58 protein-coding genes and 1 tRNA gene (2 of these 59 cut by a window edge) are annotated in these 57671 nt (G+C 41.3%); 29 read left to right on the top strand and 30 right to left on the bottom strand.

The features are described 5' to 3' along the window. Positions 1 to 235 carry the 5' portion of a DUF3098 domain-containing protein gene (locus tag DI53_RS17240; protein WP_037502677.1) on the bottom strand. 20 nt of this gene lie to the left of the window's left edge, so only the first 235 of its 255 coding nucleotides appear in the window; its start codon is at positions 233 to 235; its stop codon lies off the left edge, out of view. Positions 236 to 252: 17 nt separating this feature from the next. After that, complete coding sequence (locus DI53_RS17235) at positions 253 to 1131, bottom strand: cell division protein FtsX (RefSeq protein WP_037502674.1); 879 nt, start codon at positions 1129 to 1131, stop codon at positions 253 to 255. A gap of 215 nt (positions 1132 to 1346) precedes the next feature. On the opposite strand from DI53_RS17235, the gene leuS reads away from it, so the two are divergent. The 5 genes from leuS to DI53_RS17210 all read left to right on the top strand — a co-directional run bounded on the left by leuS (position 1347) and on the right by DI53_RS17210 (position 7117). After that, complete coding sequence (gene leuS / locus DI53_RS17230; protein ID WP_037502671.1) at positions 1347 to 4130, top strand: leucine--tRNA ligase; 2784 nt, start codon at positions 1347 to 1349, stop codon at positions 4128 to 4130. 278 nt (positions 4131 to 4408) lie between these two features. Beyond that, the gene (locus tag DI53_RS17225) at positions 4409 to 4999 is read left to right on the top strand and encodes a hypothetical protein (RefSeq protein ID WP_037502668.1); all 591 of its coding nucleotides are present in this window, start codon (positions 4409 to 4411) and stop codon (positions 4997 to 4999) included. Further along, positions 4996 to 5739 (top strand): DUF3307 domain-containing protein, encoded by a 744-nt coding sequence (locus tag DI53_RS17220; protein ID WP_037502666.1) that lies wholly within the window; start codon positions 4996 to 4998, stop codon positions 5737 to 5739. Before DI53_RS17225 ends, DI53_RS17220 begins: the two co-directional genes overlap by 4 nt. A 146-nt stretch (positions 5740 to 5885) precedes the next feature. Continuing rightward, positions 5886 to 6398: a hypothetical protein gene (locus DI53_RS17215; protein WP_241462462.1), complete on the top strand. Its 513-nt coding sequence runs from the start codon at positions 5886 to 5888 to the stop codon at positions 6396 to 6398. A 38-nt stretch (positions 6399 to 6436) separates the two neighbouring features. Continuing rightward, the gene (locus tag DI53_RS17210) at positions 6437 to 7117 is read left to right on the top strand and encodes a GIN domain-containing protein (RefSeq protein ID WP_037502663.1); all 681 of its coding nucleotides are present in this window, start codon (positions 6437 to 6439) and stop codon (positions 7115 to 7117) included. Between the two features lie 51 nt (positions 7118 to 7168). Here DI53_RS17210 and DI53_RS17205 read toward each other — a convergent pair whose 3' ends face one another. After that, positions 7169 to 9643, bottom strand: coding sequence for a DUF5686 and carboxypeptidase regulatory-like domain-containing protein (locus DI53_RS17205; protein ID WP_037502661.1), 2475 nt, complete (start codon positions 9641 to 9643; stop codon positions 7169 to 7171). A gap of 159 nt (positions 9644 to 9802) precedes the next feature. On the opposite strand from DI53_RS17205, the gene guaA reads away from it, so the two are divergent. Genes guaA through DI53_RS17190 form a run of 3 tightly spaced genes read left to right on the top strand, consistent with a single transcriptional unit; the run spans position 9803 to position 13771 of the window. After that, complete coding sequence (gene guaA, locus DI53_RS17200; RefSeq protein ID WP_037502658.1) at positions 9803 to 11353, top strand: glutamine-hydrolyzing GMP synthase; 1551 nt, start codon at positions 9803 to 9805, stop codon at positions 11351 to 11353. Continuing rightward, positions 11310 to 12593: an ABC transporter substrate-binding protein gene (locus DI53_RS17195; protein ID WP_241462461.1), complete on the top strand. Its 1284-nt coding sequence runs from the start codon at positions 11310 to 11312 to the stop codon at positions 12591 to 12593. Before guaA ends, DI53_RS17195 begins: the two co-directional genes overlap by 44 nt. Before the next feature lie 2 nt (positions 12594 to 12595). Then, complete coding sequence (locus DI53_RS17190; protein ID WP_037502655.1) at positions 12596 to 13771, top strand: RsmB/NOP family class I SAM-dependent RNA methyltransferase; 1176 nt, start codon at positions 12596 to 12598, stop codon at positions 13769 to 13771. Positions 13772 to 13793: 22 nt separating this feature from the next. Here DI53_RS17190 and DI53_RS17185 read toward each other — a convergent pair whose 3' ends face one another. Further along, positions 13794 to 14261, bottom strand: coding sequence for a universal stress protein (locus DI53_RS17185; RefSeq protein WP_037502651.1), 468 nt, complete (start codon positions 14259 to 14261; stop codon positions 13794 to 13796). A gap of 83 nt (positions 14262 to 14344) precedes the next feature. Here DI53_RS17185 and DI53_RS17180 point away from each other — a divergent pair, with 83 nt between their 5' ends. Beyond that, a complete protein-coding gene (locus tag DI53_RS17180; RefSeq protein WP_037502648.1) occupies positions 14345 to 15118 on the top strand; it encodes a C40 family peptidase in 774 nt (257 codons plus the stop codon). A 75-nt stretch (positions 15119 to 15193) separates the two neighbouring features. Continuing rightward, positions 15194 to 16189: a tetratricopeptide repeat protein gene (locus DI53_RS17175; RefSeq protein ID WP_052072526.1), complete on the top strand. Its 996-nt coding sequence runs from the start codon at positions 15194 to 15196 to the stop codon at positions 16187 to 16189. A 1-nt stretch (position 16190) separates the two neighbouring features. Here the strand turns inward: DI53_RS17175 and DI53_RS17170 are convergent, their stop codons facing one another. Beyond that, the gene (locus DI53_RS17170) at positions 16191 to 17087 is read right to left on the bottom strand and encodes a DUF72 domain-containing protein (protein WP_037502646.1); all 897 of its coding nucleotides are present in this window, start codon (positions 17085 to 17087) and stop codon (positions 16191 to 16193) included. A gap of 256 nt (positions 17088 to 17343) precedes the next feature. After that, complete coding sequence (gene ychF / locus DI53_RS17165; protein ID WP_037502643.1) at positions 17344 to 18444, bottom strand: redox-regulated ATPase YchF; 1101 nt, start codon at positions 18442 to 18444, stop codon at positions 17344 to 17346. 155 nt (positions 18445 to 18599) lie between these two features. Between ychF and DI53_RS17160 the strand changes: the two genes are divergently transcribed. The 3 genes from DI53_RS17160 to DI53_RS17150 all read left to right on the top strand — a co-directional run bounded on the left by DI53_RS17160 (position 18600) and on the right by DI53_RS17150 (position 21030). Continuing rightward, positions 18600 to 19292: a porin family protein gene (locus DI53_RS17160; RefSeq protein WP_037502640.1), complete on the top strand. Its 693-nt coding sequence runs from the start codon at positions 18600 to 18602 to the stop codon at positions 19290 to 19292. Between the two features lie 95 nt (positions 19293 to 19387). After that, entirely contained in the window at positions 19388 to 19846 is a 459-nt protein-coding gene (locus tag DI53_RS17155; protein WP_037502824.1) for a hypothetical protein, read from the top strand. 287 nt (positions 19847 to 20133) lie between these two features. Next, positions 20134 to 21030 (top strand): polysaccharide deacetylase family protein, encoded by an 897-nt coding sequence (locus DI53_RS17150; protein WP_241462460.1) that lies wholly within the window; start codon positions 20134 to 20136, stop codon positions 21028 to 21030. Positions 21031 to 21103: 73 nt separating this feature from the next. Here DI53_RS17150 and DI53_RS17145 read toward each other — a convergent pair whose 3' ends face one another. Beyond that, a complete protein-coding gene (locus DI53_RS17145) occupies positions 21104 to 22057 on the bottom strand; it encodes an acetyl-CoA carboxylase carboxyltransferase subunit alpha (protein WP_037502637.1) in 954 nt (317 codons plus the stop codon). 255 nt (positions 22058 to 22312) lie between these two features. On the opposite strand from DI53_RS17145, the gene DI53_RS17140 reads away from it, so the two are divergent. Then, positions 22313 to 23188, top strand: coding sequence for a mechanosensitive ion channel family protein (locus DI53_RS17140; RefSeq protein ID WP_241462459.1), 876 nt, complete (start codon positions 22313 to 22315; stop codon positions 23186 to 23188). Between the two features lie 3 nt (positions 23189 to 23191). Here the strand turns inward: DI53_RS17140 and coaA are convergent, their stop codons facing one another. From coaA to DI53_RS17115, 5 genes are read right to left on the bottom strand one after another with little or no spacing between them, the layout of a single operon-like run. Then, complete coding sequence (gene coaA, locus DI53_RS17135; RefSeq protein ID WP_037502635.1) at positions 23192 to 24139, bottom strand: type I pantothenate kinase; 948 nt, start codon at positions 24137 to 24139, stop codon at positions 23192 to 23194. Positions 24140 to 24198: 59 nt separating this feature from the next. After that, complete coding sequence (locus tag DI53_RS17130) at positions 24199 to 24600, bottom strand: OsmC family protein (protein WP_037502633.1); 402 nt, start codon at positions 24598 to 24600, stop codon at positions 24199 to 24201. A 5-nt stretch (positions 24601 to 24605) separates the two neighbouring features. Beyond that, positions 24606 to 24980, bottom strand: a complete 375-nt coding sequence (locus tag DI53_RS17125) for a methylglyoxal synthase (protein ID WP_037502630.1) — start codon at positions 24978 to 24980, stop codon at positions 24606 to 24608. A gap of 18 nt (positions 24981 to 24998) precedes the next feature. Beyond that, a complete protein-coding gene (locus DI53_RS17120; RefSeq protein ID WP_037502628.1) occupies positions 24999 to 26231 on the bottom strand; it encodes a nucleoside recognition domain-containing protein in 1233 nt (410 codons plus the stop codon). Between the two features lie 55 nt (positions 26232 to 26286). Then, on the bottom strand, positions 26287 to 27336 hold the full coding sequence (locus tag DI53_RS17115; RefSeq protein ID WP_037502624.1) for a patatin-like phospholipase family protein: 1050 nt from the start codon (positions 27334 to 27336) through the stop codon (positions 26287 to 26289). 442 nt (positions 27337 to 27778) lie between these two features. Here DI53_RS17115 and DI53_RS17110 point away from each other — a divergent pair, with 442 nt between their 5' ends. The 3 genes from DI53_RS17110 to DI53_RS17100 all read left to right on the top strand — a co-directional run bounded on the left by DI53_RS17110 (position 27779) and on the right by DI53_RS17100 (position 30870). Continuing rightward, complete coding sequence (locus DI53_RS17110) at positions 27779 to 28084, top strand: helix-turn-helix transcriptional regulator (protein ID WP_037502815.1); 306 nt, start codon at positions 27779 to 27781, stop codon at positions 28082 to 28084. Further along, on the top strand, positions 28074 to 29321 hold the full coding sequence (locus tag DI53_RS17105; protein ID WP_037502621.1) for a type II toxin-antitoxin system HipA family toxin: 1248 nt from the start codon (positions 28074 to 28076) through the stop codon (positions 29319 to 29321). The genes DI53_RS17110 and DI53_RS17105 overlap by 11 nt, the downstream gene beginning before the upstream one ends. Before the next feature lie 160 nt (positions 29322 to 29481). After that, positions 29482 to 30870 carry a hypothetical protein gene (locus DI53_RS17100; protein ID WP_037502618.1) on the top strand — a complete coding sequence of 463 codons (1389 nt, stop codon included), beginning with the start codon at positions 29482 to 29484 and terminating at the stop codon, positions 30868 to 30870. Positions 30871 to 30999: 129 nt separating this feature from the next. On the opposite strand, the gene DI53_RS17095 is transcribed toward DI53_RS17100, so the two are convergent. Further along, positions 31000 to 31087: transfer RNA gene (locus DI53_RS17095), tRNA-Ser, on the bottom strand. 274 nt (positions 31088 to 31361) lie between these two features. On the opposite strand from DI53_RS17095, the gene DI53_RS17090 reads away from it, so the two are divergent. Next, on the top strand, positions 31362 to 31769 hold the full coding sequence (locus DI53_RS17090) for a DUF4345 domain-containing protein (RefSeq protein WP_037502615.1): 408 nt from the start codon (positions 31362 to 31364) through the stop codon (positions 31767 to 31769). 136 nt (positions 31770 to 31905) lie between these two features. Here the strand turns inward: DI53_RS17090 and DI53_RS17085 are convergent, their stop codons facing one another. Next, positions 31906 to 33468, bottom strand: a complete 1563-nt coding sequence (locus DI53_RS17085; RefSeq protein ID WP_131555345.1) for a fimbrillin family protein — start codon at positions 33466 to 33468, stop codon at positions 31906 to 31908. Between the two features lies 1 nt (position 33469). Further along, positions 33470 to 33643: a hypothetical protein gene (locus DI53_RS20390; RefSeq protein ID WP_157836793.1), complete on the bottom strand. Its 174-nt coding sequence runs from the start codon at positions 33641 to 33643 to the stop codon at positions 33470 to 33472. 792 nt (positions 33644 to 34435) lie between these two features. Here DI53_RS20390 and DI53_RS17080 point away from each other — a divergent pair. Then, entirely contained in the window at positions 34436 to 34687 is a 252-nt protein-coding gene (locus DI53_RS17080) for a type II toxin-antitoxin system ParD family antitoxin (protein WP_037502613.1), read from the top strand. A gap of 205 nt (positions 34688 to 34892) precedes the next feature. Here the strand turns inward: DI53_RS17080 and DI53_RS17070 are convergent, their stop codons facing one another. The 3 genes from DI53_RS17070 to gwsG form a co-directional block, all read right to left on the bottom strand. After that, positions 34893 to 35885, bottom strand: a complete 993-nt coding sequence (locus DI53_RS17070) for a DUF6624 domain-containing protein (RefSeq protein WP_131555343.1) — start codon at positions 35883 to 35885, stop codon at positions 34893 to 34895. A gap of 5 nt (positions 35886 to 35890) precedes the next feature. Further along, complete coding sequence (gene gwsS / locus DI53_RS17065) at positions 35891 to 36928, bottom strand: grasp-with-spasm system SPASM domain peptide maturase (RefSeq protein WP_037502607.1); 1038 nt, start codon at positions 36926 to 36928, stop codon at positions 35891 to 35893. 174 nt (positions 36929 to 37102) lie between these two features. Beyond that, a complete protein-coding gene (gene gwsG, locus DI53_RS19760) occupies positions 37103 to 38104 on the bottom strand; it encodes a grasp-with-spasm system ATP-grasp peptide maturase (RefSeq protein WP_052072523.1) in 1002 nt (333 codons plus the stop codon). Positions 38105 to 38187: 83 nt separating this feature from the next. Here gwsG and DI53_RS17055 point away from each other — a divergent pair, with 83 nt between their 5' ends. Then, positions 38188 to 38385 carry a hypothetical protein gene (locus DI53_RS17055; protein WP_037502604.1) on the top strand — a complete coding sequence of 66 codons (198 nt, stop codon included), beginning with the start codon at positions 38188 to 38190 and terminating at the stop codon, positions 38383 to 38385. A gap of 60 nt (positions 38386 to 38445) precedes the next feature. Here the strand turns inward: DI53_RS17055 and DI53_RS17050 are convergent, their stop codons facing one another. From DI53_RS17050 to DI53_RS17025, 6 genes are all read right to left on the bottom strand, one after another. Further along, a complete protein-coding gene (locus tag DI53_RS17050; protein ID WP_037502602.1) occupies positions 38446 to 39690 on the bottom strand; it encodes a sulfate adenylyltransferase subunit 1 in 1245 nt (414 codons plus the stop codon). A gap of 77 nt (positions 39691 to 39767) precedes the next feature. Continuing rightward, positions 39768 to 40658, bottom strand: coding sequence for a sulfate adenylyltransferase subunit CysD (gene cysD / locus DI53_RS17045; protein ID WP_037502599.1), 891 nt, complete (start codon positions 40656 to 40658; stop codon positions 39768 to 39770). Between the two features lie 9 nt (positions 40659 to 40667). After that, positions 40668 to 41366 carry a phosphoadenylyl-sulfate reductase gene (locus DI53_RS17040; RefSeq protein ID WP_037502596.1) on the bottom strand — a complete coding sequence of 233 codons (699 nt, stop codon included), beginning with the start codon at positions 41364 to 41366 and terminating at the stop codon, positions 40668 to 40670. Continuing rightward, positions 41350 to 41943: a precorrin-2 dehydrogenase/sirohydrochlorin ferrochelatase family protein gene (locus DI53_RS17035; protein WP_052072522.1), complete on the bottom strand. Its 594-nt coding sequence runs from the start codon at positions 41941 to 41943 to the stop codon at positions 41350 to 41352. Before DI53_RS17035 ends, DI53_RS17040 begins: the two co-directional genes overlap by 17 nt. Continuing rightward, a complete protein-coding gene (gene cobA, locus DI53_RS17030; protein ID WP_037502593.1) occupies positions 41943 to 42707 on the bottom strand; it encodes a uroporphyrinogen-III C-methyltransferase in 765 nt (254 codons plus the stop codon). The genes DI53_RS17035 and cobA overlap by 1 nt, the downstream gene beginning before the upstream one ends. 19 nt (positions 42708 to 42726) lie before the next feature. After that, positions 42727 to 44829 carry a HEPN domain-containing protein gene (locus DI53_RS17025; RefSeq protein ID WP_037502590.1) on the bottom strand — a complete coding sequence of 701 codons (2103 nt, stop codon included), beginning with the start codon at positions 44827 to 44829 and terminating at the stop codon, positions 42727 to 42729. A gap of 178 nt (positions 44830 to 45007) precedes the next feature. Between DI53_RS17025 and DI53_RS17020 the strand changes: the two genes are divergently transcribed. From DI53_RS17020 to DI53_RS17005, 4 genes are read left to right on the top strand one after another with little or no spacing between them, the layout of a single operon-like run. After that, a complete protein-coding gene (locus DI53_RS17020; RefSeq protein WP_037502800.1) occupies positions 45008 to 45967 on the top strand; it encodes a PstS family phosphate ABC transporter substrate-binding protein in 960 nt (319 codons plus the stop codon). Between the two features lie 3 nt (positions 45968 to 45970). Continuing rightward, on the top strand, positions 45971 to 46861 hold the full coding sequence (gene pstC / locus DI53_RS17015) for a phosphate ABC transporter permease subunit PstC (RefSeq protein WP_037502587.1): 891 nt from the start codon (positions 45971 to 45973) through the stop codon (positions 46859 to 46861). Further along, positions 46858 to 47712 (top strand): PstA family ABC transporter permease, encoded by an 855-nt coding sequence (locus DI53_RS17010; protein ID WP_081939488.1) that lies wholly within the window; start codon positions 46858 to 46860, stop codon positions 47710 to 47712. Before pstC ends, DI53_RS17010 begins: the two co-directional genes overlap by 4 nt. Next, complete coding sequence (locus DI53_RS17005) at positions 47667 to 48476, top strand: phosphate ABC transporter ATP-binding protein (RefSeq protein WP_037502585.1); 810 nt, start codon at positions 47667 to 47669, stop codon at positions 48474 to 48476. The genes DI53_RS17010 and DI53_RS17005 overlap by 46 nt, the downstream gene beginning before the upstream one ends. A gap of 35 nt (positions 48477 to 48511) precedes the next feature. Here the strand turns inward: DI53_RS17005 and DI53_RS17000 are convergent, their stop codons facing one another. The 3 genes from DI53_RS17000 to rpsU all read right to left on the bottom strand — a co-directional run bounded on the left by DI53_RS17000 (position 48512) and on the right by rpsU (position 51031). After that, complete coding sequence (locus DI53_RS17000; protein ID WP_037502582.1) at positions 48512 to 49348, bottom strand: sulfurtransferase; 837 nt, start codon at positions 49346 to 49348, stop codon at positions 48512 to 48514. A gap of 19 nt (positions 49349 to 49367) precedes the next feature. Beyond that, on the bottom strand, positions 49368 to 50705 hold the full coding sequence (locus tag DI53_RS16995; protein WP_052072520.1) for an MFS transporter: 1338 nt from the start codon (positions 50703 to 50705) through the stop codon (positions 49368 to 49370). A 134-nt stretch (positions 50706 to 50839) separates the two neighbouring features. Beyond that, entirely contained in the window at positions 50840 to 51031 is a 192-nt protein-coding gene (rpsU, locus tag DI53_RS16990; RefSeq protein WP_037502579.1) for a 30S ribosomal protein S21, read from the bottom strand. Between the two features lie 430 nt (positions 51032 to 51461). Here rpsU and DI53_RS16985 point away from each other — a divergent pair, with 430 nt between their 5' ends. Next, positions 51462 to 51932, top strand: coding sequence for a hypothetical protein (locus DI53_RS16985; RefSeq protein WP_037502576.1), 471 nt, complete (start codon positions 51462 to 51464; stop codon positions 51930 to 51932). A gap of 67 nt (positions 51933 to 51999) precedes the next feature. On the opposite strand, the gene DI53_RS16980 is transcribed toward DI53_RS16985, so the two are convergent. After that, entirely contained in the window at positions 52000 to 52263 is a 264-nt protein-coding gene (locus DI53_RS16980; protein WP_037502572.1) for a hypothetical protein, read from the bottom strand. Positions 52264 to 52303: 40 nt separating this feature from the next. Beyond that, positions 52304 to 53806, bottom strand: a complete 1503-nt coding sequence (locus DI53_RS16975) for a DEAD/DEAH box helicase (protein ID WP_037502569.1) — start codon at positions 53804 to 53806, stop codon at positions 52304 to 52306. 209 nt (positions 53807 to 54015) lie between these two features. On the opposite strand from DI53_RS16975, the gene DI53_RS16970 reads away from it, so the two are divergent. The 4 genes from DI53_RS16970 (at position 54016) to DI53_RS16955 (ending at position 56932) form a co-directional block, all read left to right on the top strand. After that, positions 54016 to 54972 carry a TIGR03885 family FMN-dependent LLM class oxidoreductase gene (locus DI53_RS16970; RefSeq protein ID WP_037502568.1) on the top strand — a complete coding sequence of 319 codons (957 nt, stop codon included), beginning with the start codon at positions 54016 to 54018 and terminating at the stop codon, positions 54970 to 54972. Positions 54973 to 55353: 381 nt separating this feature from the next. Then, positions 55354 to 55650 (top strand): SPW repeat domain-containing protein, encoded by a 297-nt coding sequence (locus tag DI53_RS20775; RefSeq protein WP_420804750.1) that lies wholly within the window; start codon positions 55354 to 55356, stop codon positions 55648 to 55650. Between the two features lie 262 nt (positions 55651 to 55912). Continuing rightward, entirely contained in the window at positions 55913 to 56635 is a 723-nt protein-coding gene (locus tag DI53_RS16960; RefSeq protein ID WP_052072518.1) for a DUF421 domain-containing protein, read from the top strand. 78 nt (positions 56636 to 56713) lie between these two features. Beyond that, a complete protein-coding gene (locus tag DI53_RS16955; protein ID WP_037502565.1) occupies positions 56714 to 56932 on the top strand; it encodes a hypothetical protein in 219 nt (72 codons plus the stop codon). A gap of 19 nt (positions 56933 to 56951) precedes the next feature. Here the strand turns inward: DI53_RS16955 and DI53_RS16950 are convergent, their stop codons facing one another. Next, positions 56952 to 57671 carry the 3' portion of a YeiH family protein gene (locus tag DI53_RS16950; protein WP_037502562.1) on the bottom strand. Its footprint extends 531 nt past the window's final position, so 720 of the gene's 1251 nt are visible here — the last part of the coding sequence; its start codon lies off the right edge, out of view; the stop codon is at positions 56952 to 56954.

Below are 57671 nucleotides of genomic sequence, written 5' to 3'. Positions count from 1 at the left end.
TTTTTGGTTTATACAGAATTGAAACAAACCCTAGGGCGAAACCCAAAACAACGACGATCGGAGCCAACGTGATCTTCGTGAAGCTGTAGATATCTTCGGTACCCATCATAAGAACAAAACCGATTACAACGACAAGTATACTTGCTATCAAAAGTTGATAGTTAATTTTTTCAAAGGGAAAGCTCGCTCTCGCGTTGCTCGACGATGATGAAGATTTAATGTTTTTTTCCGACATGTGTTGATGACGTATAATTAACGATATAAACTGTGTGATTTGGCTTTAAGATATTTTGTAACAGCGAAGTAGGTGCTGAACCCTGATATGAGGACGCCCAGCATCACAACGATCAGAAATATGGCGCCGAACTCATACCAATTACGTAGAAAAACAAGATCCGGGATTTGTTTTTGCGCAAATTGTAAAGTAAAAATAAGTAGAAGAATGGCGATTAACGAACCTAAAAGGCCGTGAAATATCCCGTAAAATAAGTAGGGCTTCCGGATGAAGTTTTTCGTGGCTCCGATAAGTTGCATACTTTTTATAAGGAATCGCTGCGAATAAATAGCTAAGCGAATGGTGTTATTGATTAGAGCCACAGCGATAATAAGAAGAACCACCGTAAAGGCCAACACAACCATACCGATGATACGAATATTTTTATTTACCATATCGATAAGCGATTCCTGGTAAACAATCTCCTTAACTCGGCTATTTTTGGATGCCATCTGTATGAAGGTCTGAATGCTGTCTGTATTCGCATACTGCTCTTTTAGATAAACATCGATAGATGGAAGCAACGGATTGTGCCCTAGGTATTCAACGAAATCTTCCCCCAAATCCTCCTTCAGATTTTTAGCAGCGAGTTCCTTACTGATATATTCGGTACGCAATACATATGGATCTTTTTCAATATCTTTCTGCATCGCCAATACATCGCCCTCATTGACATTTTCATTTACGATAATGTTTAAAACGATGTTCTCCTTTACGTACTTCGAGAGATTTTTTGCGTGTACTAATATCAAGCCCAACAGCCCCGTCATTAATAGGACGAGGGCGATACTGATAACTGTAGAGACGTAAACAGACTTTGTTTTCTTTCTTGGTGAACCTTCTTCGTAAGTCGACATATACTGTTTTTAATGTATTTTGATGCGAAAGTAATTAATTATGCTCATTTAAGGAATATTTTGATGTAATATCTTTAGTCATCCCGAGCAGAATATTCGCTACTCATTTAACACACAAGATGCGCAATTTATTGTTTAATATGAAACTTTTATATCAGTTGTAACGCAAATTAGCTATTTTCGCCTCTATTCGATATTAAGCATAACAGGTTACAATGGAGTATAATCATCAATCTTTAGAGAGCAAGTGGCAAAAATTTTGGGCAGCGAATGGGACATTTCAACCATCGGAGTCGACCGAGAAACCCAAGTATTACGTATTGGATATGTTTCCTTACCCATCGGGTGCAGGTCTTCATGTCGGTCACCCACTAGGCTACATCGCATCTGATATTTTTGCAAGGTACAAACGCTTGAAGGGTTTTAATGTCCTGCATCCGATGGGCTATGATTCCTTTGGCCTTCCGGCAGAGCAATATGCTATTCAAACGGGTCAACATCCCGCTATTACAACCGAAGTCAATATTAATCGTTACCGGGAACAGCTTGACAACATAGGTTTTTCTTACGATTGGTCGCGCGAAGTGCGTACATCTGATCCGTCATACTATAAATGGACGCAGTGGATCTTTATGCAACTTTTCGATGCCTGGTATAATAAAGCAACGGATAAAGCAGAGCCTATCGCTTCGTTGGTTCAACATTTTGAAACAAAGGGATCAGAAGGAGTAGATGCCGTAGCTGACGAAGATGTCTTTGTGTTTACCGCTTCCGGATGGCAGCAGTTTACAGAAGAAGAAAAACAAAAGGAATTATTAAAATATAGATTGGCCTATCTACGGGAAAGCACTGTAAATTGGTGTGCAGCACTGGGCACTGTTTTGGCTAACGATGAGGTCATCAATGGCGTTTCCGAGCGTGGCGGATATCCTGTAGAGCAGAAGAAAATGATGCAATGGTCAATGCGCATCACCGCATACGCGGATCGTCTGCTTCGCGGATTGGAGACGATCGATTGGCCAGAGCCACTGATAGAGATGCAGCGCAACTGGATCGGGAAATCTGTGGGTGCATCGGTTAAGTTTGCCGTTCCCCAAATCAACAGCGATATCGAAGTATTCACTACCCGAGTAGATACTATTTACGGTGTATCATTTATCGTGTTAGCACCGGAACATGAACTTGTTGAAGCTTTAACCACCGAAGGTCAACGCACAGAAGTTGAGTCATATAAGGATAGAACCTCGAAGAAATCTGAACTGGATCGTATGGCGGATACAAAGACCGTTTCTGGAGCTTTCACAGGTTCATTCGCAAAACATCCTCTTACGGGTGAAGACGTGCAGATTTGGATAGCAGATTACGTGTTAGCCAGCTACGGCACGGGAGCAGTAATGGCTGTTCCGTCAGCCGATCAGCGCGATTACCTTTTTGCCAAGTTCTTCGATTTGCCTATCATCCCGATTTCAGATACCCAAGAGATAGAAGAAGCTGCAGATGCCAATAAGAATGGGCGCTATATTAATTCTGATTTTATTAACGGGCTGACTTATCAAGAAGCTGTTCCTGCACTGATTGACCGCTTAGCGGAATTAAAACGAGGCAAAGCCAAAGTTAACTTCCGGATGCGCGATGCGATATTTGGTCGTCAGCGGTACTGGGGCGAGCCTGTTCCTGTTTATTTTAAAGACGGCTTGCCTTACCTTCTGAAAGAAGATGAGCTTCCGTTGCTACTTCCTGAAGTAGATAAATACTTGCCTACGGAGTCCGGCGAGCCGCCATTGGGTCGTGCCGAAAATTGGAAATACAACGATCAATATGAATATGAATTGAGTACAATGCCAGGCTGGGCAGGATCTTCGTGGTATTGGTTTCGGTATATGGATTCAAAAAACGAAGCGGAGTTCGCTAGTGCCGAAGCGGTATCTTACTGGAAAGCTGTTGATTTATATATTGGTGGTTCTGAGCATGCTACAGGGCATTTGCTCTACTCACGCTTTTGGAACAAAGTATTGAAAGATCTTGGATATCATAACGAGGAAGAGCCTTTTAAAAAGCTGATAAACCAAGGGATGATTCAAGGCCGCTCAAACTTTGTATACCGCGTTTTAGACAACGACGGTAAAGGAACCAACCTTTTTGTTTCGTACGGCTTGAAAGACCAATATAAGACTATTCCGTTGCATGTCGATGTAAATATTGTTTACAACGACGTGTTGGATACAGAAAAATTTAAATCTTTCCGTCCCGATTTTGCAGATGCTGAATTTGTTTTGGAAAACGGCAAGTATGTCTGTGGTTCTGAGGTGGAGAAAATGTCCAAGTCGAAATTTAACGTCGTAAATCCGGATGACATTATTGAATCTTACGGGGCTGATACCTTGCGTTTATACGAGATGTTTCTAGGACCTTTAGAGCAAGCAAAACCTTGGAACACAAACGGTATAGAAGGCGTATATAAATTTCTACGTAAGGTTTGGCGTCTTTTTCATGATCAAGAAGGAAATTTTGCGGTAGTAGATGCCGAGCCTACAAAAGCTGAATTTAAGGCACTTCATAAAATTATCAAGAAGGTAGAGGATGATGTAGAACGTTTCTCATTCAACACATCGGTATCAGCTTTTATGATTTGTGTGAATGAACTTACGGAACTGAAGTGTAATAAAAGGGCTATTCTGCAAGATCTGATCCTCGTTCTTCAACCTTATGCACCGCATATTACGGAAGAACTCTGGGCTTTACTTGGAAATGAGCAAGGAACGATATCCTATGCATCTTATCCTGCTTTTAATGCCGACTATTTAATTGAATCAGAATTCGCGTATCCGGTTTCTATCAATGGCAAAATGAAAATGAATCTTTCCCTTTCGCTTGATCTTGATCAGAAAACAGCAGAAAGTATTTTATTAGAAAATACTGATGTACAACGCTATTTGGATGGAAAACCTGTTAAAAAGATTATTTTTGTGAAAGGAAAAATCATCAATATCGTTATATAGAGATTGTTAAATTGCAAGCGAAAGGAGCATCAGCGCAAGCGGATGCTCTTTTTGGTTTATAGACCAAAGTTTTTTTGCAATTCGAGCGATTATAGAATATCTTTGATATTGATGATATTATGAATTATCATTGATTTCGGTGATATTCTTAATTATCATTGAATTCGAAGATAATCTTAATTATCATTGAATTCGAAGATATTCTTAATTATCATCGAATTTGATAATATTCTTAATTATCATTGAATTTGATCATACTTGGGTAGATAGCTTAAACGATGATAGCAATAATAACAGGCGACATTATAAAATCAAGAACTGCAAAGCCAACGTCTTGGCTCCCTGTCTTGGAAGAGGCAATTACCTGCTTCTCGAAAAAATTTGATATTTTTCGAGGTGACAGCTTTCAACTTGAGGTATCTGTCGATAAAGTTTTGGTAGCCGCATTCTATATTAAAGCAGCCATGATAGAGATCGGTCTCGATGCACGTATGGGTATAGGAATCGGGTTAAAGGATGATAATAAGGGCAGCTTGAAAACGACTTTCGGGTCAGCACTTATTTACTCAGGGGAGTCCTTTGAAGAATTAAAAAAGGAAACTTTGCATCTTCGTACATCAGATGAAAGGCTAAATGCACTCTGTAATACCATTTTGCCTTTACTTACAGAGCTTACGTTACGATGGACCAGTAATATTGCAGAAACGGTAAAAGTAGCTTTTCTAAATGAAGGATCAAATCAATCTGATTTGGCTAAGTTGCTGAATAAGAAGCATCAAAGCCAAGTAAGCACCGCGTTGCAAAAAGGAGCTTATGCAAAAATACAGCACGCACTTGCCTTTTGTACCGCAGAACTACTGAAGTTATGAGTATAATTTTTTTAAAGCTCTTATTAGCACATCTATTAGGTGATTTCGTTTTTCAACCAAATCGACTTGTGCAAATGCGCAAAGAAAAAATAGGTTTTCTGCTGCTTCATGTGGCCATACATGGATTGCTGTTATCTTTGCTGTTCTGTACAACTCTCTCAACGCAATGGCATATCGTTTTGTTCGTCACATTTGCCCACCTACTGATAGACAGCGTCAAGATATATCTTGAAAAGAAGTGGCCCTTACAGCCTTTTGTATTATTTATATTCGACCAAATATTACATGTAGCCAGTATCATCGCTGCACTGGTCTTAGTATATGGGTGGTCCGAAGCTTGGACACAGGCTCTTTTCTCATCCACAAGCTTATGTTATCTAATTGCGTTTTTACTCACAGCCTTCGTAAGTCCGATAGCACTTCGCGTATTTTTTAGCAAATGGACATCACAAACAGAATTTCTTAGCAAACCACAAGACTCCCTTACGGATGCCGGCCTTTTAATCGGCATCATGGAACGCCTGTTAATTGTTTTATTTGTTCAAATAGGATTTTTATCCGGAATAGGGTTTCTATTGGGGGCAAAGTCTATCTTTAGATTCGGGGATCTCACAAAGGCGAGGGATACTAAATTCACGGAATACATCCTCATTGGTACATTCGCTAGTTTTATAGTAGGCATATTAATAGGCTATGCATTAAAATTTGGTTTAAAATATTTAACGATTTCGGTAAACTAAATAATCTATTAAAAGCTTGAAAACATGCTAAAGAACTGGATTTAGTCGGAGGGCTATAGGTACTATACGCGAATTATACCGTAATTATATCGTCATATTTGGCTTATTTTTTGTAAATTTCTTGAAGTAACCAAATGCAATAGCTCATGGGGAGAAATTTTTTGTATAGTTTGATAGTTGTGCTGGCGACAATCATCGTCGATGAAACTAATGCACAAACGGTAAGTCTCTCTCAAATCAGGAAAGACTTTAAAATAGGACATAAAGATGGTGATAAATGTAAGCAGCATTTAGAATCACTTGGCAAGCATGCAGATTCGCCGGTGGAACTTGGCTATGAGGCGGCTTACCATATGTTTATGGCCAGACACACAGGCAATCCAATAAAAAAGATGAGCTATTTTAAAGATGGAAAGAAGATGCTAGAAAAGCAAATAGCAAATAATCCAAATAATGTGGAACTTCGTTACATCAGGCTTTGTATACAGTACTACATTCCATCTTACCTAGGGTATCGCGATAATATCGAGGAAGATAAAGATTTCCTAATGAACAATCTGTATAAGCTCAATGACAAGGAGGCAAAAGAGCTGCTCTACACATATCTTAAAGGAGCAAAGATGTATTCTGAAAAAGAATTGGCGCTGCTAGGTAGATAATGCAGGGGTCAGGAAAATAAAGCATATTGAATAAATTTATGAGAGGATTCTATCTGTTAATAGCGGTATTGATCAGCGGCACTGCTGACTTGGCTGCACAAACGAAAATTGATATCGGTGAAGTTGTTGAACTTCATGTCACCGATAAAATAAATGTGGTTCTTGTTCCGGCAGATGAGAATTATGTGTCGGTAGAGGGTGACATGCAAGATAAAGTAGAGGTTACGCAGCAAAATGGAGTACTCCGTATCAAGATGACGTCAGGCTATCCCCTAAAAGGCGCCAATACCTTCGTAAGAGTGAATGCTCCAAATATATACAGTTTCACAATACAAAAAGGCGCTATCGTACAAACGGAAGACGGTATAATTGAAAAAGACTCTGTCTTGGTTTGGGCTAATGAGGGCGGAAAGCTTGATTTGGCAGTCAACGCAAAACGTGTGGAAGTGAATAGCACAACTGGCTCCTCGGTCACAATGCGGGGCAATACGGAATCGCAAAATATTATCTTGACATTTGGTGGCAATTATTACGGGGAAAAACTAAATTCCAAGAACGCTTATGCCCGTACAAATGGGGGCGGAGTGTGTGACATAAGAGTATCTTTAAGTGCTGATGTGCAAACCCGTGCCGGTGGATACATAAACGTTTATGGCAACCCCACCGAAAGAAAGCAAAAGCGCCTTGCCGGCGGAAAAATCACCTTCATGACGCAGTAATAGTCTTCTGTAGACTATTTCCGTCAGGGTGTTATACAGACTGTGCTGGTACTAATTTAAAATATTCAAAAATTTCAAACCCACAACCACACCCGGGATCGACGCCTTATCTTGTATAGCGTGCACATAGTCTACGCGTAGCAAACGATATTTTCCCCATCCTATGTTATCAATACCTACACTAACTTCTTGATAAGGCCTTCTATCTGGCGTGTGAAGAAAATGGTAGCCAGCAATAAGCCCCCATTGTAACTCCTGGACCACAGGGATCTTGTTAAATAAGTAACCTTTAAAATCCTGCTCGGCATGAAACTCGACATAACCTTTGTTTGTGCTATGGCTATAATAGGGTAATAATAAAAAGGTATTGTCATAAATGGATGTGGTACCTATATGAGTCTGGTTTCCAGAAAAATGCTTGTAGTCAGTAAAAGGTATATTTTCAGCATTGAAAAATGCCCCTGCATTTATCCGGGCGCTCAACATCCCGAAATGCCCAAACTGCCGGCTTTGAGCAATTGAACCTTGTAGTAGTTGGTAGCTCATACCACTACTCGTCAAATTAAGAGCCTGCTTGTATCGCACTGTGATAAGTGGGTAGCGCATATCTCTTAACAACAGGGTTGCGTCTGGCCGATCAACTGCCTTTTGTCCTACGGCCCACCTCAACCCGACTTCGGCTTCCAATACACGATTTGCAAAAAAAGCAGGCTCTATATAATTCGTTGGAGCTAGCGGATTGTTAGACACATAATTCCGCTCTTTCCTGAAAAAGGAATAATTACTATTATTGAAAAGCGGGCTGCGATTAGCCCAAGCAGCGGAAAGCATGATATGAAATGGCACACCCATATGCTGCGTATATCGTAATCTGACTTGCTCTCTTTGATAAAACTGTAGATAACTGTCTTTAAAAAACAGGGAGGTAATATTATTGATCAAAGGTAGTGGTCCTTGGTCGTCATTAAATGGCGTTGCTCTATTTCCAAAATTTAATGCTAATGTGGCATAGTTCTTTGTATTAAAGCGATGTTCGTAAGTCGCATTAAAGCGTAGCTTCTTATCCGAAAAACCATATTGAAAATCGTTCCTCAAATTTGAGAACGATCCGGTATCAGCTGCACCAACGCTCGCATTTATAGAGGCTGTCCATGTAAATCCTTGCACAGCGTTAAAACTAGCTTTGGTAACATTATTCAATCCTAAATATTCAATTTTAATTTGATTTTCGGAGTTCTGATAGGAATATCCCATGATCGGATCAAGCGGGTTGAACTTATTTTTTGAACGGTCAACAGAATCTAAATATGCCTTACTTTTGCGAACCGCCTGTGCACTGTCCTTTAGTGCATAGTCACGTCGTTCATCTTTTGTCAGTTCGACCGGACGTGCAAAATTCCAATAAGCAGAATCCAACAAATTTGATCCTTTGTTGATCTTTGTCAACGTATTACCAAATGTGCCCTTTGGAAATACCTTTACAAATTCATAATTAGAAAAGTTCTGCATATAGTTTCCCGACGCCTTTATTCCGAAAAAGCTGATTTTAAAATCAAGTCGTTGAAACGATTTTGTCCGGCGTTGGTCTTTGTGATTCCATGCGTAGTGTTGCGTTATTTGCAAGGTATCTAAGACGGGTTGCTGTAGTCGGTAACCAGGCAACGAAAAATCCACAGCATAAATTTCCCAACTGTCTTCTACGATGTAAATCAAGCCATCTACGGTGGGCTCTTTATCTCGTTTAGGAGCTACTTTGATTTTAAAAACCGTTTGGCCATCTTCTTCACGGCTATTGATCAACGTGTAGTTATAATAAGATAAAGCATTATAGGCAATAGGCGAGATAACGCCATTCCATAATCCGACAGTATTGCTATAAAAGTCAATATTAGCACCAATTGCTGTATTGAAGCTAAAACCTTTGTCATCTCCGCTCACTTTCGATGCAATAACTTCTTCGTACAGCTTGTTCGGTTTCTTAAAACTGATTTTTGAGACCGTTTCCGAGAGATAGATAATACCAGACCCTGTGGAATCTAGGCCAGGAATATCTTCGGCCCCGGCACGCGCCATTTTCTTTGGCAAATTTTCTACCCGCATTAAACCCTTTGAATAAAAGTCTGCACGATAGCTGTCTATTTTACTACCATTCTCGTCCCGATGGCGTATCGCCTGTTTGATAATGCGAATAGCTGGATTTTCCCGGTTTGTTACGACTACTTCTTCCAACGAACTCATTTCTTCCTCGAGTAAAATATCAATTTGTATTTTTTTCTCGCAAATGTCCACCTCCGTATAGTAAGTTTGATAGCCTAAACTTTTGAAAATTAAGGTTTGTCGGCCCTTGGGTAGCCTTTCGAAGGAAAATTCCCCATTTGCGTTTGTGGAGGTTCCCATGTAACTATTTTTTAAAAGGACGGTAACTGATGGAAGCCTTTCACCATTTTTGTTAGAAACGGTACCGTTCACCTGAGCAAAGAGCCATATAGGAGAGAGGAGGGATAAAAGCGTAGCGATAAATTTCATTAATAAGTATATACGGTAATCACCTTCACAATATACTCGTTTTATATAAGAGTCTTATTAAACCTGCGGAAATTGTTTGCCGTTTCGTCACGCTAATTCTACAAACACCTGATGTTAAAAAAACCTAAAAATTACGCCACGAATATGTAACTTTGCGGCATGTCCGAAAAAATTATTATTCTCGATTTTGGTTCACAGTATACGCAGCTGATAGCACGTCGTGTGCGTGAGCTCAATGTGTACTGCGAAATACATCCATTCAATAATCTACCAGACTTTGATGATGCTGTGAAAGGCATTATCTTTTCAGGTAGTCCTTTTTCCGTTAGGCAAGAGGGAGCTCCCCAGATTGATTATACCGAGCTTCAACAACGTTTTCCGATATTAGGGGTTTGTTATGGCGCGCAATATCTCGCTCAAAAATCTGGTGGCGAAGTATTACCGTCCGAGATAAGAGAATACGGACGTGCAAATCTGCAATTTGTGGATACAAGCAATGAATTATTATCGGGCGTGCCGGTACAATCACAAGTTTGGATGTCACACGGCGACACTATAAAAGAAGTTCCTGCCAATTTCAATATTATAGCGAGCACAGACAAAGTCCGGGTTGCAGCTTACCATGTTGCTGGAACGCGTACCTATGGCATACAGTTTCACCCAGAGGTGACGCACAGCACGGATGGACAAGTGTTACTGAAAAATTTCGTGGTTGGAATCTGTGGGTGTGCGCAAGATTGGACGTCAACGGCATTTGCTGAAACAACCATTGCCGAACTGAAAGAGCAACTGGGTGACGATCATGTTATTATGGCACTATCCGGCGGGGTAGATTCAACAGTCGCGGCAGTGTTGCTGCATGAGGCTATTGGTAAGAACCTCCATTGTATTTTCGTTGATCACGGCTTACTGCGCAAGAACGAATACGAGCAGGTGTTGGATTCTTACAAAAATATGGGGCTCAATATCAAAGGTATAAATGCGAAGGATCTTTTCTACGGGCGTTTAGCAGGCGTATCTGAGCCAGAGCAGAAGCGGAAGATTATTGGTGCATCCTTTATTGATGTATTTGACCAAGCGGCGAAGGATATACAAAATGAGTTGCCGGATGGCCTTGAAGCGAAGTGGCTAGGACAGGGAACTATTTATCCAGATATCATCGAGTCTATTTCTGTGAAAGGACCTTCAGCAACTATAAAATCCCACCATAACGTGGGTGGCCTTCCAGACTTTATGAAACTTAAAGTCGTGGAGCCTCTGAAAACGTTGTTTAAAGACGAAGTACGCCGTGTGGGGAAAACCTTAGAAGTAGACCCTAATATATTGGGAAGACATCCATTTCCTGGCCCAGGGTTAGCCATACGCGTTTTGGGAGATATCACGGAAGAAAAGGTACGGATTTTGCAAGAAGCTGACGATATTTATATCCGTAATTTAAAAGAAACGGGATGGTATGATAAAGTTTGGCAGGCGGGCACCATATTTCTTCCCGTTCAATCTGTAGGCGTGATGGGCGACGAACGTACTTATGAACACGTTGTGGCACTTCGTGCTGTAGGTTCATTAGATGGTATGACCGCTGACTGGATTCATCTACCTTACGATTTGCTTGCTAAAATTTCTAACGAAATCATCAATCATGTTAAAGGAATCAACCGAGTTGTCTATGATATCAGTTCAAAACCACCAGCAACGATTGAGTGGGAATAAACTATTACTAGCTTTAGGTATAGCGCTTAGCTTAAGCGCTTGCTCCCCTAAAGTTGGCGTGTTAAAATCTCCAGATCATCGTGGTGGAAACGTAGGAAGTGGCACTACAGCCGGTGATAAATCTGGTACTTCCAAACCCGGAGAAACGCGTGATGCGTCTGGTGAAAAAGGAAAACGTGCTATTGATAACAGTATAGCGCTCGTGCTTCCTTTCCAACTCGATCGCTTAAATCCGAATGCTGTTTCGAAGGAAGATATTAAACGTTCGTCAATAGCGCTGGATTTTTATCAAGGCTTCCAATTAGGGTTGGATGAATTGGCTAAAAATGGTAAGTCATTCGCATTGAATGTTATTGACTCCCGCGACAGCGAAGGGCAAAGTATGAATATTGCGCAGTCCCAAGAGATAGCTGATGCGACATTGATAGTTGGTCCGGTTTACCCGAAGGAAATCAAAATTTTCGGAAGCAATCTTCCCAAAAATAATGTTTTGCAAATAAATCCTTTAGCGGCGTCTAAAGCAAGCGATTTTAATCTATCCAACTTGGTGTCATTAACCCCTTCTATAGACATGCATATGAAGGCCACCGCCAATAAGTTGGCCAGGGAATACAGCGGGGGAGATGTCATTATCATTTACAATACCTCGGATAACGATGGTAGGCAATTTTTGAGTGGTTTTATCTCGGAGGTGCGCCGCTTAAAACCCTCTGCGCAAGTAAAATCTGTATCGTCTATTGCACAATTTAATGAGGCATTAATTATGTCCGGAACGAACTTCGTCGTCACCGGTACAACGGATAAATTCCAGCTGCGTACATTATTAAACAATTTGGACGCCAAGGCTAGTGAAAGCTTTTACAGCTTTAATTTATACGGCCACCCGCTTTGGGACCGTATAGATTTCAGTATGTATGCAAACTTTTCAAATTACAATCCTATCATCTCTACAGAAAGCCACCTGAAAGGTTGGACTTCAGCAGTGAAAACCTTTAAGGATTTGTATTATAGCCTTTACGGTGTAAATCCTTCGGATTACTCCTACAAAGGATATGATGCGGCCAAGTATTTTGGGGGCCTTCTTGCGAAGTATGGCTCCAATTATCGCGAGCACCTTACTACTGACTCCTTTGATGGACTGTTTAGCACCTATCAATTCGATCATAGCGAAACGTCTGGCTTTGTCAATAACGCGGTGAGTTTTAAAGTGTATCGGGATTCATCGTTTCAATTGAACTAATATTGGAAGTAAAGCAAAAGAAAGTAGCGCAGCAGTTTCGTAATTTTGAAAAGGCATTGGGTGAATACCGCCATGATGAACCCCTCAGTAGATTTTTAACACGTTTTTATAAAAGCAACAAGCAAATGGGATCTTCCGACCGCAGGATGACCTCCCGTTTGTGCTACAATTATTTCAGGATAGGGGGAGCAACCTTCCAAGAAGATCCGCTGCAGCGATTGATCTTAGCAGAGTTTCTCTGTGAAAGTGTAAGCGACCTTGTTGATGTTCATAGATCGCAATGGTCCACCCATCAACAAGCGCCGTTGCCGGATAAAATTGGTTTCCTTGCTGGGCAGGGTATCAGTTTTGAAGATGATATATTTCCTTTCCACAGGCATCTTTCTCAAGCGATAGATAAAAAGGCGTTCTGTAGGAGTCACCTCGTTCAACCAGACTTATTCATACGTGTACAAAAGCACGCTGTAGCGGAAGTAGAGGCGGAGTTAGCTAAAAATGCCATACCGTTTGATAAAGTTAGGCCATATAGTTACCGTCTTCCGAACGGTGCACAACTACAACAAATAAAGAAAATAGAAGGCTTATTTGAAGTCCAAGATTTGTCTTCTCAGGAGAGCTTGGATGTCGCCGAAATAGAAAAAGGACAATCGTGGTGGGATGCCTGTGCCGCCTCCGGCGGAAAGTCATTGCTCCTGCTGCACAAAGAACCCAATCTCCAACTGATGGTATCCGATATTCGCCTTAGTGTCTTACGAAATTTGGATGAACGCTTTCTACAGGCGAACGTTAAAACCCACTACAGAAAAAAAGTTTTAGATCTGACGGAAGATGTGGATCACATCATGCAGAATGAACGTTTTGATGGCATTATACTAGACGCACCTTGTTCCGGCTCGGGAACTTGGGGCCGAACACCAGAAATGATAAAGCAATTTTCTGAAGACAAAATCCGAGATTTTTCCAGCTTGCAAAGGAACATCACTAAACGCGCAGCAGATTACCTTAAGAAAAATGGTCAATTAGTGTATATAACTTGTTCCGTTTTTCGAGAAGAAAACGAAGAGGTAATAGACTATCTGGAGAAAGAATGCGGGTTGAAGTTGGAAGAGTTAAAATTGATAGCTGGCTACAATCGGAAATCGGACAGCATGTTTGCCGCCCGACTTCGCAAAATATAATAAATAGCGCGTTTCAGCAGGGTTATTCTTCTTTGCTCGGAATCACCAAGACGGGGCAGTTTGCCTTGCGAATTACAGATTCAGATACACTACCGGATATAAAATGCTCAAATCCCGTTTTTCCGTTCGAGCCCATTATAATTAAATCAGCTGTCCATTCACTCGCGGTATTCAATATCTCATCGCGTACGTTTCCGACCTTGTTAAAGAGGAAAACCTCGTGGGCGCCTTCAAAAGCGTTTCCTAAGCTGTCTAAATAGCGCTGCGCCGACTCTTGCTGTATTTCCGAAACTTCGGGAACGATAATAGGCTGCTGTCCTAACAATGGGTCCGCACCGTAAGCTGCCGGCGATGTTGGTGGCACTACAGTAACCAAGGCAATAGAAGAATTAAATTCCCTTACCAACTCCTTGGCATGTTCTATGGCTTTCAGCGTACAAGGCGTGTCGTCTACAGCTAAAAGGATGCGATTAAATCTATGGTTGTTCATGTGTGTGCAGTATAAAAAAGTTATCTTCGTATAAGTAGATAACATCTACGTGTTATTATTTGTTTTTACTAAAAAAAGAAAACATGGTTTTTGGTATTTGTAATCTTTCGGTCGTGCCTTTAAGATCTGAGCCTTCCCATCGTAGCGAAATGGTGAACCAATTGCTATTCGCCGAATTTTTCGAAATATTGGAAGAACAGCCGGATTGGATATATATCCGCATGTTAGAAGCTGATTACGAAGGCTGGCTACAGCGTGGGCAATATGCATTGTGGACTGGTGAAGCACCACAGGCAGCTGGAAATTCATATAGTGTAGTAGATCGTTCAGGAGCTGAAGCTATCTTCAATCACCAAACCATCAGCCTGCTGCCCGGCACAAAAATTTGGAACCACATTTCCTTACAGCAAATGATCCCATCGGATGTTCCATACAGCATCAGTGGCACTTTGCGCGATCCCCAAGTTGCAGACTTTGTTTTTGAATTCCCAAAATTAGTAGATCGCTACAAGGGCAGTCCCTATCTTTGGGGCGGGCGCTCTCCTTACGGCATAGATTGTTCCGGCCTCACGCAGGCTATATACGCTCAGTTTGGCGTGACGCTACGCCGCGATGCCTATCAACAGGCAGAGCAGGGTAAGATTGTCGATTTCGTAGCGGAAATTCAGCCTGGTGATCTCGCATTTTTTGATAATGAAGAGGGAAGGATAACACACGTTGGAATCATGTTGGATTCGGACAGCATTTTTCATGCTTCGGCATTGGCGCGGATTGATAAGCTTGATAGTGAAGGGATTTTTAATCAGATGGAAGGCCGATACACGCATAAATTGCGCATTGTAAAACGTATTTTTTGATGAGCTGCCTACGGTAGCCTGAGGTTTCCCCATTTTTAAGTATATTCGTAACGATAAGAAAACTGCTCCTTATTCATGCACATAAATAAAAATCGCTATTTCCTACTTGCACATAGTGGATTACTTCCCTATACTAATACCATCGTTTCAGAAATTCCCGATACCGACGAATGCCTAAGCATTGCAAAACTGGGATTTGACTTTTTTAAGAAGGGAGAATTAGAAAAAGCTCACTCCTTGTATTCCAATGCCATAGAAAGCTATCCACAGCAGCCTTTTTTCCGGGCATGCCGATCGATCTTGAACGCTTATTTAGAAGATGATGAAGGGGCATTCTACGATTATCAGGTGGTAAAATCGTTGGACTCCAATTACTGTAGCTATATGCAGTGGCAGCAGGAAAAGCCAGCACGCTCGCCTTATGATGTCGATCAATTCGAAAGTGTAGAAGCTTTACTTGAGGCTGCTTTAGAGCTTACGCCACAGTTTGATTACGAGCGCGCACTGGCTTACTATGCAGAAGCGTTCAATAGAGAGCCGTCGGCAGACATACTGGTTTATGCTGGGGCATTACATTTGCGTATGCTACGTTACCATGATGCTTTTGAATCTTTCACCAAAGCCTTACAGATTGATGCCGATAACTCCGCTGCATATCTCTATCGCGCCAAGCTATTTACCGCGATTCATGAGTTTGATGAAGCAACCCGCGATTTAGATAAAGCTGTAGTATTAGCGCCGGAGTCCAGTTCCGTATACGAAGAACGTGGCAACTATTTTGTTGAACGAGAGGAGTATGAAAAGGCGGAGGCCGATTTCAATATCTTGGTAGATTTACTGCCGGATGATTTCTACGTTTATGCTTTGCGAGCCGACCTATTCGAAAAGATGGAGAATTGGGAATCTGCGCTGGCCGATTACGGCGAGGCTATTGTATTAAACCCCAACTATTCCGAACTTTACTTATATCGATCTAAAATCAGAGAGCAATTAGGAGACGCCCATGGGGCGGCAGAAGACCTGAATATGTTCAACACATTAGATAAGCGAAATTTCTTAGAAGAGGAATAAGCTAAAACAGCTTTCCCTGACTCGTGTCACTATCCTTATTTGGAATTGTCAAGTTCGTGCCAATCGCCTTATTGAGTTCTTTGATAAAGTGGGCAGCCAGCAGGGGGGATGCCACTTCCACATTCTGATGGACGAAGAAGAAGAGTCGACGTAAACCTGCCTTTTTCCATTCTTTGATTCGCTCAACCCATTCGCTGAGGCGATCATAATCCGTGGGATGATTAGCCCCTACGTATCTCACAAAAGCGTCAGACGTGGTAAGTCGCATATGCAAGAGATCACGCCTGCCCGCTGTATCGACAATAACGTTGCTGGTATCCGTTTTCTCTAACAGATCGACAAGATCGTCAAAGACTTTTTTTTCTGTAAACCACGATGTATTTCGTACTTCCAAGGCCAATGGATAGCCTTTTGGAAAATTTTTCAGAAAATCTTTGAGACGTTCAAAATCTTTCGGCTTATAATTATCGTGCATCTGTAAAAAAGCCATGCCCAGTCTATCTTCGAAATTAACCGTAGCATCTACAAATGCTTTGACTTTCTCATCCGTATTGAGCAGTCTTCCATAGTGACTTATGGATTGGGGAATCTTTGGAAAAAATTTAAAACCTTCGCTCGTTTTTTCCCGCCAAGTCTTTACTTGTTCTTTGCTAGGCGAGTTATAAAAAGTTGCATTGAGCTCAATTGAATTGAATTGCTGTGCGTAGTAGCTCAACTCATCTTTCGTGCCGCGCGGATAAAAACCCTTTAAATCAGCCTTATTCCATTTAGCACATCCGACATAAACTTCAAGCTCCGATTTTTTTTTATTACGTTTCAGCAGATCTATCGTTTCAGAAGGCGTGGGGGGCAGAGTGAAATCAATCTCTCCCGGATTTTCTACTTGACCAAATTTCATAATCGAATATACGAAATGAAACATACTTGAACAAGGCGCTGTGCTATTTGAAAGAAAGAGCGTGTATAAAAAGCGACAAGTAGACATCATCGCGAGAAAGAGAAACGACGACGGAGCGATCTTACGTTTGTAAAACCTCAGATTGGTTTCCTTCGGACCTGCCTTCAGCGGTCGTCATACTTCCTCGCAATGACCTACTTGATAGCTATGCAGTGACTTTTTTGAGATACTTGACTTTTATTTTAATGTTACCTCTTTAAACATTGAACCGGAAGTGCATAATATCACCGTCTTCCACGACATACGTTTTACCTTCTACGGATAGCTTGCCAGCTTCTTTGACCGCAGCCTCAGATCCGTATTGCACGTAGTCCACATACTTAATAACCTCCGCTCGTATAAATCCTTTCTCGAAATCGGTATGGATTACACCTGCAGCTTGCGGCGCTGTGAAGCCGTTCTCAATGGTCCAAGCGCGGACTTCTTGCACACCAGCAGTAAAATATGTAGAAAGCTTAAGCAAGGAATACGCTGCACGAATAAGTTTGTGGACGCCCGATTCTTCCAATCCAAGATCTTCCAAAAACATCTTGCGTTCATCATAAGATTCTAGCTGCGCTATTTCAGATTCTATCTGTGCCGAAATGATTAATACTTCTGCATTTTCATCTTTAACGGCTTCTTTAACGCGATCTACATACGCATTGCCTGTGTTGACAGAAGCTTCGTCGACGTTACAAACGTACAATACAGGCTTCACTGTCAATAAAGCAAGATCATCGATAAATTCAAAATCTTCCTCAGCTATAGCTGCTGTCCGTGCTGAACGGCCAGATTCCAAATGCGCTTTAACAACAGACAGTATTTCAAAAGTCTTTTTCGCGTCTTTGTCACCACCAGTTTTGGCCATTTTCTCCACCTTCTGTATCCGCTTAACGACGGTATCCAGATCTTTCAATTGGAGTTCTGTATCGATAATTTCTTTATCGCGAATTGGATCTACGGAGCCATCTACGTGAATAACATTTCCGTCATCGAAGCAACGAAGCACATGGATGATAGCATTCGTTGTGCGTATATTACCCAAAAATTGATTCCCCAAGCCTTCACCCTTAGAAGCTCCTTTCACAAGCCCAGCGATATCAACAATTTCAATTGTATTTGGAACGATGCGTTGCGGGTTCACAAGTTCTGCCAATTTGTTTATACGCTCATCAGGAACGGTGATCACACCGACATTGGGTTCTATTGTACAAAAAGGGAAATTCGCTGCCTGCGCTTTCGCGTTTGACAAACAGTTAAATAATGTCGATTTACCGACGTTTGGTAAACCTACGATACCACATTGTAAAGCCATGAAAATTGCATTTTTTTAATCGCCCAAAGATAGGTAAAATAGTGGAATGTTGACAGCCATATTTAGTCAACCTGTACCCGACGCTCAATTTATTAACAACGTTCCAATATATTTGAATTATTTGTATTTTTACCGGAAATTAAAATAATAATCGTATGAAAAAAATACTACTCATGCTTATGAGCTGTTTGTTTCTGCAAGCCGCAAATGCTCAGGATTTTAAACCCTATTACTCAAACAACTTCAATTTCGGACTGTCTTATACAAATGGACAAGCGGAGGGACGTGGATTTGTATCTAACGACAATAGCATTGACTATGTAGGGCTGCAATTCAACTACATTGGGCTATTTCACTTAAGCCCGAAGTTCGCCGTCGGTGCCGGTACAGGAATAAGACACGTCCTTGAAGTCGATGCTGATTGGGATGATTGGCACTACGATGATGACGTTGATTTTTTACGAAACTATATTTCAATTCCACTTTATGCACACGCATCGTATCGTTTTATAGATAAACGCGTGAGCCCATTCTTGTCGGCTTCATTGGGATATAACTTTAGGGTAGGCGGTTATGAATCATCACATAGATCATCGCGAACTACCGACTGGTCTAGTTCACTTTATTCGTTTGAAGAAGAGTCGCGTCTATCTTCTGGGCTTCTGGCAAATGCGCAGGCTGGCGTAAGCATTAGGGTTGGATCAAGGTTTGATATTATGACGGGACCATATTTTGAATACCGGAAGTCAGCATTAACGTCTGTGGTTCAGGACGGTTCTTCATCTACGTCATTCGAGACTGACCTTAATTTATTTGAGTTTGGTGTGAAAGTGGGTTTTGCCTTTTAAAATTTCTATACCTTTTTGTAGAGACCTGTTAATCCTTTCTATTTACTATGCTGTCATAGTATTAATAGTATAAAAATATGAAAGAAGGAAACACTATGAAAAAGTTTATTTACACCACAATAGCCCTAAGCTTATTTACTTTTGTAAAGCCGGCTGATGCGCAAGTAAGCGTCCATGTTAATATAGGATCTCAGCCAAATTGGGGGCCTGTAGGTTACAACTATGTTCGTTACTATTATCTACCTGAAATAGGGGTATATTACGACGTATCGAGTAGGCGTTATATTTACCCGCAGGGAAATCGTTGGGTCAATGTCCGCACGTTGCCAAAGCGCTACAGGCATGTCAACATGAGCCGCACTTATAAAGTGGTGCTGAACCATGCCGAACCCTGGAGAAATCATCGGGATGTGCATAAACGATACCATCGCTATGCAAATAACCACTCGCAGCATTATCTGGGTGATCGGCGACATAACGATCGTTATGATAAAAAACCTTCTAAGAAACGTCACAAACGCGATCATCAGCGCGGAAGGCGTACGCATCGATAAGATCAATTATGATGTAAAAAGCCAGCGTCTAGGGTGGAGAATAATTCTCCACCTTAGACGCTGAAATTTTTAATACAGGTAGCGAGAACAAGGATGAAATGAAAGAATGGGAAAAAACGCTACAATCCTGATTTTTACAAGTTAATAATTTTGCGTTTGCGCGTCTAATGATCTAACTTTGCAACAAAAATCGGAAGGTAGTATTGCGTATGCGAAATGGTGTGAAAAGCCTCTTTACTTTTGGGGGAGTATTTTATTTGATGTGGTTGGCTTCATGTAGCGGAAGCATGGACAGCAGAGCTGCAAACCCATCGCAAGACTCGTTGAAATTAGCGGTTGTAAGTGACTCGAAAACGGATACGCTGCCTTCGTGCACGGGGAGTTTAACGAAGAGGTGGAGAGAGCCGGTACACCTAATGGTTGATACGGTAAATCCGATAAGCAAAGATTCCTTAGCTAAAGCCATTCGCCTAGAACGTCGTCGTGTGCGAGATTCAGTAAGACTAGCTTTGGATCAATTGCCTAAGCACATATACTTCACATTCGATGATGGGCCGCTACGCGGAAGTAAAGCCATCGACTCCATCGCGAAGGCTAGAAAGATAAAAATCAATGCTTTCTTAGTTGGCAAACATGCCTTTATGTCTAAGGGACTAAAGCGCGACTATCAAAAATACTACGATAACCCGCTTGTAGAATGCTACAACCATAGTTATACGCACGGCAATAACAAGTTTACCACGTTTTATAGCAATGCAGTAGGAGCTTACAATGATTTTGAGAAAAATGAGACAGATTTAAAACTCCAGCATAAAATCATACGGCTACCGGGCCGTAATATCTGGATCTACGACGACATCCGTCGTATAGACCTGCAAAGCGGTGCCAGTACAGCTGACATGCTATACACAAACGGTTACAAAATTTTTGGCTGGGATGTGGAGTGGAAAATTCACGGTCTTACAGGCAAGCCTATCCAGTCTGTTCATGAAATTTATACGCGCATCCGCAACTACATGAACAATAAATCATCTATGGAACCTAATAACGTTGTGCTCCTTATGCATGATGATATGTTCCAAAATAAGAAAGGCCAGCAGCTGCTATCCTCACTTATCGACACTATTCAAACACACACAGATTACAGGTTTGAATTTATGCAAGACTATCCATTTCGGTATTAATTGTATTAAACACTATAAAACAACAAACGCCAGCAAAAGCTGGCGTTTGTTGTTTTATAAAATCATTCGGACATTACTCGACAACGACCCCCATATTGCTAAATTTAGCAATACGGTCGTTAACCAATGTTTCAGCGTCTTTAAGCTTTAATTCTTGAATATCAGCAAGTATTTTCGTTTTCAATGTATTAGCTGTTGCGGCTGGATCCTGGTTGGCGCCACCAACCGGCTCCTCGATAATACCATCGATAAGCCCGTTCTTCAACATATCTTCTGCTGTCAATTTTAGCGAATCCGCTGCTTTTTCTTTCTGATCCCAGCTTCTGTACAGAATGGATGAACACGACTCAGGAGATATGACTGAATACCAAGTGTTTTGCAACATATAAACCCGATCGCCAACGCCAATGCCTAACGCGCCGCCTGATGCACCCTCACCGATTACCACGCAAATTACCGGAACCGTTAACACTGACATTTCTAAAAGATTGCGCGCGATAGCCTCGCCTTGTCCACGCTCTTCCGCTTCTAAACCTGGATAGGCACCCATCGTGTCAATGAACGTGACAATGGGCCTGTTGAACTTCTCGGCCATTTTCATAAGGCGAAGCGCCTTGCGATAGCCCTCGGGATTTGCCATACCGAAATTGCGGTACTGCCGTTCCTTCGTGTTTTTACCTTTTTGATGACCGATAACCATAACAGGCTGCCCATCTATCGAAGCAATGCCACCAATGATCGCTTTATCGTCTTTTACAGTTCTGTCACCGTGCAGTTCGATAAACTCTTCGCAAAGCATTTCTATATAATCAAATGTTTGAGGCCGATCAGGATGTCTGGACATCTGTACTTTTTGCCACCCACTCATATTGGTATAGATATCCTTTTTGGTTTGTTCCAATTTTGTTTCGAGCTCGTTGACCGTTGCACTCATGTCCACTTTCGTCTTTTCCTGGACCTGTAAAACCTTTTCTATTTGGGTTTGCAAATCTGCAATAGGCTTTTCAAAATCAAATGTTGTTTGCATAATTGTATGTATCTAGCACATTTCAGCTTGCTAAGTTAATTTATTTTTACATAATATAAAACGGCGTCTGCCTATTAGTTCGCTATCCGATTTATAATCAAACGCTTGACACGGATAATTAGTTTATACATTTTTTTGTAAGGGCAGGTATCATTACATACACCACACTGCAGTAGCTAATAAATGAAATTAGCTCGAGATAATTGACTAGGCCATTGCATCAGCCGATGAAATTTGATATTTTCGTTGGTTTATATGGCAATGGTAGAAGAACGAAAACATAGGACCGTACTTAAGTTTCTGGGCAAGCTTGTTTTATGGATCATGTTGTCCACCTCATTTTGGTATTTCGAAGAGTACTATAAAGCTCACCGGCTGATCAATAATGCTTCAAGTGCGTTGAACTTATTTTTAACGGCCAGCATATTGTACTCCATCGGCCGATACATAATGATCACCTTATACAAGAAAAGGAATGAACACAAAAGTGTTCGTGGAAACTTTGTCTTGGGGATAAATCGTTTGACAGCCGTACTGAATACGAGCACAGCAATAATCGCCATTATGTTGGCTTTAGGCATAGACCCACGTGAGTTTGTGACGAGTTTAACTATCGTAGCCATGGCCATTGCGGTCACCTTCAGGGAATACATTACGAACATGCTATCCGGGCTTTTTATTATGTTTAACGACCAACTGTCTGTTGGTGATCGTGTCAAAATAGGGGGCTATCAAGGCCGGATTGTAGACATCACATTTTCCAGCCTGCTGATACAAGATGAGGAAGATGATATTGTGATGGTTCCGAATAATTTAGTGTTTACTGCTCCAATGGTAAATTTTTCCGCGCACCGATCAAGCCTTTTTTACGTGCGTTTCGAGCTTCCTCTTCAAACCGCTGTCGAGGTAGATCAGTTGGAAGCCCGTATTCAGAAAACATTGATCAACCATCCCTACCTGACGGGCGATGATGATCTACATCTTAAAGTAGTAGAGATAGGGAAGGACTACGTAAAGTATAAAATGGATATGCACGCCACCAGTAGTAGCAACAAGCTGCATCGGCAGTTAGAAAATGAAATTCTGAAAGAAGTGCTTCAGTTTAAACGGGAGTACGATCTCGATCAGTAGGTATCAGGTCTTACGAACCCTTATCCGTTTTACAAAGTGGTGCGATCCTTTTTCCAGGATAAGGTCAGCCCGGTATCGAGTAGGAAGTATGTTTTCCTGAAGATTCGGTTTGTTAATTTCGTTCCAGATGCTAGTCGCCATCGCTAAGCTTTCTTTTTCGTCCATTCCCGCGTAGCGGTGAAAATAAGATCCAGGGTTTTGGAAAGAAGTTGCCCGAAGCGACTCGAAGCGGCTGACATACCAATCCATAATATCTTTTTCCTCGGCATCCACATAGATGGAATAATCGAAGTAGTCGGATACGAAGACATTATTACCTTTGGAAGAATTCACCTGTAAGACGTTTATTCCTTCTACAATAAGTATGTCTGGTCGGATGACTTTCTGTTTGTGGTCTTCTAAAATATCATAAGCTAAGTGTGAATAGACGGGTACATCAAATTCATCTACCCCCGATTTCATTGCCGACAAAAAATTAAGCAGCAATTTCGTATCGTAGCTTTCCGGAAACCCCTTCCTATTGAGCATACCTCTTGCTGTGAGGACCTTGTTCGGGTAAAGGAAACCATCTGTAGTAACCAGATCCACCTGTGGCTTTCCCGGCAGCATCGATAATACTTTTTGTAATACACGAGCGGTCGTGCTTTTACCCGCTGCAACGGATCCGGCGATACCGATAACAAAGGGTAGTCTTTGGGTATGTTTATTTAAAAAGCCATTCACCACAGCGTGTGCATCCTTAGCGCGCTCCAAAAAGATATTGATTAAATGCGCTAGTGGGAAGTATATCTCTTCAATTTCTTTAATATTTAGCGGCTCGTTTAGCGCATGAAGATTATCTACATCATCCTGATTAAGATGATGCGAAAAATGACCATTCAAGCTTTTCCACTCGGCTCTTTCAAAAAGCTGAAACGGACTACTAACCGCATTGGTATTACTGGGAGACATACGTTTATATTTAGAATGAGGGCAAATATACTATGTAAAACAGGATATCAACGTAACTTTTATATTAAATTGCTTTCAATGACGATTGGGCTGTTCAATATTTTATGTACCGGACATCGATCAGCAATACTGAGTAATCTATTGCGTTGTTTATCGTCCAGCGCACCACCTAGTTTGATATGGCAATTGATAAAAGTCGTTTTTTGCAAGTCCGTACGCTGTTCACTGATGGACATTTCTATCTCCACGTCTTGCAAATCCCAAGCCTTTCTATCGGCATACATCCGCATTGTCATCGCTTTACAGGTACCCAGCGAAGACATTAATAGTTCTGTAGGGGATGGACCGAGATCCGTACCACCTACATCCTCCGGCTCATCGGCTACTACTATATGTTGCCCGACCAGTATCTCTGTTTTATAGCGGTCTAAGCCTGTTTTTACAATAATGTTTCTTGCCATCGTGGTTAAAATAGTCCCTCAAGAATTAACGTTCCCGTTGCAGGGTTTGTCGCCAACGGCACATTGTACAAGTCGGATATGCGCACCAGCATCTGAATATCCGGCTCGTGTGCGTGTTTCCCAAGTGGATCACGAAAAAATATAATGGCGTCTACCTTTCCTTCGGCAGCCATCGCCGCAATTTGTGCATCTCCGCCCATAGGCCCACTGAGTTTAAGCTCGACTTCGAGACCCGTTTGACGGACATAGGACCCCGTGGTTCCTGTGGCAATAATGGATGCTTGGCGTAAGTGTTCTATATGGTCTTTGACGAAAGCGACCATATCGGCTTTCTTGCCATCATGCGCGATTAATGCAATCGTTCTTTTTGTTGTATCCATCCTAATTTTTATATGCTATTATCCAAAAAATATGTAAGCCAGTACCACCGCTGCTATAAGTCCAACCACGTCGGCAATCAAACCGCAGGTAAGGGCGTAGCGTGTATTTTTGATGCCAACGGATCCGAAATAAACCGCTAGCACGTAAAAGGTAGTTTCCGAGGATCCCTGTATAATACTCGCTAACCGCCCCTGGAAAGAATCTACGCCATAAGTTTGCATCACATCGACCATCAGACCGCGCGCCCCACCACCGCTTAAGGTCTTCATAAGACCAACAGGCAAAGCCGGAACAAACCGAGTATCCATTCCTAACGATGAAAAGCCGTAGCCTATCGCATTCACCACATAATCCATACAGCCTGTGGTGCGGAATGCGGAAATGGCAACTAGTATAGCGATCAAGAAGGGAATAATCATCACTGCTGTACTAAAACCTTCTTTTGCACCATCTATAAAAGCATCGTACACATTGATCTTTTTGATCGACCCAAATACAATAAATAGTATGATGATGGAAAAGATTAACAGCCCCCCAATCAACCCTGTAATCTTTTCAATTTGTTCGGGCGGCAAGCCATTCAATCCAAAGTAAAGCAAGCACATTAAACCGAGAAAGAAACTTAGGAAAATAAGTACGGGCAAATTAAAGAGATTTATCCGTTGGTAAATGGCTACGGCAATCATGCCAGAAACGAATGAGATAAAGGTTCCAATTAGCGCTGGTATAAATATGTCTGCTGGGTTCGCCGCCCCGCTTGCCATGCGTAAAGCGATAACAGATGTGGGGATCAAGGTAATACCCGCCGTGTTCAGCACCAAAAACATAATTTGCGCGTTCGTTGCCGTTTCCTTTTTAGGGTTAAGTTCCTGCAATTCCTTCATCGCCTTAAGACCGACAGGCGTAGCCGCATTGTCCAATCCAAGCATATTTGCCGAGAAGTTCATAATGATAGACCCGTTTGCGGGATGCCCTTTCGGAACGCCCGGAAACAGTTTGCTGAAAAACGGATAAACACCCTTAGCAAATAGCGAAATCATGCCCGCTTTTTCGCCTACCTTCATAATACCTAACCAAAACGTCATGATACCCACTAGTCCTAACGACAATTCCGCTCCAGTTTTAGCGCTATCAAACAGTCCGTTGATTAGATTAGAGAATATCTCCGTATCGCCTAGAAAAACGAGCTTAAAAAGCGCAACGATAAATGCGATAACAAAGAATCCGATCCAAACGTAATTTAAAGCCATATTGATAGTTTACGCCGTAAATGTAAGATTTATGCGGGAAAAGCGGGGGCAAAGATTAATTTTTTAGGAAGTTCCATACCGATCGGTCTTTTTTACCGGGCTTATCAGCGATAATCTCCTCTACGATGGTATTGATCATTGTTTCGTTTTCGCTTACCAGCTTGTCCGCTAAGGAAATGATCTTTTGAATATTAGTTTCTGTTGCCGCATCCATTGAAGCGTCTATGGATGAAAGATTTGTAGGCTCTATGCGAATGTAGTTTTCTGATTTACCTACTGAATGAAATAGCTGTTTTAAATAGTAGTTTGTACTTTCCGCAGAACTGCTGCTCATAATATCTACGAGCGCGGGGCCAATGGATATTGCTCGTTTCTTTTTGAAATCTTCATAGTTATACGAAACCTTAGACAATCCAGTGCCTAAAGACAAAATCCAGATATCGTCAATCTTGTAGCTGTTGTAGGTTTTTATCACTTCAAGCAGTGCGGAAAGCGATGGGTTATGGGCAAATACCCCACCATCTACGAGCGGATAACGCGTGTTAGCAAGAGAAAATATCTCGGCTACAGAGAAATAGGTTGGCGCCGCTGACGTTGCACGACATACGTCACGCAAGTAAAAATCTCGTGAATCACCGTGCGATATAGCCTTCTGCTGCCGGAATAGATGATTTTTCCGTAACTCAATATTATAGGCCGTGATAATGCAGGGTTTCAAAAGCTGACTCAGCTTCCTATCACCAAAGTAAGTTAGCAATATCTTTTCGAGCACCGAGTTATCATACAATTCGCTTAAAAGTCCGAATCGGCTCAGGAATCTTCGCCAAGGTTTTGCCGCAAATATCTCAATGCCGTGGTCCAGATAGATGTCAAGCGCCTCTTTCGCACTGTATTTTGGTTTATCTGCATTTTCGGCATCTGGGCAGAGTAGAATGGACAATAGAATTCCGCCAGTACTCGTACCGGCAAAAAAATCGAAATAATCAGATAGATGCGCGCTACCATTACCTGTGGCCTGCCTTATTTTTTCCTCGAGCGCAACCAGCAACATGCCAGGAATGATACCGCGTATACCACCGCCATCTATTGAAAGTATTCTTTTCATTTTAGTAACTGTTCCTTAAACGTGATAAAGCGATCCGATCCATATCTAAATGCTGGCTATCCCAAGTAATCAGGAATTATTATGCAGGGATCTGATCCGACTCATTTCCGAAAATACAAAAAAGGGGACAAAACTGTTATTGCACGATTAAAAAAATTTCAATTGCCAATGCAATGGTGATTACCTTCCGGTTACTCATTTGCTGCTGCAAAAGTTTGATAAAGCGATTAAATGGTAAAACAGAGAAAATAAAAAAAGCTCCAATTTTGTAGATTGAAGCTTCTCGCGGAGAACATGAGACACTCTTAGAACACCCTGAAGACTTTTTAATTGTAGTCAAATCGGTTGCTAAAAATCTCGAAATTTAATATGTATTTAAAATGTAAAATGTTGTTTATTATCAACATTTACTATATATTTGATGATATTAAACAACATTAAAATGCAATCAAAAAAACAAACATTACTTCCCAAGTTTCAAAAGACATTGGAAAAAATGGGCGAAAATATTAAGTTGGCTCGCAAACGCCGAAACTTAACTACAATTCAGGTTGCAGAAAGAGCTGGTATTGACCGTACTACCTTATACCATATTGAAAAAGGAAATCCGAGTGTATCTTTTGGTGCCTATTTTAATGTGTTACGTGTATTGGGTTTACAGGATGATTTTCTAAAGCTGGCTTCCGATGATGAGTTTGGCAGAAAACTGCAAGATCTGAAACTAATAGGGAAAGATAATGGCAAATAGAACAGACATATGGGTATATGTACATTGGAAAGACATGGATGAGGCTAAGTGTGTTGGTATCTTGTCGGCACAGCAAGCCAAAGGTCGGAAAGCTTTCAGTTTTTCTTATGACCAGCATTGGATTACATCACAGGAACAACTGCTATTAGATCCAGACATTGCCTGGTATGGTGGACAGCAATATCCAAACGGCAAAGAAAACTTTGGAATGTTTCTCGATTCGATGCCTGATACCTGGGGGCGTACACTCATGAGGCGTAGGGCAGCGATACGTTCCGCAGAAGAGGGAAAATCTACGCCGATCTTATATGATATGGATTATTTATTGGGTGTTCATGACCTTAGTCGTATGGGAGCATTACGGTTTAAGAAAGACCCGGGTGGAGATTTTTTGGACAATGATCCGATTTCTCCTACGCCTCCTTGGACAAGTGTAAGAGAACTTCAACATGGCGCAACATTGATAGAAACGAGCGAAGATACCGACGAGGTAAAAAAATGGTTAGGAATGCTGATGGCCCCAGGATCCTCTTTGGGAGGGGCGAGACCCAAGGCCAATATTCTTGACAATGACGGCCACCCTTGGATTGCAAAGTTCCCCTCTGCCAATGATACAATAGATAAGGGCGCATGGGAATACCTGGCTTACAAACTGGCTATTGATGCTGGAATCGAAATGGCAAATTGTCGTCTTGAAAAAATCGCAGGAAAGTACCATACTTTTTTTACCCAACGCTTTGACCGAGACAAAATGGAGCGTATCCATTTCGCTTCGGCCATGACGATGACGGGTAAATACGAGGAACGGATACGGGATGAGACGCCTTCCTATATGGAGATCGTTGAATTTATTCAGTTTTCGGGAACTCGTGTTACCGAAGATTTACATCAATTATGGCGACGGTTAGTTTTTAATATCCTTGTTTCCAATACAGATGACCATCTGAGAAATCATGGTTTTATATTGACTGACGAAGGTTGGCGTTTGTCGCCCGCTTTCGATATTAATCCATCGATAGACAAGGATGGACTAGCATTGAATATTGATATGGATAACAATACACTGGATATAGAACTTGCTAAAAGTGTTGGGGTATATTTCCGGTTATCCGAGAAAGAGATGCGTTGCATTATAGAAGAAGTTAGCTCTTCGATTGCAAATTGGCAAACGGTGGCTAAGGAAATTGGGATCACTCGAAATGAGCAGATGCTAATGCGTGGTGCATTTAAAATTTAATTTTTGACAAGTAAGATGGTGGTAGAATACATGGGTTGTTGAAATCGGTACGTCATTAGCAGTAGCAATTATACTGTATTTGATCTATCATTTTTCTGAAATCAGATTAAATTAGGTTATCTATACCAGAAGAGCTACGAATATAAAACCTAATTCAACCATGGACTTTCCAATAATTTATAAAGAAATACAAAACTTCATATCCATATTTAGCACAAGAGAGCTGGCATACCTCTCGTGGCTAGCTATAATTATTTGCCTGATTATATCATCTCCTAAGCTACGGAAATCAGTATGGAATGTACTAAGGGCTTTGTTTAATTGGAAGTCTAACATTATATACCTGCTTACACTAGGTCACTTTTATGGCTTGGTATCCGTACTGTCAATATTTGGTTTTTGGGATAACTCCTTGCTAAAAGACACAGTATATTGGATTCTGTTAAGTGCTAGCATGTTAATGTATCGGATTTCTACAAATAAAGCCCCTCCAAACTTCCTCAAAAACGCTGTAAAGGACAATGTTAAGTTTTCTGTTTTTCTGTCATTTGTAATGACTTTGGCTACATTCAATTTTTGGATTGAATTTATAGCGACACCTATATTATTATTATTTGTTGGAATGCACACAGTTGCACAATACAAAAAAGAGCATGCGCCCGTCCGAAAGATTTTAGATATTTTGGGACAGACTGCATCAGTCTTATTTCTAATATATCTTGTCTACTTTGCGATAGGCCATTACAGCGAATATCTCAGCATGCAAACATTAAAGGAGTTTACACTCCCGATTATTTTAACGATACTATTTATCCCTTTTCTTGCTGCACTAAACCTCTATGTACAGTATGAGGACATTGCCACACCGTTAAAACGTAAATCAAAAAACAAGTTACAGTATTACCAATGGCTTTTTAGTGCAATAATCTTCTTCAATTTTAATATAAAAGGCGTTATTAGATGGCGTAACAATTTTGTCTATTTAAATCCTGAGGAAAGCCTATGGAGTTCTATGAGAAAAATTCGGGCAAAACAAATCGAGGAAAACATACCACCAAAATACCCTGAACTAGAGGGTTGGAATCCTATTGACGCAAAAAAATTCTTATATAGAAAGAATATAAATATACAAGATTATAGCTCCAACCTCGGAGAGATATGGGAAGGGAGATCCAAAGACTTAAAATTATCTGAAGATTTTATGACAGGAGTGTGCAATTACTTCATTAAAGGCAGTAAATATGTTGTACATAGTTTGCATTTGAAATTTACCTGTTATGATTCGTCACGTATTTCGGATATAAATTTGTTCCTAAGCATCTTCAATGAATTATATAATATGTCAGTTCATGAAGAAATCCCTCGCAAGATCAAAAAAAGTATATTGATTTTTAAAAACATAGATTATGAAAACCCGTATATGGAAATTGGGATTCATTTCTACATGTGGAACAATGAAAGAAAAGGATATAACTTGAGTATTACTATTAAACATAAGAACCTGACCATTGAGCCAGATGTCCCTGATATATTAAAACTAAGCACATGATGAAATTTGTATTGCGCACATATTCGGTTTATTGAATCCTTACAAGCGATATTGTAAGTATCCACAGCGATAAACCAATAAAACAGAGAAAATAAAAAAAGCTCCAATTTTGTAGATTGAAGCTTCTCGCGGAGAGGGAGGGATTCGAACCCTCGATACAGTCATCCCGTATACAGACTTTCCAGGTCTGCTCATTCGACCACTCTGACACCTCTCCGTTTCGGTGTGCAAATATAAAAGAAATATGGATATAAGTGGAATCTTTTTTCTATTTCGTATCTCGGATGATTGGAATAGCTGCGCTACCTCGCACGCTATTGCATTTGCGAAGTAGCGTGACTATACCTTTAGGATAGTGGATTAAGTTTACTCCAGCAAAGCCTAAGGAGGGCCGCTACCGAAAAACTTTTAATCGTTAACATTTTAAAAAATGCGTATATTGAATAATTCGCACGAGAGTCAGCTGATATAACAAACAAATTTTTTCTGAAATGCAGAGTGAACAGTCCGAAAAAATATTATTAACGATAGCCGCAATAGGACTAGTGCCTATTGCACTGAGCTATGGTTTTATGCCTGAAAAAACGCTCACACCTCTTTATGGAATCGACGTTGCTAACACCAATCTAAAACACATTATGCGCGCTGTAACCGGGCTTTACGTTGGACAGATAGTCATTTGGCTGTTAGGAGCGACCCGTGATAACATTAGAAAACCAGCACTATTCTGTTTGGTAATTTTCATGTTGGGTTTAGCCTCGGGAAGAGCAATAAGTTTTTTAGTCGAGGGCGCTCCACATTGGATGTTAATAGTTTATTTCATTTTGGAGCTTGCGCTAGGGATAATCGGACTAACATTCATTGTGCGACAGAAAAACGAAAAACCTGTAGCTAGATAGCTACATATTTAGCTTTTTAGAGATTGCGAGAAATATTGAAAAGCATAAAATCTTCGCTTATATTTTTTTTGGTTACGACAAGAATAAAGTGTTCAAAAGCCTAACTCATTTCGTCTATTTTATTTTGTAATGCTGTTTAATTAGGACAGGTGATAATTTGTTTACCCCGTGCATTTCCGGTAGATAGCGTGAGACCGGTAGTTGCCTGAGTAATTCTTATATTGTTGCTTCCTGTAGTATTCCATGGCACGGTGTTAAAAGTAAGATTTCCTCCAGATACGGGAACTAATGGGAATGATACGCCATTGCTTTCCTTTCTTCCTTCAAGCGACACTTGGCCTGTCGAACTTACTGTAACCCTAATTATAGGTGAAGCAGCATTACCTTGCAGATTAAATATCTCCGGGACGCCACTTACGCCCCATAGTGCACCATCAGCAAACTGAATATTCCTAGGAAATCCCGAAACGCCTGATTGAAATTGTATTTCATTTGACGCTATCGGCGTCCCATTTACTATCATGTTGAAAGAATTATCTAGCCTGTAAATATCCAATACATATCCATAGTCCGCAGATTGAGCTATGAAATCAGCAGAGTTTCCATTCCGGACATCAAAAGCTGTATTATTGACGTTCTGTGTGCAGGGAACCCCGAAATTTAAATTTAAATTGTATTTCTTCCCTGGTTCAATATTTAAATTTGGAACAAGAAATTCTGATCTCGACGTTCCATTTATAGTCAAATTCCGCAATGTCAGTGTGCCATTTGGCGTACTTGGTGCTACCAAAAGTGTGGGTGTACTAGTTAAGCGTTCGGTGCCACCTGGTGTTATCGCTGGAAAAGTTACCGTTCGACTACTATTGGGAGAAAGGGGGGCATAGGTAATCGTTTCGGTTCCTAAGGAATAGGTCGCACTAGTCCTGATTGGGCTAATATCTGCCGAATTAATAGACGTTATAGTGCCACCTATGGATGGATCAACAACTAAACTCGTAGTGATTTCGGTGAAAATATGCCTGAGAACGACTGCAAGCGTATTGTCACCGGATTGCACAGTTAGTGATCTTTTAAAAACCATTAAATCCTGCGCTGTTGCTGTTACGGATCCAGTATTAAGCGTTCTATTTGCGCTATTCGTATAAACGATCGTGGGGGAGCTATTTTGCGTATTAAACGAAAGTCCAACAAATGTATACGTAGAACCACCATCAAGGACGAAAGCTGCTGTCTCACTTTCTCGTCCAGAAATGTATGTGTTTTGCGCTAAAAACTCACCGGATTCATTGTATACAGCAATCAAGTATCGGGTACCTGCTGGTAACGGGTTGCGCTCGATTGCAGCAACGCCAACACTAGATCGTTTTAGGTTCGTAGGATTGGAATTGGGTTGAGAAACATCGCCTGCGGCCTCCTCAAGTGTTCCAAACACAGTGATATCATCGCTAAAGGGCAGCGTAAAAGAGGTCCTATGGCCAATATTTTCCCGATTAGCTGAACGCAAATTGTTTGCCTGACTCCGAATAACTGCCGGATCTGAGTTGTTATCGATGTCACGTTCTACATCCGTTAGCATGACGAACACTTGCGCGGATCCAGAGCCAGAGGACGGATCGTTCATGTCTTTCTTACAATTTGTGAAAAATAAAAAGACAATAACGACCATTGGAATAGCTTTTAATAATCTAGAATATCTCATATTACCAAGTGTAAGTTCGTTCAACATCAGGGTCAACATCCCATTCGTCAGACGCTTGCTGGTTTGCATCTACAGGCCGAACTAAGGCAGAACCAACTACTATTGACTTTTCAATAAAGATGGAGAACGTATCAATGGTAGGAGGGGAGTATATTAATTTTTTAACCTTTTTCATAGGATAAACTTTTTTGATTGTCAATATTCAAATAATATATAAATTCAGGAGTTAAGTCATCTAAATCGAACAAGAAAAAAACATAATATAGAAAGTAACGTAAAGCTTACTTAATTAAAGTAGTTGTAAAGCTACATATTTTACGTATATTTCTCAAAATATTAACACATTAATATCTTAAAGAAAATCAAGTTAATCATATCAGTTGTTATTAAAACATGTTTATAGTGGCGTTTGCTTGCGGATTAAAGTACGGATCTTAGAGTCAACGTGTAGTATACGTTGCGGGGCCATGTATAGTTAAAATTGTGTTTTAAACTAAGGACTGATGTTATAACCCACGCGCTATCTTAAAACTGTTGGGGTATCATTTATGTACATGTACACAACAAAATAAGGTAACCGAAAGAAATGGGTATACCGGAAAGATAGTGTATCGGAATTTTAATGTTATTGAGATTAGCATCCCTTAAAAATAAAAGAGTGCATGTTATACAAAGAGTTGTTGGCAGCCCCAAGTTATTACACATGTAAACACAGTGTTAAATGGGAAGATACTATGCCGTTGGGAAGATGCCTCATATTCTATTTAACATAATATAAATTATATACAATTTTATATTTTTGTTCACGACGCATTCGAATCCTGTAATTGCACCTAAAATGGAAAAATCTTGACGACTAGAAATTTCACATGTGTACCATTATGTCTAGTACTAGCAGGTGGACTTAAGGCGGTGCTAACTTTGAATAATTACCACAATTTGGTAACTTTATACAAAAACTAAGAATATGGGACGCAATACATCGGTATCACTTGGAGATTACTTTGAAGATTTTGTGACGCGCCATGTCGCAGATGGCCGTTATAAAAACGCAAGTGAAGTAATTCGAGCAGGCCTTCGACTTCTTGAAGTAGAAGAAGATAAAGTAAAGGCGTTAAAAAGCGCCATCGAAGAAGGTGTCAATAGCGGGATAGCTACAGAATTCGACGCAAAAAAACATCTCATCAACTTAAAATCTGCAAAGAAACAAGATGGCTAAATATGTATTAACCAATAAAGCTGTTGAAGACCTCGGCCTTATTTGGAATTATACGTATGAAATGTGGTCGGAAAATCAAGCAGATATCTACTATCAATTGCTAATTTCGTCCTTTGAAAAAATAGCCCGAAGCCCCGCATTCTTCTGCAACATATTCCTTTGAGAAATCTACCAGGTGTAGTGTGTAACTTGCATACTATTTTATCTATTCTTCCTTAGATCGTTTTATCAGTAACTCTTTCACAGTTTCCAAATTTTTTAAGTAATCATCTTTACTCCACTTGATGCCAAAATTTTTCACGTAGTCAGAGATCGGATTAAGGCCAACCTTTGCTCTAAACATATCTAAAGAATCGATATCGCTAACTGGTAAAAGATAAACTTTTTTGTTAACCGTGTCTTCGATTAATTGCGTCCCATACTTTTGGGTTTTGCCAATCCGAAGATTTAAACGATCTTCAAACATGGAATAAGCTTGCATACTTATCTCCCCATTCTCTGCAGCTGACTTCAAAGTAGATTGGTAGCGCATTTGCTTTTCTAGAGGAGCGTGCTGTAAGACTAAAAAAATTGCGCTTCCAGCTTCCCAAACTTTAGCATGACTTGGCCATCCCTGTGTGTTGAGTATGTTCTCTATAATCTTTAAATTTAAGGAATCGTTTACCGATATTCTATCATTGATATTTTTTAGATCTTCAGCGCTTTGGTTTTTACTCTGAGCGTATTTGTACCGCTGTTGTCTAATTTTTTGATCTTGTTTGTAAACCTCATTTAGTTGAACAAATAATTCATCATCGAAATAAATACTTTTATTTTCTTTAATTTTATCAAATGCTTCCTTCCACTTTTTATTCAGCGCCTTGGTTTGAAAAACCTTTTTACTAAATACATACTCGTCATTTGAATATTTCAAATCATTCACTAAAATTTGCATCGCTCTATAAGCGCTTTTATCTTCTCCAATTTCAAGCAAAAACTCGCAAGCTTTTAACAACGTTTTGAAAGAGCTAAAAGTTCTTTTATCGATGAGAGTGATGTAAATGAGTGCCGCCTTCTTTTTTTCGTCCTTAGAAATAAGTGAGTCTGCAGTAGCTTCAGCTAAAATAGATTCATTTTTCATAACTAACCTGTCTTGCGCTTGACTGAATATCGGTTTTAAAAAAGATATAATCATTATTATAATAATCTGTCTCATCATATTACTCATGGTTTTACCTCCCACTTTGCGGTGTACGGATCGTATAAACAACTTGATGGTTTAGAATATTCATTGAGCGGATCAGAAACGAATACCCTACAATCAATGCAACAATATCTGAATTCGCAATCTTTGCAAATCTCGATTTTGTCTTTATTGACTTGCCAATATCTTTTGAAATTTGCCAACTCGATGATTTTTAGTAATTCCCCAACTCTGGAAATATGCCCATAGTTTGTCCCTGAGCTTGGACAATTCTTTATAAGTCCTTTTTTGTCTATCGAAAGTTTTCTATTTAAACAAGAATTGTAGCGAGTAGCTTCCGAAAACATATTGATATTGACTGTAAAATTATCAATAGAAACAAAGCCACAACAAGCTTCATCTAGAAGTGAGGTTGTTATAAAAGAGAAATTTATATCTATCTCTTTAAATCTCGCCTTAGACAACTCGTATTCAAGATCACTTTCACCCCAAAAGATTACTTCGGTCAACGGAATATTTTGTTCAATTTCAATAATTAACCTTGATAAAATGTCAGTGTATGGGATAACTAGAGAAATATTGTCAAAATCATATTGCTTTGCCAAAGAAAGAATATTTTTCAGGCTATGCTCATCTATATCATAAAAATATCTCATCTGGATTGTCTCACAATTGATTGCTCTTAATTTTGTAAAAATATCAGCGTAATCGTGACGACTAAGTTTATCCGTGTCAATGACTACGTTTGTTATCTGATTTGGCCAATCGAACTCGAAATCAAGATCAGGAAATCTTGCTAGTTCCGATGTTTCACAGAAAAAACCATAATCGTTGTCAATTAAAAATTGTAGATATTCATCTATAACTTCACATTCCGATTTATCATATTGCTCTTTTAATTGCTTGATTGGATAAGTCCTTAGTTCTTCCAGTAAATCCGTCATCTCATTCGGAATTAATTCCAAACTCCTTCGTTGCAAATCGTACAAGCATGATCGATATGCCCCTTTAACTGGCACGCAACAAGCGTGTAACTTGAAATAAACTTCATTTTCCATTTTTTTTTCCGAGAATTGAAATTGGCTTATAAAATGACACAAACGGGTGATTATTCGTTTGGAAAATTTTCGACTCTGCATTTCTGAATCGCTTTTTAGTTGCATTATCATTTTTATCTAAAACATGAAATGCAAGTGGAGCAAATCCGTCGCTTTTATTCATAGTGTTGTTTTTTAATATATTAAAGAAAGTTCTTTTGCTATCTCCCTCTCTATAAAGTAGTTACAAGGATAAGATACCATCCCAAATTGGCCAACAGGGTTGACCTCCAGAAAATAAAGTTTCCCACAGCTACTAACGATAAAGTCTAACGATCCCGTATTTAGATTTGACAAAGTCATAAAATTTCTAATTTTGATTTCGTCATCGTGCTTTAGCTTATAAGGCACGCATCGATTGGGATTTTGGTGGTCATAGCGACGGAAATCTACTTTCGTCTTTGTCGAATCTTGGGAAAAAATAGCCATGGAAAAAATCTTCCCCTTCAGATAAAATACTCTCAATTCATACTTTTTATTGATTTTTGGCTGTATTAATGATGGAAAAAAATCTTCGGATAATGTCAGTGAACTAATATTTTCCAGAAGTTGCGTATACATAACATACCTGACATATCCACCATCGTTTTGAAGGAAAATTCCATCTCTTATAGCCTTGGTCACATGATTGCTGTTTAAATATTTCGTAACTCGTTTCTTTGAAGTTTCTATAAAAGTATCAGGGATGAAGAAACCGCAGTTATTTGCATGCATCAGATGAATAAGTTTATTGTTTCGAGAATTTGAACGCTTTCCGATAGACCGATATCGGTTCTCCACTAAATCGTAAAAAAACTCGGTTAGTGTGGACATTTCACCTTTTAAAAACTTCTTTATTTGAATTATATACGACTCGTCTTCTTTATTCCAGGAGGTTGTTTGTAAGACGGATTCGAAAACATTTTCGAAAAATATATTTCCTTTCCTATACCAAACCGAAAGAATCTCGTTAGAATTTATTTCCACCCCGTTTTTATCAATAACGAAATCAAACCCTTCATTCCTTATCTCCATCCGCTTTACCGTAACTACGTCACCCAAATTTAATCTCAGAAATTTTATATTAAATCTTATTAGCCATTTAATAACTAAGTCGGTAGTAACATCAAAATTTTGGCTTATTATCAAAACTTTCATAATAAGTTTGTTTATATTTACGTTCAAATATAAACAAATATTTTTATACTACATTATTGTTTATAAAGAGTAGATTTATTATTATGAAAAAGTTAAAACTGAAGAAACTAAGTGAGTTCTCTGCTAGGCAGAAGCTCACTCAAGAAGATTTAAGAAAGGTTGTCGGAGGCTCTAGTAATGGAGCGCCAACTTGGGTTACGTTAATGGAAACCCAAACTGGACCGGAATATGGGGACACTTTTCTTGATGGTGACAATGACCGGCTTCAAGACGAAAGTTAGGATTTAATTACTGTTAAATGGTAAGCCCGTTCAAGAATTACGAACGGGCTTTGTTAACCATTATGCTACATCTTCAATCATCAATGCGGCTACTGTTAAATTGCTTCTTGGATCAATGAGAATGGCTCTTGAGTTTTCTGGAAAATCGCGATGCGTATCGAAAACAATATCGCTTGCTGCTTTCAGGCTAACTTTGCCAATATCATTCAATTTAAGATCCTCTCCTAACAACTTCTCTTGCGTATTTACATCGTACTTGTAGTGTACGTCTGTAATTTTGACCTTTGTGATATGGCTATGGTTTTGCAACAAATAGATCTGGCTGTTATCTAGAGGTTTGCTATCAAACCAACAGATGTTTGCTTCGACCTGCCGATCTGTCGCTGCAGGAAACGTAGCCGGAACGATAAAGTCGCCCCGTGAAATATCCACATCATCTTCCAGATGCACGATAACAGACTGTCCATCCTGTGCGGCTTCAAGATGCGCTTCTGCCAGTTCTATCGCCTTAACAACAGATCTTGCGCCACTAGGAAGAACGAGCACTTCCTCGCCAACCTTCAGCCCCTCTCCTAACACACGCCCTGCGTACCCGCGGTAATCGTGCAACTCGTCCGTTTGCGGACGAACAACCCATTGTACGGGAAAGCGCCAAGGTTGCTCTTTATTACCTTCCAGTTCGATATTCTCCAGGTAATCAAGCAAGGATTCCCCCGTATACCAGTTCATCTTCTCCGAAGGCGCTACAATATTATCTCCTTTTAACGCCGACACCGGTAAAAAATCAACATTTTCCAGTCCTAACCGATTCGCTAGTGCCAAATAATCAGTCTTGATGTTTTCGTAAACAGCTTGCTCATAATCCACCATATCCATTTTGTTTACACATACCAAAACTTTTTTTAAGGATAGCAGTTGGGCTAGAAACGAGTGGCGCTTAGTCTGTTCGATCACCCCTTTCCTAGCATCAATCAAAATAATGATCAGTTCCGAGTTTGATGCCCCGGTAACCATGTTTCTAGTATATTGAATATGTCCAGGTGCATCCGCGATAATAAATTTCCGCTTTTCCGTCTGAAAATATTTATAGGCCACATCAATGGTGATGCCTTGCTCCCGCTCCGCTTTTAAACCATCCGTCAAGATCGCCAGATCCACGGTCCCATCGTTATTCTTCCTATTTGCCTTTTTAATCGCTTCAAGCTGATCATCCAGAATCGAATTGGTATCATATAGCAAGCGACCTATCAATGTACTCTTCCCGTCATCGACAGAACCTGCTGTTATAAACTTTAGTATGTTCATTTGTTAGATAGTATTGAGTATTGTGTAATGCGTATTGCGTATAATTCTCAATACACAATACGCATGACGCAATACTATTAAAAATATCCCTGTTTCTTCCGTTCTTCCATGGCTGCTTCGGAGACTTTATCATCCATGCGTGCGCCTCGTTCACTTACTGTTGATGCCTTGATTTCAGTAATGATGTCGTCTAACTCCACGGCGGTAGAATCTACTGCGGCGGTACAGGTCATATCACCTACTGTTCTGAATCGAACCGACTTATGCTCTACAATATCATCCTCATCTATCTGAAGGAACGGTGCAGCAGCCATCCATTGGCCATTCCGAAAAACGACATCGCGGTTGTGGCTAAAATAAATCGTCGGCAGCGCTATTTTCTCGCGTTTAATGTAATTCCACACATCGAGCTCTGTCCAGTTAGAGATGGGGAAGATACGCACGTTTTCTCCTTTATGGATTTTACCGTTAAAGATATTCCATAGTTCAGGACGCTGCCGCTTGGGATCCCACTGTCCGAATTCATCACGAACGGAGAAGATCCGCTCCTTCGCACGTGCCTTTTCTTCGTCACGACGAGCGCCTCCTATGCAGGCATCAAACCCATTTTTCTCAATCGTGTCTAGCAAAGTAACGGTCTGTAAAGCGTTTCTACTCGCGTTCTTTCCTTTTTGCTCGACTACCTTACCTTGATCGATACTATCCTGAACCAGCCCTACGATAAGCTTCTCTCCGGTTTGTTCAATTAACCAATCGCGGTATGCAATAGTCTCTGGAAAGTTATGCCCTGTATCGATATGCACCAAAGGAAACGGAAATTTCCCCGGACGGAAAGCTTTCATTGCAAGGTGCACAAGCGTGATCGAATCTTTCCCTCCCGAAAACAGAAGCGCTGGATTCTCAAATTGCCCGGCTACTTCGCGTAAGATATAGATAGCTTCCGCTTCTAAATGATCTAAATAATCCATTCTCTCTCGTTATTTCGTTGTAATATGTAAACCACATTCTTTTTTACTGGTATCCTCCCACCACCAGCGACCGGCCCGAAAATCTTCGCCGGGCTGCACAGCGCGTGTGCAGGGCTGACAGCCTATGCTTGGAAAGCCTTTATCATGCAGTGGATTGTAAGGAATGCTGTTGCTTTTTAAAAAAGCCTCCACATCCGCCAATGTCCAGTCGAAAATAGGATGTATCTTGATGATATTATTGGCTGCATCCCATTCCACCGCCGACATCCCTTCGCGATTGGCCGATTGTTCCGCGCGAATGCCCGTAATCCACACCTTGAACCCATTGATAGCGCGATGGAGCGGTTCGATTTTCCGGATATAGCAACATTCCTTTCTGTTGTCCACCGACTCGTAAAAGCTGGATGGCCCTTTTGTGGTCAGCAAATTCTCCACAGCTTCCGTATTCGGATAATATGCTTTTATAGGTAATTTATATTTTTCGAGTGTTCGGTTCCAAACGTAATAGGTTTCTGGAAACAATCTACCTGTTTCTAATGTGAATATGGAAGCCTCGCTCTTCGCTTCTGCGAGCAGATGCGTAACCACTTGGTCTTCGATGCCAAACGAAGTGGAGAAAACAGCCGTATTGCCAAATTGTTGTTCTATATACCGGATGATATCGAGCGCTCCAAGCCCCTCAATCTCGTGCTTAATCTTCTCTATCATAAGCCTCCCTTCTAAAAAAATCTTGCGTATGCTCATTCAAGAGCCTTACTTTTTCTTGAAAATCTCCCCTCAGGTTGTTGCGAAAATTACTCATGAGCGTAAGCGTTTCATCAATCTCCTCGGGCAACAAATCATCAAGAAACTCTTTCAAACGTTTTGCAATAGTCGGCGATTTGCCATTCGTTGATATCCCAATTTTCAGATTTCCCTTCCGTACAACCGATCCTAGATAGAAGTCGCACAAGCTTGGCTTATCGGCCACGTTTAATAATATGTGTTTTATACGTGCCAGCTCCCGAATGTGCTCATTTAGCACAGGGTTGTTTGTCGCCAGGATAATCAGATCTATGTTCTCCAGGTCTTCATCACGAAAAGCTCGTTCTGAGGCGGTCAATGTGGACGAACTTGCGATCAGTTCATGCACATTAGCGTCAATACGTTCCGCAACAAGGTGCACCTGTGCGCGAGGGGAATTGAATAGTATAGCCTCCAACTTTTCCAAGCCTATCGGGCCGCCGCCCACAAGCAACGTCTTGATTTGGTCAAGCTTGACGTATATGGGAAAAAGTTCGTTCATTACTGTGCTATCGCTTTTAGTTCAACTTTTAATCGGTCAAATGCCTGATGTTTGGCAACGACCTCGCCTATGACAATGATAGCAGGAACACCAATTTGGCTTTCCTTTGCTTTTGTCAAGATATCGTTTACGCGGCCTAGAACAACCCGTTCCGTAGGAAGCGAACCGTTTTGAATCAACGCGATAGGCAGCTCAGCTTTGCCTTTACTCGTATATAATTCCACCACTTGCGGCAGTTTTGCGTAGCCCATCAATAAGACGATAGTGGCCGTGCTTGCCATAGCAATCTCAAGATCGGCAGAAAGTTGCCCCTCCGAAGTTGATCCTGTAATTACCCAAAAGCTTTCGCTCAGACCACGATATGTCAGAGGTATCTGCTGCAGTCCGGTTAGTCCCACAGAGGAGGAAATGCCGGGAACCACCGCGGTGGGAATATCAAATTGCCGGGCATAATCCAATTCCTCTCCGCCTCTGCCAAAAACGAAAGGGTCTCCGCCTTTTAAACGCACGACATGCCCGTGTGTCAGCGCATAGTCGACCAATAATTTATTGATGTAATCCTGCGATGTGGAAATGCGCTCGGCACGTTTTCCTACATATATTTTTGTGCATGTGGGTTTCGCGTAGTCAAGAATTTCCTCATTTACGAGGGCATCATACAAGATGACATCTGCCTCACGAATGGCTTTAATCCCTTTAAGGGTGATCAAATCCGGATCTCCTGGCCCTGCTCCCACAAGCGTTATAAATGGTTTAATCTGCATTTTTCTCTCCTTCTCTCTTTTAAATCGTAACGCGCAGTTCCTCTCGTCTGCCTGCTGCTTCGTAATGAAATGCTGTAGACTGCTTGATAAACAGTTCTGCAAATTCTTTCGAAGGTTCGTATTTATTAATCTGTAGAACCCTTTCAGCAAATGTAGTTGAAAATTCGAAAATTCCGCTGTCTACATAGTGCTTATCGAAATCCTGTATAACGGCCGCTTGTGTGCTGGCATTGACGCCTTTGTCAAGCAGAAGAGCCTTTGCTGTCCATACGAACGAAGCGTATGCATGATATATGGCATCCGCATATTGCTGTTCATCGAACGCCTTGTTTGCCAGCTCCAGTTTTTCTTCCGCTTCAAGCAATAAAGTAGCTACCAAGTCAATCACTACGCCGGCACATTCGCCTACGCCGATCGCTGTCGCAAATGTCTCTTCGTGGCCCCAATCAATAAATTCATCAGGCGAGAGTGTTGTTAGATCAGCCAAAGGCTTCAAAAGCTTATAAAAGTAGTCTTTCGTCTGCCTGTCATAGTAACCGTGGAAATTTTCTTCTTGTAGTCGATTTGCTTTGTAATCTGTCAAAACGAGATCCGCCACCTGTAAAACACGTTTTGTAGGGACCTTAATAACACGCTCTGCAACGCGGCCTACACCATTCCCCACTGTTCCTCCACCCAGCATCACCTGCGCTGCAGGAACAACTTTGCCCGCTGCTTTTACGGAGCTTCCGTGAAAGCCAATATGCGCAAGGCCGTGTTGGCCGCAAGAGTTCATACAGCCCGATATTTTAATTTTGAGATTTTGTTCATAGATAAAATCCTCATGAAATTCATGGATGTACCGTTCTAATACACGGGCCATCTCTGTAGAGTTCGATATACCAAGGTTACAGGTGTCGGTACCTGGGCAGGTCGTCACATCAGACGTACTGTTGTAGCCGGGCTTTGCATAGCCCAACTCCGTTAGTAGATTAAAAATATGAGGCAAGGACTCCGGGCGCACATACTTAAATAGCAAATTTTGGTCTTGCGTAATACGGATATCATCTGCAATATGACCTTGTACACCAGCGATAAGTTTTCGCGCCTTAGCCGTCGGAATATCACCTGTCAAAACCTTAACATACACCCCATAATAGCCCGCTTGCTTTTGCGCAAAGATGTTGGTTGCTTTCCAGAGCTCGTAAGCGCGAGCATCAACTGGCTCGGCTGGCGTGATAGCTGCTGTTGGCGGTTCAGGCTGAGCAATAAGATCCCGGTCCACTTGAAAGGTTTGTATTTTATTAGCGATGCGCTCTTCGTCGATCAGTCGTAACACTTCTTCAAGTCCGAGTTTTTGCACTAAGTATTTGAAACGCGCTTTATTTCGATTATTACGTTCGCCATAACGATCGAATACACGTAGGGTAGATTCTATGTAGGGTAAAATTTCGTCTTCTGCCAAAAAATCAAAGATCTCACTAGCCAGTAAAGGTTGAGAGCCAAGACCACCACCTAGCATCACCTTAAATCCGCGAACCTCTTTTCCATCGACTATTTGTATTTTCGGAATAAAGCCAAAATCATGGATGTAGGAAAACGCCGTATCTTTATCACTCGATGAGAATGACATCTTGAATTTACGTCCCATTTCCGCGCAGAACGGATTCCGAAGAAAGTAAGCGAATGTGCTTTGTGCATAGGGTGATACATCAAAAGGTTCATCGGGATCTATCCCTGCCGCCGGTGATGCCGTCACGTTACGAACTGTATTGCCACAAGCCTCGCGCAACGTCATATCGTCCTCTGCTAGCTTCGCCCATACTTCAGGCGTCTTATTTAAATTAACGTAATGTATTTGAATGTCCTGACGCGTCGTCAAATGCAGGTTTTTGCTCGCATATTCGTCGGATATGTCTGCAATTTTTAGCATTTGCTTAAAAGTGATACGTCCAAATGGCAGCTTAATACGTACCATCTGCACGCCGCTTTGGCGCTGGCCGTAAACACCACGGGCTAACCGTAAGGAACGAAATTTCTCTTCAGGAATCTCTCCACCCTGAAATTGCCTTATTTTTTTTTCCAGTTCTATTATCTCTTGTTCTACAACCGGATTCTCTAATTCTGTGCGAAAACTTTGCATACTACCTTCTCTTCTCTTTTTAAGATTTTGCTAATTGACAGCAGATATTTCTACGTTCTTTTCAACAACCTAGCTACAAAGTTATAAAATATTTATCTAGTTATCATATAATATCTATCAATTTAGTATATATTTGTAAAAATAATCAAGTCTATCATACTAAAAGTAATTCGTGCCTGTGCGTAAATATGTAATACATAGTATCCTTCTTTTATTCCTGGCGGTATCATGTGCGCCGAAAGTGAAGGAAGGTTACGATGAGAAGAAGGGTTTTGTTGGTACTATTTCGATATCTGGTGCTTTTGCGCTCTACCCGATCGTTGTATTATGGAGTGAAGATTTTAAAAAGATCCATCCAAATGTGCGTTTCAATATTTCGGCAGGTGGTGCAGGCAAAGGCATATCAGATGTACTTTCAAATATGGTTGATATAGGTCTTGTATCGCGCGATTTGCATGCGCAAGAACTTACTCGGGGGGCATTCCCCGTACACGTTGCGAAGGACGCTGTAGTTGGTACATTTAATGCTAGTCACCCGAATTACGATATTTTAATGCAGCGTGGGCTGTCTCAACAAGAGTTAATTGGGGTATTTGTGAAAAATAGATACCGACTGTGGAGTGACATCGACCGTCGCTTGGTGCGCGAGCCTATTGAGGTGTATGTCCGATCGGATGCTGCTGGCGCAGCAGAGACATGGGCGAAATTTCTTGGCGAGCGGCAGGAAGGTCTGAAAGGCGTTGGTATTTTTGGCGATCCCGGTTTAGCGCAGGCTATTAAAGATAAGCCCTTTGCGCTAGGATTTAACAACCTCAACTACGTTTTTGATTTAAAAACGAAAAAGACCGCTACTGGCCTTGCCGTGCTGCCTATCGATATAGATGGGAACGGAGAGCTTGATAGGGACGAAAATTTTTACGATAGCCTTGATTCACTGACGTCTGCCGTAGCCACAAACCGCTACCCGTCTCCGCCAGCGAGAGATCTCACTTTTGTTATCCACAAGGATAAGAAAACGAAATTACTGACGGAGTTTATCCGGTTTGTACTGGAAAAAGAACAACAGGGTTATTTGCTGGATAACGGTTATGTACCCTTAAATAATGAACTTAAGCAAATTGAACTCAATAAATTGTAGCCTGTGAATTGGAGATTGATTAAAGACAAGTTGGCTCAGCGGAGTTTTGCACTGTTATTGATTCTATCAATAGTGGTTATCTTTTTGATTTTAGTGGGGTTGGTGACTAAATCAGTTCCACTGCTAAAAGCAGAAAGTCTTCTAAAAATATTATCGGGCAGTGTATGGTCGCCGATGAAGGGTGATTTCGGCTTTCTACCGTTTATTATGGGGACGGTATGGGTGACCATGATTTCCCTTGTTATCGCGGTTCCACTCTGCATACTGGCATCGGTCTATCTTGTAGAATATGCAAGTGAGACACTGCGGCGGATGGTGCTGCCTTTGATGAATGTGCTTGCAGCAATTCCACCCGTGCTATACGGTGTTTGGGGTGTGCTTTTCGTCGTCCCGATATTGGGCAACTACGTATCACCTTTGTTTGCTGTAGATACAACGGGCTACACCGTGTTTGCTGGCGGCATTGTGCTTGCCGTCATGATCTTTCCGATCATGATTAGTATCATGGTAGAGGTGCTGCAAACCATTCCGCATGAGCTAAAATCAGCATCCCTATCGTTGGGTGCCACAAAATGGGAAACCATCACCAAGGTGATCTTAATAAAGGCAAAGCCAGGTTTAATTGCTGCAATTGTGCTGGGCGTGTCGCGTGCTTTCGGAGAAACTATCGCGGTGCTGATGGTTTGCGGAAACATTCCTCAGCTGCCGAAGTCGCTTTTCGACGCAGGCTACCCTTTGCCAGCACTCATCGCAAACAACTTTGGTGAGATGATGTCTATCCCGCTGTATGATTCTGCCTTGATGTTTGCTGCGCTTTTATTATTCGTTCTCATTTTGGGTTTCAATTTAATTTCACGTATCATCTTAAACAGATTGGAGGAGAAAGCACAATGAGTAATGTGAAGAAAAGACTGCTAAAGGAAAAACTGGCGAAAGGTGCTATGCAGTTATCGGGCATGCTGATCACTGGATGCTTATTTTTCATCGTTGGAACAATTTTGTACAAAGGCCTGCCCTATCTTTCCTGGGAAATGATTTCGCAAACACCTCAGGGCGGTTTCTATATCGGGAAGGATGGTGGTATATTTAATGCGATTTTAGGTTCGCTATATCTCGCCAGCGTTTCTACGGCCTTGGCTACTTTAATCGGTGTTCCTATTTCCATTTATGTGCATATGTATGTCAAGAGTGGATCTTTTTTGGAAAGGGCCTGCAAGTTATTATTTGATGTTTTATTTGGCATTCCCTCGATTGTTTACGGCGCTATCGCCTTTAGTATCATGGTGTGGATGGGTATCCGCGCCTCGCTACTGGGCGGGATCATTACGATCACGCTATTAACCATACCTATCGTTGTTCGAACAATAGACGAGCTTCTAAAAACACTCCCGATTGATTTGAAGCATGTTACGTTCTCACTGGGGAGTACTCGTTGGGAGACAGCAAAGATGTTTTTACGCTATATCAGGCCAGGCATCTTCACAGCTGTATTGCTCGCCTTTGGCCGGGCCATTGGCGATGTTGCTGGCGTTTTGCTTACTACGGGTTTCAGTGACAATCTGCCCAAATACATCGATGAGCCCGCGGCGACGCTTCCATTAGCTATCTTTTTTCAGTTGAGCAGCCCTATTCCTGAAGTTCAGGGAAGAGCATATGCCTCAGCTTTAGTATTAACATTTATCATTTTAACCATCGTTATATGCACGCATATCCTAGCATCCAAACAGCAGAAGCACAAGATTTAACTGCTTTGTCCACGCCACATATACAGATCAAAGATTTGAATGTTATCATCGAAGGTAAACGCATTTTAAAAGACATAAACCTTTCGGTACCGAATAATTCGATTACATCAATTATCGGCCCCTCCGGCTGTGGTAAAACTACGCTTTTGAAAACTTTAAATCGCTTAGTTGATGATACCAAAGGTGTGGAAGTTAGCGGATCGGTACTCGTAAATGGCGAGGACATCTATGCGAAGGATGCGGAGGTGACGCATATTCGTAAGAAAATGGGCTTGTTATCGCAGAAACCTTTCCCCCTACCGATGTCCATATTCGATAATATAGCTTACGGGCCGCGTATTCATGGCGAACGGGATAAGAAAGTATTAAAGCATATTGTAGAAACACAATTACGCAATGTAGGTCTATGGGAAGAAGTTAAGGATCGGTTAGATGCTTCGGCCACACGGCTTTCCATTGGGCAGCAGCAACGGCTTTGTTTGGCGCGCGGGCTTGCGGTAAAGCCTGAAATAATCCTCGGTGATGAATCGACTTCGGCGCTTGACCCGCTCTCTACACAAACAATAGAGAACCTGCTCATTGAACTGAAGAAAGACTATACGATTGTACTGGTGACGCATATCCTTCGGCAAGCCCGCCGAGTATCAGACTATATCCTGTTTGTATACAATGGCGAGGCCGTGGAATTTGGTCGTACGGAAGACATATTGCTCAATCCGCAAAATGAAATTACCCGACAATATGTAAAAGGTTTTATCAGCTAGCCGCTGATGTATCTATCGCGGTAATACACACATTTCTATCGACCAAGCGCGATAGGTAGATCATTGCGCGACCATTCGCTCCAAGAGCCTACATATAAATTTGGAAGTGAATACCCGGCATGTGCTAAAGCCAGCAAGCTGTGACAGGCCGTGACACCCGAGCCGCAATGAACAACAATGTTCTCCACTTTTTTACCAGCTAGATGACGTTCATAAATGCGCTTTAGCTCACTTGGCTCTTTGAAAAGTCCATCGGCATTCAAATTATTATGGAATGGAATATTCACTGCCGTTGGGATGTGCCCGGCGATTAGATCCAGCGGTTCGCTAATTCCTTGATAACGAACTTCCTCACGTACATCAATAATTAGGCTATCTAGATCGTTGGTAAGCTGTTTGACATCGTGCAGGCTACAGAGCGGTAAGTCCCAATCCGTAAAGCTGTAAGATTTTTGTGTAGCAAAAATTGTCTCACCTGCAGCCACGGGAAAACCTGCTGCAACTGCAGCGTCGTAGCCTCCATTCAAGACCTGCACCTGCTTGATTCCTGCAGCTTTGGCCATCCACCAAAAACGGGCAGCAGCGTTAGCTCCATTCAATCGGTCATACACCACAACATAACTGCTGGCATCTATTCCGAGCTTGCTGAGCGTTTTCGAAAAATGCACAGTAGAAGGAAGCGGATGTCGTCCGCCATGTTTCGGATCTTCCAACGCGGATAAATCTTCGTTAAGATCGACAAATCTAGCCCCTTGTAAATGGCTTATGAGGTAGTTCGTTTTCGCATCTATGCCCGATGTAGCGTCGACTAAAACGAACGATGCATTAACGGCTATTTCTTGAAGTTTATTTACGCTGATAATAGGTTCCATAGTAATTTTGGTTTAAAGTCTAGTGAAATGACGACGCCTTTCTGGTATCTCTCATAAAAAGATAAACCAGCAAAGACACAAATATACATCCAGTGACGTAGTAAAAGAACAACTCCTCCTGATCGATATGTTTAAACCATAGCGCTACATACTCACAGGTGCCCCCAAAAATTGCTACAGTAAGCGAATAAGGCAATCCCACACCTAATGCACGTATGTTCGTCGGAAAAAGTTCGGCTTTTACAACCGCATTAATGGAGGTATAGCCACTCACAATGATCAACGCCAGCATTAAGATAAAAAATGCTATCCAACTATCTGTAGCGCTGTCTAGTTGGCCCAGTCTTGTTAGCATCGGCACCGTGAATAGTGTACCTAATATACCAAAAGCAATAAGGAGTGGCTTTCTTCCTATTTTGTCGGATAATGACCCAAACAGTGGCTGTAGTAGCGCAAAAAGCAGTAATGAACTAAAGGTTATCACAGTTGATTGTACCTTGGAAAAGCCTACACTGTTTATCAGGTACTTCTGCATATAGGTTGAGTAGGTATAGAAAGCTACCGTCCCACCTAGCGTAAGGCCAAACACTATAATAAGTGCTTTGGGGTGTTTAAGAAGTTCGGCGACTGAGCCGCTACGCCGTTTTACTTTTTTATCGGCAATCTCAGCTGTAGACTGAAAGGCATCTGTTTCGGCCATATGACTCCGCAAATAGAGAGCCACTAACGACAGCGCCGCGCCGATGATAAACGGGAGGCGCCAACCCCAATCGCTCATTTGTTCTTCGCTTAGCAGTAACTTTTGCATAATCAACTGAATCCCCAAGGCGATTAATTGACCTCCAATCAGCGTTACATACTGGAAGCTGGAGTAGAAACCTCGTTTGTCCGCTGTCGCCATCTCGCTCAGGTACGTTGCAGATGTGCCATACTCCCCGCCGACGCTTAGCCCTTGCAGCAAGCGAGCAACGAGCAATAAAATTGGAGCGAATAAACCTATGGACTGGTACGATGGCGTGAGCGCGATCAGCAGCGACCCGAAAGACATGAGCAATACGGACAAGGTCATCGAAAATTTCCGACCGGCTTTATCGGCTAAACTACCAAATATCCAGCCTCCTATAGGGCGCATCAAAAAGCCGACGGCGAATATCCCGGCGGTATTTAAAAGCTGTGCTGTTGCATTGCTTTCAGGGAAAAAAATTGGGGCGAAGTAGATGGAGAACGCGGAATAGGCATACCAGTCATACCATTCTACTAAATTACCTATTGACCCGCTTACAATGGCGCGCAGCCTAGTTACGGTCGGTTTTGGTTGTGTGTTTCGTCTTTTTGGTACGATGTGCATATGTCCCATATCCTATAACGGATAAATATACAGCAAATTAAAATTTCACAGAAATGATGTGATGGATTACATCTAGTGGTAGATTTTTGCAAAAAAAAAAGAGGACTATTACTAGTCCTCTCGCTATATCGAATAAACCGAAATTAACCGTTGTCTTGGTTTAATGACTGTTTGTAGATTGCTTTTTTAACTTGGGTACGACGAGTAACTGATCTTTTCTCGTATGCTTGACGTGAACGTAGTTCGCGCAATACACCAGTTTTCTCAAATTTCTTTTTGAAACGTTTTAACGCTCTATCTAAAGATTCTCCTTCTTTTACATTTACGATAATCATGTGCTATATATACCTCCTTTCGTGCCCTTTTAGTTTTTTTGTGAATGCAAAGATAGACATATTATTGGTAAAACAAAGCGCAAGAGGAAAATTATACGAGACTATTTACTACACTACCTTCAGCAAGCGAACGTCATGATCTTTTATAGTTATCAATTATCCGTGTTGGGATAGATCTCCGAATTTTTCATATAGCCGCTACTCCATCTGCAACATGTGCCCCTGTAGATAGCACGCTACAATAACTCTTTTTATTGGAAATAACCCTTCGCATACGATTCCAGTCAAAAATATTGGGATTCAGTGGTATACACACGAACGCATTTGCTTATTTACAAAGTTCGGGGTTATGTGACCGTACGCGGACAACTGATTGGTTATTTGACTCCATTTATTTCTCTACCTTTAGGGCAAAAACACTACATTGCACATGAAATTAGGTTCAAATTTGTCATGCTTTAAAATTCTTTTTTTCCTCTCTCTACTGCTTACTGATTCAAGCCAGCTATTGGCACAAAAAAAAGTAGCATTTAAAAGCAAGGATAATCTATCGCTTTTCTTCTCGAATCAAAAAGGGTCCAAGAATTGGACAACTATTACAATCAATAGTGGGCCACAGGGCAGTATATACTCGCTTAATGGTGCCGGCATGGAAAAGCCTGAGTCATTCGACATTAAGGACGCTTATTTACTTGACGACTCTTATTACGCCATTCCTCTAGATATTCAGGACACAGCGTTCTTCTTTTTTTTCTCTATTAAATATGGTCGAGCGCTTTTAATAAGTGATATAAAAAAGGGTGTGCCTATAAAAGTGGAATTGCGTGAGGCTTCGAAAAGCACTTTAGAAGGCCAGGTAAAAATCGAAAGCATGATTCCATTACTGCGTTTGCTTCTTTAGGAAGCACCAAGACAACCGCTATTGAGCAAATCTCGCAAAGCGTTACCTTTACACCGGTGTTAACCTATTAAAGCGTAGTATCTGCAAGAGTTCCAACCGCTTCTGTTTCTTCAGTAACAACAGCTTGACCATCAAAGGGGCGTTTGGACACAAGGGTGAGCACGCCTGTCAAAATAACGCTGTCCTCTATATCAATTTCTTTATAAATAGTATTGTCGCTGTCAACGAGCTCATAGGTCGCTACGCTGCCGGTCTGTTCTATAGGTGTTGCATAAACGTATAGCTCTTCCAGTAGGTCAAAGTCTTCTTTTCGAAATTTAAAAGCACTCATAATATTACGTATAGTTTTTAGATTTTTTTTGTGTTCATTATTACACAGCCGTCGGTAGCGTACGTCGTCCATACATGTAGCGCGTGATAATCTTTTTCAGACGTTCCTTATAGTCAGCTGTCAACCATTTGCTGTATTCCCGCGTCACGTTTCCGAGGCACTTGACGTAATCCTTTACACGCAGGTCTATCTCCTTATCCAGTAAATCCGTAAGCGCTAAAGCTTCGGTTATCGTGTGGGCATTTTCGGTACACATCTTGGCATGCTGTCTGATTGCATCTCGAATTACATTTTTGACCTTCTCTCCTCTCGCGAGGGTATCTTTATACGCTGAAAAAATATCAAAATTCACTTCCAGGCTGGCTGGGAATTTCGCACGAAGCTCGGGAGAAATCTGCCTTATCTCTGCGACAGACTCATGAATTTGACCTACATATTGCTCGGGATGTTCAAATACCTGTTGCCAGTCGATATCTTTATCCCATGCACCGAAACGTTCCGTATTATTGCCGAGATCGATAATTTGAAAGGTTCTTTTATTCGATAGACGTCGCGCACCGCGGCCTATCATTTGGTGATAGAGTGTGATGGAGGTAGTTGCTCGATTTAGAATAACGGTCTGTATAGTGGGCTCATCAAAACCGACGGTCAATAAAGAAACAGATGTCAGAATGGCGCCTTTTGTTTTCTTAAACCAACGTAAAATCTCAGCACGGTCGCGCGCCGATGTTTTATTATCCAAATGCTTTACTGGGTAACCTTCCGCATGGAAACATTCCGCTATCTTTTTTGATGTAATGATCCCACTGTTAAAAATCACGGTCTTTTTCTTTACCGCATGAGCCCGATATGCCTCCAACAATAAATTGATCATCGCATCCGATCCATACAGGGCGTCTGAGGTGCCTATGGTAAAATCTCCCGTATTACCTGTACGGAGCGTGTTTAACTCTACGTCGTATTCGCGCACGATGGGACGAGCCAAATAGCCTTCGGCTATCAGATTGGAAATGGATTGGCCGATAACTATTTCGGTGTAAAAGTCGCGCAAGGGCAGATTAACATCCGAGGATAGCGGTGTTGCCGTGACGCCTATTATGGCGGCATTCTTAAAACGAGAAAGCAGTTTTCTAAAGGAATTGTGATGGGCCTCATCTACAATAACTAACCCTACATCCCGCGTATCAAAAAGTCCGTCATTAATGCGTCGCTTTAATGTTTCGACCATCGCCACATAACAACTGAATCCCTCTTTCCGTCCAATCCTTTTCACAGCACTATCTATCACTTTATTGGCGACGGCGCTTTTTTGTAGTGCTTTGCTCGTCTGTTTGCATAGCTCAGCCCTATGGGTCAAAATAACAACCTTTTTGCCATATGCCTTTATAAAGTCACGTGCTATAGCAGAAAAAATAACTGTTTTACCGCCACCGGTTGGCAATTGGTATAACATTCGACAGTCGTGTCCGTTACAGCCAGTCATTTTTTCGAATAACAAATCTATGTCGTGCTGTTGATAATAATAGGGCTTTTGCTTTTGCATACGCTATGGCTGATTAAATTACTACTTGAACTATCCATCTTGCGGTATAGTTCTATCAGAAACCTAATTTTTTTGTTTAAATATTTTCTTTTCTACCCACAGCACGTCTTGATGTGTGCACATACCTTTATATTATACGTGCGTCTCTTTGGGTCAAAACCAAAAAGGTTTGTAAACCGTTCATTCAATACATTTGCAGCATACTACATATGATTAAAATCGGATATCACGCATCGCACGAACAATTCTCACCAAAGGCTTTATTACAATTTGCACAACGTGCCGAAAACAATGGATTTGACCTGGTCACATCTTCCGACCATTTTCATCCCTGGACAGAAAAAGATGCGCACAGTGGCTTTGCATGGAGCTGGCTCGGAGCAGCCATGCAAGCCGTTAACCTTGAGTTTGGGATTGTCACGTCCCCCGCCCCGCGTTATCATCCAGCAATTATTGCCCAAGCCGTAGCCACACTAAACCAAATGTTTGACAATAGGCTATGGATTGCAGCGGGTAGCGGCCAAGCGATGAACGAGAATATCACGGGTGAGCTGTGGCCGAACAAAGACACGCGAAACCAGCGGTTGGCAGAGAGTGTATCCATTATGCGACGGCTTTGGAAAGGCGAAGAAGTAAGTGCTGATGGAATAGTCAAACTGGCCAATGCAAAGCTTTATACCTTGCCTACCGCTATGCCGCAGGTGGTCGGTGCGGCATTATCTGCCGCGACAGCTTCCTGGATCGGCACTTGGGCAGAAGGCCTGATTACGATAAATCACCCGGATGACAAACTCAAAAAAATTATAAAGGCTTTTCGCACAGAAAACCCTGCGGGTGACATGGCTATAAAAATTCAAGTATCTTTTGCTGACAGTCTAAATGATGCTGAACAATTGGCATGGGAAAGCTGGCGCAACAATATATTGGGGAGCAGCATACAGGCGGAGTTATCTCAACCTAAATTTTTTGATGAAGCTGGCCAGTTTGTTCGTGCGGATGATATGAAGGAGCACGTTTTATTAGGCACATCTGCCGACACGTATATATATGCAATACAGAAGTATCGGGAGATGGGTTTCAGCAAGATTACATTTCATAACGTTAATCCGCATCAAGAAGCTTTTATCGATATGATGGGGAGCGATGTTCTTCCTAGAGTACGTTAACCTGTGTAAGATTGAGATTTTATCATTTAATCACGGAGTGACACAAAAGATATAGTGGCGAACAGTCGTTGACTGCAACAACATCCGTTGACTTTTCTAAGATTAGATACAACTGTTCTCTGAACTTTAGCGCAACAAAAACGATCGAAACATTGGTAATTCCGTTACGAGTCAGGGTATTGATAACCTGTTCCATAGGTCTTATCGTATTTGTAAATACTGAAATTCTGCAATAAATACCTATTGCGAAGGGTAAAGTGAACGATATCGCTGCTGGCGTATTCAGTAGGTAAAGAAATAGCGATGAAAAAGATTATACCTACGAAAGCACATGCTGTGATGGACTATGGCAGTGCCATCATTTTACTGACAGGACCCTGAATTTTATTATTCGATGACGACCCAAAAGCAAAATATGCATTTGTGTTTGTGGGGGCGTTTATTTTGATACAGTCGTTATTCACTAACTACGAAGGAGGCTTAGTAAAAATCATTCCTGTGAAGTTTCATTTAACAATGGACGTATTACTTGGCATCGCCTTGATCCTGTCCCCATGGTTGTTCGGATTCGCCGAACAGACCTGGCTATGGCATGTTTTAATGGGAGGAATGAGTGTTTTTGCTGGATTGTTTACTAGTAGCAAAATACCTGAGTTCTTATCCATGAAAGGGATGTAAATCCCTATGATCTCAAATTTGGGTTGGGCTTACGAATTCATCTAATTTTTTTCATCGTAAATCCAACCTATAACTGCTACTATATTATCTTATCTGGAACCACCTTTGCAGAATACTACTGACCGCCGAAAGGTTAATTTACACTGATCTCATTAGTCATAATGGAGAAAAATAATTAGCTGTTAAATCTTTAGTTGCAGACAATTGTTATAACAACAAAGACAATCCAACAATCTGTTGTTATACAATAATTCATAGATAAATGTATAGTTTGGCCCAACTTGTCCTATTGCATACGCAAATAGGTAACTTTCTGAAGGAAATGTTTATGGATGATATGAACTGGCAATTTGCGTTGCACATCGTTCTTAAAGCACTGGTCATGTTCAGCATCATCCTTTTGTTTCTGCGTCTTACTGGAAAAAAAGGAATTCGGCAACTAAGCATTTTTGAAGTAGCCATCATCATCGCTTTGGGTTCGGCGGCCGGAGATCCCATGGTTGACGAGAAAATGGCCGTTGTACCCTCGGTCATCGCCTTTGCAACCATTTTAGGATTTTACAGAGCCATAACTTTTATTGCTGCAAAATCCAGCAAAGCGGAACGAATCATCGAGGGAACGCCTATTTACGTCGTGGAAGATGGGATGTTTTCCATGGATGCTAAAGAAGCACATACCTTTGCTAAAGACGAATTTTTTGCGGAAATGCGCGAAGCGGGAATCTCGCAAGTAGGACAGGTAAAAACAGCTATATTAGAACCGAACGGGAAAGTGAGCTTTTTTTATTATCCAGATAATGAGGTCTTATTCGGCCTCCCTATCTTGCCCAGGGATTATGAAAAAAAAACAACGGAAATACATACAAAAGCTCATTATGCCTGCAGCAACTGCGGATTCACCACTCTTTTGGAAGAAACAGTTCCTTGCGATCGATGTCAACATAGCATTTGGGTTGTCGCTTCTGATGAAAAACGAGTTGGGTAATGCAACTTAGCAAGCACATAAAGTTATTTTTTCAAACTTATTTGTATAAATTCCGTTCGTTAGGGTAAAGGCACGACTATGTTTACATCTTCCGAAATCCACATTATAAACATCCTTCGCAACGGCGTCGGCTATCGCAATTTGCCAACAAGTGCGCACTATTCGGACAGCGATATAAAAAATGCCATAAGGCAACTTATGCAAAAGGGCATCATCAAAAAAGCGAAGGCCAATGTGCTAAATTGGCCCATTGAAAATCATATGCTCACGGACTACGGAGAGATGTACCCATTATAGCAGGGCTACGCGCAAATCCTTATCCAAATAATATCACCGCAATAACAAGGGTGATAGCGATATTGAACGTTTGCGCAATTAGAAAAGCGTACAATGGCTTCTTGCTTTCATGGCCGAACAGGTCTTTAATATTTGTTTCTAAACCAATGGAGGTAAAGGCGAGCGCGAACCATAATCCCTGTATGCTTTTTAAACTATCTTTTACATTGGCATATGTATCTTCAGAAACTGCAAAGGAAAACAATAGCGATGCAAATACGAATCCAAGTACAAATTTTGGGAAACGTTCCCAGATAATTGATAAAGTTGGCTTCTCGACATGTTCCGCTTTCTTGGCGCTATTGTATGTCCAGTAAATACTGATTGCAAAGGCAGCAATTCCTAACAGTACATTCTGAGAGAATTTTACGATCGTACTTATTTTTAGGGCTTCCTCACCTACTAAGGAACCAGAAGCGACTACCGCGCCAGTTGTATCGATACTTCCGCCTAGCCATGCCCCTGTTACGGCCTGCGACAAGCCCATCCAATCTGCAATATACGGCATAAAAATCATCATTGGAATAGCGGTGATTAGCACGAGTGATATGACATATGACAGCTTTTTGCTGTCGCCTTCAATCGCGCCAGAGGTTGCAATGGCGGCGGAAACGCCGCAGATCGATACAGCGCTAGATAACATCAAGGACATTTCTTTATCTATCTTCAATTTCTTGCACAACCAAAATGCAAAATACCA

Origin of the sequence: Sphingobacterium deserti (genome assembly GCF_000757725.1) — a bacterium.
GTDB classification, from domain to species: domain Bacteria; phylum Bacteroidota; class Bacteroidia; order Sphingobacteriales; family Sphingobacteriaceae; genus Sphingobacterium; species Sphingobacterium deserti.
Note: the sequence above shows the minus strand (reverse complement) of the source record. Positions and strands in the feature narration are given on the sequence as shown.

Bases quoted from the DNA above. Each gene is read 5' to 3' on its own strand.
- DI53_RS17235 (WP_037502674.1), bottom strand. From the start codon at position 1,131: ATGTCGACTTACGAAGAAGGTTCACCAAGAAAGAAAACAAAGTCTGTT.
- leuS (WP_037502671.1), top strand. From the start codon at position 1,347: ATGGAGTATAATCATCAATCTTTAGAGAGCAAGTGGCAAAAATTTTGG.
- DI53_RS17225 (WP_037502668.1), top strand. From the start codon at position 4,409: ATGATAGCAATAATAACAGGCGACATTATAAAATCAAGAACTGCAAAG.
- DI53_RS17220 (WP_037502666.1), top strand. From the start codon at position 4,996: ATGAGTATAATTTTTTTAAAGCTCTTATTAGCACATCTATTAGGTGAT.
- DI53_RS17215 (WP_241462462.1), top strand. From the start codon at position 5,886: ATGGGGAGAAATTTTTTGTATAGTTTGATAGTTGTGCTGGCGACAATC.
- DI53_RS17210 (WP_037502663.1), top strand. From the start codon at position 6,437: ATGAGAGGATTCTATCTGTTAATAGCGGTATTGATCAGCGGCACTGCT.
- DI53_RS17205 (WP_037502661.1), bottom strand. From the start codon at position 9,643: ATGAAATTTATCGCTACGCTTTTATCCCTCCTCTCTCCTATATGGCTC.
- guaA (WP_037502658.1), top strand. From the start codon at position 9,803: ATGTCCGAAAAAATTATTATTCTCGATTTTGGTTCACAGTATACGCAG.
- DI53_RS17195 (WP_241462461.1), top strand. From the start codon at position 11,310: ATGATATCAGTTCAAAACCACCAGCAACGATTGAGTGGGAATAAACTA.
- DI53_RS17185 (WP_037502651.1), bottom strand. From the start codon at position 14,261: ATGAACAACCATAGATTTAATCGCATCCTTTTAGCTGTAGACGACACG.
- DI53_RS17180 (WP_037502648.1), top strand. From the start codon at position 14,345: ATGGTTTTTGGTATTTGTAATCTTTCGGTCGTGCCTTTAAGATCTGAG.
- DI53_RS17175 (WP_052072526.1), top strand. From the start codon at position 15,194: ATGCACATAAATAAAAATCGCTATTTCCTACTTGCACATAGTGGATTA.
- DI53_RS17170 (WP_037502646.1), bottom strand. From the start codon at position 17,087: ATGAAATTTGGTCAAGTAGAAAATCCGGGAGAGATTGATTTCACTCTG.
- ychF (WP_037502643.1), bottom strand. From the start codon at position 18,444: ATGGCTTTACAATGTGGTATCGTAGGTTTACCAAACGTCGGTAAATCG.
- DI53_RS17160 (WP_037502640.1), top strand. From the start codon at position 18,600: ATGAAAAAAATACTACTCATGCTTATGAGCTGTTTGTTTCTGCAAGCC.
- DI53_RS17155 (WP_037502824.1), top strand. From the start codon at position 19,388: ATGAAAAAGTTTATTTACACCACAATAGCCCTAAGCTTATTTACTTTT.
- DI53_RS17150 (WP_241462460.1), top strand. From the start codon at position 20,134: ATGGACAGCAGAGCTGCAAACCCATCGCAAGACTCGTTGAAATTAGCG.
- DI53_RS17145 (WP_037502637.1), bottom strand. From the start codon at position 22,057: ATGCAAACAACATTTGATTTTGAAAAGCCTATTGCAGATTTGCAAACC.
- DI53_RS17140 (WP_241462459.1), top strand. From the start codon at position 22,313: ATGGCAATGGTAGAAGAACGAAAACATAGGACCGTACTTAAGTTTCTG.
- coaA (WP_037502635.1), bottom strand. From the start codon at position 24,139: ATGTCTCCCAGTAATACCAATGCGGTTAGTAGTCCGTTTCAGCTTTTT.
- DI53_RS17130 (WP_037502633.1), bottom strand. From the start codon at position 24,600: ATGGCAAGAAACATTATTGTAAAAACAGGCTTAGACCGCTATAAAACA.
- DI53_RS17125 (WP_037502630.1), bottom strand. From the start codon at position 24,980: ATGGATACAACAAAAAGAACGATTGCATTAATCGCGCATGATGGCAAG.
- DI53_RS17120 (WP_037502628.1), bottom strand. From the start codon at position 26,231: ATGGCTTTAAATTACGTTTGGATCGGATTCTTTGTTATCGCATTTATC.
- DI53_RS17115 (WP_037502624.1), bottom strand. From the start codon at position 27,336: ATGAAAAGAATACTTTCAATAGATGGCGGTGGTATACGCGGTATCATT.
- DI53_RS17110 (WP_037502815.1), top strand. From the start codon at position 27,779: ATGCAATCAAAAAAACAAACATTACTTCCCAAGTTTCAAAAGACATTG.
- DI53_RS17105 (WP_037502621.1), top strand. From the start codon at position 28,074: ATGGCAAATAGAACAGACATATGGGTATATGTACATTGGAAAGACATG.
- DI53_RS17100 (WP_037502618.1), top strand. From the start codon at position 29,482: ATGGACTTTCCAATAATTTATAAAGAAATACAAAACTTCATATCCATA.
- DI53_RS17090 (WP_037502615.1), top strand. From the start codon at position 31,362: ATGCAGAGTGAACAGTCCGAAAAAATATTATTAACGATAGCCGCAATA.
- DI53_RS17085 (WP_131555345.1), bottom strand. From the start codon at position 33,468: ATGAGATATTCTAGATTATTAAAAGCTATTCCAATGGTCGTTATTGTC.
- DI53_RS20390 (WP_157836793.1), bottom strand. From the start codon at position 33,643: ATGAAAAAGGTTAAAAAATTAATATACTCCCCTCCTACCATTGATACG.
- DI53_RS17080 (WP_037502613.1), top strand. From the start codon at position 34,436: ATGGGACGCAATACATCGGTATCACTTGGAGATTACTTTGAAGATTTT.
- DI53_RS17070 (WP_131555343.1), bottom strand. From the start codon at position 35,885: ATGATGAGACAGATTATTATAATAATGATTATATCTTTTTTAAAACCG.
- gwsS (WP_037502607.1), bottom strand. From the start codon at position 36,928: ATGGAAAATGAAGTTTATTTCAAGTTACACGCTTGTTGCGTGCCAGTT.
- gwsG (WP_052072523.1), bottom strand. From the start codon at position 38,104: ATGAAAGTTTTGATAATAAGCCAAAATTTTGATGTTACTACCGACTTA.
- DI53_RS17055 (WP_037502604.1), top strand. From the start codon at position 38,188: ATGAAAAAGTTAAAACTGAAGAAACTAAGTGAGTTCTCTGCTAGGCAG.
- DI53_RS17050 (WP_037502602.1), bottom strand. From the start codon at position 39,690: ATGAACATACTAAAGTTTATAACAGCAGGTTCTGTCGATGACGGGAAG.
- cysD (WP_037502599.1), bottom strand. From the start codon at position 40,658: ATGGATTATTTAGATCATTTAGAAGCGGAAGCTATCTATATCTTACGC.
- DI53_RS17040 (WP_037502596.1), bottom strand. From the start codon at position 41,366: ATGATAGAGAAGATTAAGCACGAGATTGAGGGGCTTGGAGCGCTCGAT.
- DI53_RS17035 (WP_052072522.1), bottom strand. From the start codon at position 41,943: ATGAACGAACTTTTTCCCATATACGTCAAGCTTGACCAAATCAAGACG.
- cobA (WP_037502593.1), bottom strand. From the start codon at position 42,707: ATGCAGATTAAACCATTTATAACGCTTGTGGGAGCAGGGCCAGGAGAT.
- DI53_RS17025 (WP_037502590.1), bottom strand. From the start codon at position 44,829: ATGCAAAGTTTTCGCACAGAATTAGAGAATCCGGTTGTAGAACAAGAG.
- DI53_RS17010 (WP_081939488.1), top strand. From the start codon at position 46,858: ATGAGTAATGTGAAGAAAAGACTGCTAAAGGAAAAACTGGCGAAAGGT.
- DI53_RS17005 (WP_037502585.1), top strand. From the start codon at position 47,667: ATGCACGCATATCCTAGCATCCAAACAGCAGAAGCACAAGATTTAACT.
- DI53_RS17000 (WP_037502582.1), bottom strand. From the start codon at position 49,348: ATGGAACCTATTATCAGCGTAAATAAACTTCAAGAAATAGCCGTTAAT.
- DI53_RS16995 (WP_052072520.1), bottom strand. From the start codon at position 50,705: ATGGGACATATGCACATCGTACCAAAAAGACGAAACACACAACCAAAA.
- rpsU (WP_037502579.1), bottom strand. From the start codon at position 51,031: ATGATTATCGTAAATGTAAAAGAAGGAGAATCTTTAGATAGAGCGTTA.
- DI53_RS16985 (WP_037502576.1), top strand. From the start codon at position 51,462: ATGAAATTAGGTTCAAATTTGTCATGCTTTAAAATTCTTTTTTTCCTC.
- DI53_RS16980 (WP_037502572.1), bottom strand. From the start codon at position 52,263: ATGAGTGCTTTTAAATTTCGAAAAGAAGACTTTGACCTACTGGAAGAG.
- DI53_RS16975 (WP_037502569.1), bottom strand. From the start codon at position 53,806: ATGCAAAAGCAAAAGCCCTATTATTATCAACAGCACGACATAGATTTG.
- DI53_RS16970 (WP_037502568.1), top strand. From the start codon at position 54,016: ATGATTAAAATCGGATATCACGCATCGCACGAACAATTCTCACCAAAG.
- DI53_RS16960 (WP_052072518.1), top strand. From the start codon at position 55,913: ATGTATAGTTTGGCCCAACTTGTCCTATTGCATACGCAAATAGGTAAC.
- DI53_RS16955 (WP_037502565.1), top strand. From the start codon at position 56,714: ATGTTTACATCTTCCGAAATCCACATTATAAACATCCTTCGCAACGGC.